This window comes from Frigoribacterium sp. UYMn621 (genome assembly GCF_040549525.1).
Lineage (GTDB): Bacteria > Actinomycetota > Actinomycetes > Actinomycetales > Microbacteriaceae > Lacisediminihabitans.
This window is the reverse complement of the sequence record NZ_JBEPTM010000002.1, coordinates 394,057-450,203: the sequence shown is the minus strand read 5'-3', so window position 1 is coordinate 450,203 and position 56,147 is coordinate 394,057. Positions and strand designations below refer to the sequence as shown.

Below are 56,147 nucleotides of genomic sequence, written 5' to 3'. Positions count from 1 at the left end.
CGACCTCACCGAGGGGCCGATGGTGGTGATCGTGGCCAAGTTGCGCGCGAGCCTCGAGAAGTTCGGGCTCACCGTTGTCGGAGAGAAGGGCGACGTGTTCGATCCTCACCAGCACGAGGCGCTCGTGCAGTTGCCGACGCCGGGGGTGACGGTCAACACCGTCGCCGACGTGATCGCACCGGGCTACAAGCTCGGCGAACGACTGCTGCGCCCCGCAAAGGTGGCAGTCGCGGTTCCCGCAGAATAGAAGCACTACCCCTGCTGATCGAGTGGGGAGCGCCAGCGACCGTGTCGAGATCCGCCGGGTCTCGACACGGCCGCTGGCGGCCCGCTCGACCACCAAAATCGCATGAAAGGAGGCGCCTGTGGCCAGCCAGGATTGGTTCGACAAGGACTTCTACGCCGTTCTCGGCGTCTCCAAAGATGTCACCGCGGCAGACCTCAAGAAGGCCTACCGCAAGCTCGCGCGCAAGTACCACCCGGACTCCAACCCGGGAAACGCCGCGGCGGAGTCCAAGTTCAAGGAGATCAGCGAGGCCAACTCGGTGCTCTCCGATGCCGAACAGCGCAAGGAATACGACCAGATGCGGGCCATGGGCCCCGGCCGTGCGCGCTTCACCTCCGGAGCACCCGGCCAGAGCGCGGGCTTCGAGGATGTCTTCGGCGGCATGTTCGGCCAGGGCGGCGGCCAGCGCTCCGGCGGCTCCGGCGGGTTCGACGACATCTTCAGCGGCATGTTCGGCCAGGGCGGCTTCGGCCAGTCCTCGGGCGGTTTCCGCGGTGCCGGCGGTCCGACGAAGGGCCGCGACCAGACGGCGGGCACCACTCTCGACTTCCTCACCGCCATCAATGGCGACACGGTGAAGCTGCAGCCCGCAGAGGGCAAGCCGATCAGCGTGAAGATCCCGGCCGGCGTGAGCGACGGGCAGAAGATCCGCCTCAAGGGCAAGGGTGAGCCGAGCTATGACGGCGGGCCCGCCGGTGACCTGACCCTGACGGTGACCGTGCGGCGTCATCCGGTCTTCGAACGCGACGGACTCAACCTGCGGGTCGATGTGCCCGTCACCTTCACCGAGGCGACCCTCGGAGCGACCATCGAGGTGCCGACTCTCGGCGGCGACCCGGTGAAACTGCGGGTGGCCGCGGGAACACCATCCGGGCGCGTGCTTCGCGTCAAGGGGCGCGGTGTCACCACTGACAAGGGCGTCGGCGATCTGCTGGCGACCGTGCAGGTGGCCGTGCCATCTCACCTGACCACGGATGCCCGCGAGGCTCTCGAGAAATTCGCCTCCCTGCAGCCCGACGAGAATCCTCGCGCCGACCTGATCGCCAAGTCGCGGATCTGAGCGGAGAGGCACAGCAATGGAAGCGACCGATCCCGTCTTCGCGATCGCGATCGCGGCCGAGCTCGCGGGGATGCACCCGCAGACGCTGCGCCAGTACGACCGTCTGGAGCTCGTGATCCCCCAGCGCACCTCCGGGCAGTCGCGCCGCTATTCGATGCGGGACGTCATGCAGCTGCGCGAGATCGCGCGCCTCGGAACCGAGGGAGTGAGTCTCGAGGGCATCAAGCGGATTCTGCAGCTCGAGAACCAGGTCGCGGCCCTCGCTGATCGCGTTCGCGAACTCGAGCATGCGCTCGCCGACGAACTCCTCTCGCGCCCGGGCAGCCGGGTCTTCGCGGGCGGGGGAACCGGTGAAGTCGTCTCGCTGCGGGCGGGAACCCGCGCGCAGCGCAACACCCAACTCGTGGTCTGGCGACCACTCGACCACGATTGAGAATCCGACGATGACCGTCTCGCCGCCGCCCGCCTACCCCGCTCAGCCCGTGCCCCGCGCGGTGCGACCGCCCCTGACTCCCCGCGCGAAACGCGGCGCCGCCATCGCGGGAGCCGTGGGCTTCGTCGTGCTCAGCATCGGCTACGCGCTGGTCGCGCTCTGCCTCGGGATCGCCCTGTTGGCGGTCTTCATCGGGCTGATCGTGCGCGCGGCACGCTCGTCGACGGCCGAGTGGTACTCCGGCATCGTCCGAGTGCTCGACGGGCTGGATCTCCGCCCGTTCATCGTGCCGCTCGTTCTCGTCGGCATCCTCGGCCTCGTGGTGATGGCTGTCGCGATCGTGCTGAGCGGTCGCGTGCTCGCGGCGCACCAGGTGCGGCGCCCCTGGGCGGTCACCTGGGCCGGAGTCGGCGTCGGGATCGTGGCATCCTGGGTCGTCTCGGGGATCGGCGGGATCGTCACGAGGGTCGGTCTCGGCGGAGTCGACTGGAACTCGTCGGCGGCCGGACCCTCGCTGGTGACCGTACTGGTGGTCTCGGGCATACTCTCCGTTGCGCTCAACGCCGTGGTCGGCTGGTTGAGCTGGTGGTGGATGGCGTACGCGATGCGTCCCGCCGCCGCCATCCCCGGTGCCGTTGGGACGGGTTCTCATGCCTGATGTCGACCTGGACAGCCTGCGCCGCTGGCCCGACGTCGAGGCCCCCAATCTGTTCGCGGTGGATGCGAGTGACCGGCTGATTCTCGACGAGGCGTCCGACGCCATCTCCGCGGCACCCGCCGGCACCGTCGTGGTGATCAACGACCACTACGGGGCGCTGGCGATCGGCGCCGCCGCGAACCGGGGAGCCACCGCGGTGCGGGTGTTCCAGGATGCCCTCGTGGGAGAGGCGGCACTGGCGGCCAATGCGCGGGGGATCACCGAGGAGCTGAGGAGCCTGCCGCTCGGGCAGGAGTTGCTCTCGGGCGCGACGGTCGTGCTGCTGCAGGTGCCGCGCTCGCTCGCCGAACTCGATGAGATCGCCGGAGAGATCGCGCGCTGGGCGGATCCCTCCGTCGTCGTCTTCGCCGGCGGTCGCATCAAACACCTCTCGCTGACGATGAACTCGGTGCTCACGAAGCACTTCGGCAGGCTGGATGTCTCCCTTGCGCGCCAGAAGTCACGGGTGCTCATCGCCAGGGAGCCCCTCGCCGCGTCGAGCGAATTCCCGGTGCGGGAGTACAACGACGAGCTCGGCCTCTGGGTGTGCGCTCACGGCGCTGTCTTCGCCGGCGCCAAACTCGACCTCGGCACGCGGTTGCTCCTCTCCGTGCTCGACGGCGCACTGGCGGATGCGACCACCGCCATCGATCTCGGCAGCGGCACCGGAATCCTCGCGGCGATGCTCGCGAGATCGCGACCCTCCCTCTCCGTGATCGCCACCGACCAGTCAACCGCGGCGGTGGCATCCTCCCTCGCCACCATGCAGGCGAACGGGCTGGCCGACCGCGTCACCGTGGTGCGCGATGACGGCCTGAAATCGCAGCCCGACGCGAGCGCCGACCTCATCGTGCTCAACCCGCCGTTCCATGTGGGCGCGACCGTGCACACCGGTCTTGCCGACCGCCTGTTCCGCGACGCCGCGCGCGTGCTCCGCCCCGGCGGAGAGCTCTGGACGGTCTACAACTCGCACCTCGCCTACCGGCCGACCCTCGAGTCGGTGATCGGCTCCACGCGCGAAGTGGTGCGCAACAACAAGTTCACGGTCACCTCGTCTCGCCGACGAGTGACCGCGATCCCCGCAGAAGACAGCGCGAGCACCGGCTCGGGCATGGAAAGGCAACGCTAATGGCAAACCTCCAGGGTGCTCCCGCCACCGACGAAGACCAGCAGACCGCACTCGAGAAGTACGGCGTCGACCTCACGGCGATCGCGCGCACCGGAAAACTCGACCCGGTGATCGGGCGGGACGCCGAGATCCGCCGCGTGAGCCAGGTGCTCACCCGGCGCACCAAGAACAACCCGGTGCTCATCGGTGAGCCCGGCGTCGGAAAGACGGCAGTGGTCGAGGGGCTCGCCCAGCGCATCATCGCCGGCGACGTCGCCGACTCCCTCAAGGGCAAGCGGCTCGTCTCCCTCGACCTGGCCGCACTCGTGGCCGGAGCCAAATACCGCGGCGAGTTCGAGGAGCGGCTCAAGGCCGTGCTCAAGGAGATCAACGACGCCGACGGCGAGATCATCACCTTCGTCGACGAACTGCACACGCTTATGGGGGCGGGAGGCGGAGAGGGATCCGTCGCGGCCTCCAACATGCTGAAGCCGATGCTCGCGCGCGGTGAACTGCGCCTCATCGGTGCCACCACTCTCGACGAATACCGCGAGTACATCGAGAAGGATGCCGCCCTCGAGCGCCGTTTCCAGCAGGTGTTCGTGGGCGAGCCCTCGGTCGAAGACACCATCGCCATCCTGCGCGGGCTGAAGGAACGCTATGAGGCGCACCACAAGGTGGCCATCGCCGACACCGCTCTCGTGGCCGCGGCATCCCTCAGCAATCGATACATCAGCGGACGTCAGCTTCCTGACAAGGCGATTGACCTCGTGGATGAGGCGGCCAGCCGGCTCAAGATGGAGATCGACTCCTCCCCGGTGGAGATCGATCAGCTCAAGCGCGCCATCGACCGCATGAAGCTCGAAGAACTCGCTCTCAAGAAGGAGAAGGATGCCGCCTCGAAGGCGCGCCTGCAGAAACTCCGCGACGAGATGGCCGAGATGCAGAAGAAGCTCGACGGCCTCAATGCGCGCTGGACCGCGGAGAAGGCGTCGCTCCAGGGCGTCGGTGACCTGAGAATGCGCCTCAACGATGCGCGTATAGAACTCGACCGCGCCATGCGCGAGGGGCGCTACGAGGATGCCTCGCGCCTCGACTACGAAGTGATCAAGAAGATCGAGCGTGACATCGCCGCGGCCGAATCCATGGAGACCACCGGTCCGCGCATGGTGAACGAGCAGGTGACCGAGGAAGACATCGCCGCCGTCGTCGCAGCCTGGACGGGCATCCCGGTCGGTCGCCTCATGCAGGGTGAGACGGACAAACTGCTCAATCTCGAGAATGAACTGGGCAAGCGGCTTGTCGGCCAGAAGCCCGCGGTGCGGGCGGTGTCGGATGCGGTGCGACGATCACGCGCGGGGATCGCCGACACGGATCGGCCCACCGGCTCGTTCCTGTTCCTCGGTCCCACCGGCGTCGGCAAGACCGAGCTCGCCAAGGCCCTCGCCGAGTTCCTCTTCGATGACGAGAAGGCGATGGTGCGCATCGACATGAGCGAGTACAGCGAGCGGCATTCCGTCGCGCGTCTCCTCGGTGCCCCTCCCGGCTACATCGGCTACGAACAGGGCGGCCAGCTCACCGAGGCCGTGCGTCGGCGCCCCTACTCGGTGGTGCTGCTCGACGAGGTAGAGAAGGCGCACAGCGGAGTCTTCGACGTGCTGCTCCAGGTGCTCGACGACGGCCGGCTCACCGACGGCCAGGGTCGCACCGTGGATTTCCGCAACGTGATCCTCATCCTCACCTCCAACCTGGGGAGCCAGTATCTGGTCGACCCGACCCTCAGCGCTGACGCGAAGGAGGACGCCGTCAACGCGATGGTGCGCCAGGCCTTCAAGCCCGAGTTCCTCAACCGTCTCGACGACATCGTGATCTTCAGCGCGCTCTCGAAGGACGAACTCGCCCAGATCGTGGAGCTGTACATCGACAGGCTGACCCGGCGCCTGCAGGATCGCCGACTCGATCTCGCGGTGACTCCGGATGCGCGCAGCTGGCTCGCCGAGCGCGGGTACGACCCGATCTACGGTGCACGACCGCTTCGCCGGTTGATGCAGCACGAGATCGACGACAAGCTCGCAACGGCTCTGCTCAGTGGGGAGATCAGCGATGGCGACTTCGTGATCGTGGACCTCGACTCCGACAACGACACCCTCAGCATCCGCAAGGGGGAGGCGCCGGCCGAAGACTAGGTGTCGCTGCCTGCGCTGCTCACCGCACGGCGCGGCACCTTCGTTCGCGCCATTGACGGATGCACAGGGACGCAGGTGTGCCCTGTTAGCCTGTTCAGCGATGTCCCCTTCATCGACGCACGAGCGTACTCAACAGTCGAAATCCACGCCGAAGCACTTCCTTCCGCACGTGCAGGGCCTTCGAGCGGTCGCCGTGATCCTCGTCGTGCTCTACCACTTCTGGCCCGGACGCCTCTCGGGCGGCTATATCGGCGTGGACATCTTCTTCGTGATCTCAGGCTTCCTGATCACCGGGCAACTCGCACGGGAGCTCGAACGTACCGGCCGCATCGCGCTGCCGGCCTTCTGGGCCAAGCGCGTGCGTCGCCTGTTGCCTGCATCCATCACGGTGCTGATCTTCGCGACGCTCGCGACCCTGTTCATCCTGCCGCTCTCGAGCCTTGTCGACTCGCTCAGAGAGATCATTGCGAGCACCTTCTACGTTGAGAACTGGTCACTCGCCATCGGTTCGGTGAACTACCTCTCCTCCCACGACGCGACGGCTGCGCAGCACTACTGGTCCCTGTCTCTCGAAGAGCAGTTCTACGTGTTCTGGCCGCTGCTCCTGTTGCTTGCGACCTGGCTCGGCGCCAAGTTCTTCGCGAGCCGACGCTGGTTGCCGATGATCGGCCTCGTAGCCGCGGTGAGTGTCATCTCGCTCGTGGTCTCACTCGCCTATACGGCGACGAATCCGGCCGAAGCATTCTTTGTGACATTCACCCGCGTGTGGGAGTTCGGCGCGGGAGCCATCCTCGCGCTACTTCCGAAGTGGCGCCCGCGCGGTTCGATCTGGCCCAACGTGCTCGGCTACGTCGGGTTGATCGTGATCCTCGTCGCAAGCTACCGATACGGACCGACCACGCCGTTCCCGGGAACGGCGGCCCTCATACCGGTGCTCGGAGCCGGCGCGGTGATCGTCTCCGCGCGAGCCGAACGCTGGTGGGACATCGGATCCGTGCTCGGCGGGCGGGTGCCGCGCTTCATCGGAGACATCTCCTACTCGGTGTACCTGTGGCACTGGCCGCTCATCGTCATCGCCCCTTTCATCCCGGGCTGGGGACTCGACGGAATCAACCGCATTGCGCTTCTGCTCGCCTCGTTCGTGCTCGGCTGGCTGACGAAGCGGTACATCGAGGATCCGGCGCGCACCTGGAGCGCGCTCGTGCGGCGACCTCCGAGAGCGACCTACGCGTTCATGGCTGTGCTGATGCTCGTGTCGACCCTGTTTGTCGCGGGCACCTTTGCCGTGCAGAATCCGAAGTACCAGGCCGCCGCGGCCCAGCTCAGCGCGATCAGCGCGGATCCGCCGGCATGCTTCGGGGCCGAAGCATCCGCCGACTGCACGAACCCCAAGCTCTCGGCGGCCGTCATCCCGAGTGCCGGTTTCGGAAATGCCGACAAGCCGGGGCACGACGACTGCTTCGTTCAGCTCAACGAGTCTGCGGTCAAGGAGTGCACGTTCGGTTCGAAGGCGCCTGGCGCTCCCCGGGTCGCCCTCATCGGTGACAGTCACGCGTACCAGTACATCGAAGTGATGATCTCGCTCGCCACCAAGAACGGCTGGGCCCTCACGACGTACCTGAAGGGGGCCTGCCCGTGGAACACCGTCCCGATCGGGGGGCCGAGCCAGTCCTTCATCGATTCCTGCAGCGAGTGGCTCGGCAACCTGAAGACCACGCTCGCACAGCAGCCCCCGTATGACGCGATCTTCGTGACCGCGCTTCACGCTACCCCGTACGTGACGAGCGGGGGAAAATCCGCGATCGCCGCCGGCTTCTCCGACGCCTGGAAGCAGGCAAAGGGTGCTCCGATTGTCGCCCTCGTCGATAACCCCGACTTTCTCAGCGACCCCAATAAGTGCCTGCGCCTGAACTCGCCGAAAGACTGTACTGAACCTCGAAAGGATGTGCTCGGTGCGACGGATCCGATCGCTATCGCTGCCGCAGCGAGCGGGGCGACGCTTCTCGACTTCACCGACAAGTATTGCGACGCGAAGACCTGCTTCAGCGTGGTGGGAGGCGCCAACATCTATCGGGACAAGGATCACCTCACTGTGACCTGGACCCGTACGCTCTCGTCGGCGATCGGCACAGCGATCGCCGCCACCCTCGCCCGCTGACCTCGGTCAGGAGCATCCCCGCACGCGAATAAACTGGGGGGATGCGTGCAACACTGATCCACGGCGAGCGGGACATCCGACTCGAAGACGTGGCCGAACCCCAGCTCATCACCGGCACCGACGCGATCGTCAAGGTCGTCGCGGCCTGCGTCTGCGGCTCCGACCTCTGGCCCTACCGGGGGGTCACCCCCACGAAGCATCCTCACCGCATCGGACACGAGTTCGTCGGAATCGTCACGGAGATCGGGGATGACGTGTCTCGGATCCGCATCGGCGACTTCGTGATCGCCCCCTTTTACCACTGCGACATGACCTGCGTGAACTGCCTCAACGGGGTGAGCACCTCCTGCCTCGCCGGTGGCTGGTGGGGAGCGGATGACCGCAACGGAGACTTCGTCGATGGAGCCCAGGGCGAGTTCGTGCGGGTGCCGAACGCGGACGGCACGCTCGTCGCGACGCCAGAGCAGCCCAGCCCCGAGCAGATCCCCGGACTCCTCACCCTCGCCGACGTCATGGGCACGGGACATCACGCGGCCTTCTCCGCCGGTGTGTCGGCCGGCGACTCCGTCGTGGTGGTCGGAGACGGCGCGGTCGGGCTGTGCGCGATCATCGCGGCCAAGCGACTCGGGGCAACCCGCATCATCGCCATGTCGCGCCATGCCGACCGGCAGGCGCTCGCGACCGAGTTCGGCGCCACCGACATCGTCGAGGAACGCGGCGACGAGGGAGTCGCTCGCATCAAGGAACTGCTCGGCGGCATCGGAGCTGACCGGGTTCTCGAATGCGTCGGCACCAAGGAATCGATGGACCAGGCGATCCGCTCTGCGCGCCCCGGAGGCAGGGTCGGCTACGTCGGCGTGCCGAACGGCGGATCCGAGCTGCCGATCCGCTCCCTCTTCGGCGCGAACATCGGCGTCGCCGGCGGAGTCGCTCCGGTGCGCAACTACATTGAGGAACTCCTGCCGGAGGTGCTCTCCGGAGCGATCGCCCCCGGACGTGTCTTCGACCTCGAACTTCCGCTCGCCGAGGTCGCCGAGGCCTACGACGCCATGGATGACCGTCGTGCAGTGAAGGTCCTGCTGCGCCCGTAGACCGCCAGCGGTGGTCTCGATGCGCTCTCGTGAGGGCGCTACTCGACCGACGGGCTAGGCGCCGAGCTCCTCCACGATCGCGGCGACGAAGGCGTCGACATCCGCTTCCGTCGTGTCGAATGCGGTCATCCAACGCACCTCGTTCGCGGCCCGGTCCCAGTCGTAGAAGCGGAACTTCTGCTTCAGCCGGTCGGATGACTCGTTCGGCAGCACTGCGAACACCGCGTTGGCGGTCGTCTCCTGGCTGAACGAGAGGTTGCTCACGCGGCCGTCGGCGATCGCGTCCTCGAGAGAGTGACGGAGGTGGGCTGCCATCACATTGGCGTGGCTCGCCGAGCGGCGATAGAGGTCGTCGCTCAGCAGGGCGATCAGCTGCGCGGAGACGAAGCGCATCTTGGACGCGAGCTGCATGTTGAGCTTCCGGAGGAAGATGAGCCCGTCCGAGACATCCGGGTTCAGCAGCACGATCGCCTCGCCGTAGAGCAGCCCGTTCTTGGTGCCGCCGAAGCTCAGGATGTCGACGCCCGCATCCGTCGTGAAGTCCCGCAGCGGCACGTCAAGGGCCGCCGCGGCATTCGAGATGCGCGCACCGTCCATGTGCAACACCATCCCCTTGGAGTGGACGTGGTCGGCGATGGCCCGCAGCTCAGCCACGGAGTAGAGCGTGCCGAGTTCGGTGGTCTGCGTGATGCTCACCGCGAGCGGCTGCGCGCGGTGCTCGTCGCCCCAGCCCCAGGCCTCGCGATCGATGAGCTCCGGGGTGAGCTTGCCGTCGGGAGTCGCAACTGTGAGCAGCTTGAGCCCGCTGATGCGTTCGGGAGCGCCGTTCTCATCCGTGTGGATGTGCGCGGTCGAGGTGGCGATCACGGCACCCCACCGGGGAAGAACGGATGTCAGGGCCGTGACATTCGCCCCGGTGCCGTTGAAGACCGGGAAGGCTTCGGCCTGGTCACCGAAGTGTTCCTTGATGACCTCCTGGAGGCGGGCCGTGTAGACGTCTTCGCCGTACGCGATCTGGTGGCCGCCATTGGCGTCGGCGATAGCGGCGAGCACTTCGGGGTGGGCTCCCGCGTAGTTGTCAGAGGCGAATCCGCGGTAGTTCGTGTCGTGAAGCGTGGTCATGGGTCCAGTCTGCCATTGCGAGTTGTGCGTGCGGGCCGGGGCGGCGCTCCGGCCCGAAGGCGGGCGTCGGCGGACTCTCCGGGCCGGCGTGCCAGCCCGGAGAGTCCGCATACGCCCGGATTCACGAACCCGCCCGGCCGCGGTCAGCGCGCGAGCGCATCGCGCAGCTTCACCCGGCCACCCATGCGCAGTAGCGAGTTCTCGTAGATGCGCGAGCCGATCGCGATGACGAAGGCGGTCGAGACCAGGAGGATCGCCAGGGAGAGCAGCGGTTCCCACCACTCGGCGGTACCAAGGAAGATGCGCATGGGCATGCCGACCGGCGCGGAGAATGGCACGTACGACATGATGCCGAGCACGAGGGGATTGTCGTTGAAGACGATCACGAGCACGTAGGGCACCGTCACGAGCATCGTGACCGGGGTGGTGACCGATGCCATGTCCTCCTGGCGGGAGACGAGGGATGCTGCTGCGGCAAAGAGCGCCGCGAGCAACACGAACCCGAAGGCGAAGAACACCACGAACCAGATGATCGACGGGCCGAGTGTTCCGAGCAGGGTGGACTGCCCGGTGACGAGCAACCCCACCCCGGCGAGGATCGCGATGAGCGCGATCTGGCCGAAGGCGAGGATGCTGTTGCCGAGCACCTTGCCGGCGAGCAGCGTGCGCACCGGGATCGTCGACATGAGGATCTCGACCACTCGCGTCGCCTTCTCTTCCACGACACTCTGCGCGATGGTGGATCCGAACGTCACAGCCGACATGAAGAACACCAACCCGAAGCCGAGGGCGACGAGGTAGATGAGCAGGGGATTCTTCTTCGAGGTATCGAGGATCTTCACGTCCGGAGACACGCTGACGGCCGCGATCACCGCGGTCGGCGGCGAATCGAGCCCGATCACCGTGATGCCGAGCTTCGAGACCGTGGAGTTGGACACGATCGCCGCCTCCACGGCCCCCGAGCGCACCAGTTTCTGCGCCTGGGCACGAGTGTCGACATCCGTCACCGCGAACTGGGGGAGGTCGGGCAGCGCGTTGACCACCGAACGCTGAACGGCGATCTTGGTCGGCTCGGCGTTCGCGCTGACGATGCTGCCGATCACGATCGAGGCGAGTACCGCGAGCAGCAGTACGCCGGTCGAGATGAGGAAGGCCTTGCTGCGCAGTCGCATGGTGATCTCGCGGTTCGACACGAGAAGAGTGCTCTGCAGGAATGAGGGGGCGATGGTGCTCACTGGATGACCTCCCGGAAGATCTGGGCGAGGGATGGATGTTGCGGGGCGAATCGCTGCACGGAGCCATCCGCGACCGCGCGCTTCAGCACGGACTGGGCGGCTGCGGCATCCGCTGCCTCGAAGAGGGCGTGACCGCCGTCGAAGTCGACGACGGTGATTCCGGGCACCTCGCGCAGCCAGCCGAGATCCCCGTCGACATCGAGCTGGTAGCGGTCGTGACCGTGCTCGCGTTGCAGCTGCTCCCGCGAACCGCTCGCCCGGATCTCGCCGTTGGCGATGATCACCAGATCGTCGCACAGGCGTTCGACGAGGTCGAGCTGGTGGCTGGAGAACAGCACGGGGGCACCGTCGGAGGCGGCATCTCGCAGCACCCCGAGCACGGAGTCGACGCCCATGGGATCGAGGCCGGAGAACGGCTCGTCGAGAATGAGCACTTCGGGCTGGTGGACGAGAGCGGCGGCGATCTGTGCGCGCTGCTGGTTGCCGAGGGACAGGGCATCGACGGTGTCGTTCGCCCTCGCGCCGAGTTCGAGCCGGTCGAGCAGACGGGTCGTGCTTGCCGCTGCATCACGAGCGGTCATGCCGTGCAGCCGACCGAAGTAGGCGATCTGCTCGGCCACCTTCATCTTCGGGTAGAGCCCACGTTCTTCCGGCATGTACCCGAAGATTCGCCGGTCATCGCCGCTGAGCGTCGACCCGCCTAGGCTCACCGAGCCGGAATCGGCGGACAGCACGCCGAGGATGATCCGCATCGTCGTCGTCTTGCCGGCACCGTTTCCCCCGACGAATCCGGTGATGCGGCCGTCACCGACGGTGAAACTCACCTCGTTGAGCGCGGCTCGATCGCCGTATGTCTTGGTCACCCTGTCTACCTGTAGCATCGTGCTCCCTCGTGTCTGGTCTCAACCGTAGGAGGTGGCGCGGCACGGGGCATCCGCCTCGCGGGGGGATTCCCGCTCCACCCCACGGGGGAGGCTCAGCTGCGCGCCACGATGCCGTTCTCGTAGGCGAATACCACGGCGTGCACCCGATCCCGCAGGCCGAGCTTCTGCAGCACCTTCGAGACATGGGACTTGACCGTCGCCTCCCCGACGTAGAGGGTGCGCGCGATCTCGGAGTTGCTCATACCCCGCGCGAGCAGGCCGAGGACTTCGCGCTCCCGCCCGCTCAGCTCGTCGAGCGCTGGGCTCGCCGTCGGCGCGATCGGGGACCGCCCGGCGCAACGCTCGATCACCCGCCGCGTGACATCCGGCGCCAGCAGAGCATCGCCGCGGCCGATGGTCTGCACCGCTTCGATGAGCTTCTCCGGCGTCGAATTCTTCAGCAGGAAGCCGCTCGCTCCGGCGGTGAGCGCATCGAAGAGGTAGTCGTCCCGATCGAAGGTGGTGAGGATGAGCACGCCGGTTTCCGGGGCCTGGACGGCGATCCGGCGAGTGGCTTCGAGACCGTCCATGACGGGCATCTGCACGTCCATGCAGACCACGTCGGGGCGCAGTTCGAGAATCCGCGCCAGCGCTTCTTGCCCGTTCCTGGCCTCGCCGACGACCGTGATGCCGGGCTCGCTCTGCAGGATCACCGAGAACCCCGCCCGCACCAGGTCCTGGTCGTCGACGATGAGCACGCGAAGGTCGGCCATCAGCCCGCCTCCCCGGTGGGGATGTGCGCGCGCACGAGGTAGCCGCCCCGGGCGCGCGGGCCGATCTGGATGGTGCCGCCGACGGCATCCACCCGCTCTCGCATCCCGAGGTGGCCGTGGCCCGAGCCAGAGGCGGCGACGGTAGAGCCGGTGCCGGTATCCCCCAATTCGAGCTCGACGGCGTCGTCGAGATACCGCAATCGGAGGTCGATCTCGGCCCCCGGACCGGCGTGCTTGATGGTGTTCGTGATGGCTTCCTGCGCGATCCGGTAGAGGGTCGCTCCCACGGTGGGCGGCACCGGACGCTCGGTGCCGATCGTGCGCGAGAGGATCGTGACGCCCGCTCCGCGGGCATCGCCGACGAGGGTGGAGAGCTGATCGAGACCGCGGGTGCTCGGGGCATCCCCGGCCGGGTGCTCATCGTCCCGCAGCGTCGTGAGCATCCGGTGGAGCTCTGCGACGGCGGTGCGAGCGCTCGATTCGATTGAACGGAGGGATGCCGCGGCTCCCGCCGGATCGGAATCGACGACCCGTCGGGCCGCCCCCGCCTGCACGCCCATCACGGACACGTGGTGGGCGACGATGTCGTGCAGGTCCCTGGCGATCCGCACGCGTTCGAGCGACACCGCCCGCTGCGCATTGATCTCGCGTTCGGCGGCGAGCTCCGCCGTGCGGGCAACGAGTGCCGACCGCTCGCGCGCCGCGGCCCAGGCTCGATCGCCGAAGTAGAAGGCGCCGCCGAAGTAGAGCAGGTTGGTCACTATCTGCAGCAGGCCGATGGCGACGATCGGGGAGATCGCGCTGCTGCGGGCGATGTTCGAGAAGGAGCCGGGGGCGGAGGCATGCGCGACGAGCGCGATGAAAAGCCAGACGAACATCCCGATGACGATCAGCACGCGCACGATCGTCGCGCGCGCCCGATGACGACCCCAGGCCCCCACCGAGTACAGGGCGATGAACAGGGAGATGTTGGCGAAGAGCGTCTCCGGAACGGAAAGGATCTGCGCGACCACGAAGACGGCACCCACCACGACGGCGACCGCCTCCGGCCAGCGACGCCGCAACGCCAACGGAGCCGTGCACACGACGACGTAGAGCGCGCTGATCCAGATCGCGGACGGATGCTCGTAGAAGCCCGAGCTCTGGGAGAGCAGCACGCTCAGCGCGGTGGCCCCGAGCATCACCGCGGCCAGCACGGCATCCCGCACGTACTCCCGGCGTCCGGGCTCCGGGCGAACCCAGTCCCGGTCGACGTCGCCAGGGCTGTCGCGCCAGCGGCGGGCGCTCGACGATTCGGTCACTCCGACAACGCTAGTCCGCGCTGCGCGGAGCGGAATCCCCCGCGAGGGGGAGGATTCGCGGTGGTCACGCGCTAGCGCCGGCGAGCCTTGGGACGCGCGGGTGAGTGGTGAGCACGGACATGGCGGATCCGTGGGCCACCCGATCTGCACAAAAGGGGTTGCTTTCTCCGGTGATCGGGCTTAGGTTGACTAAACCGGTTCAGAAGGCAGCCGGGCGATGCGATTCGACCCGCACCGCGCACGAAGTAGCACGACGCGCACGACCCAGATCCAGGCGCCACCGGTTCAGACGACTGCCGGTGGCCGAAGCGCGGCCAGCATCTACTGGCGCGAAACGACACCGGTTCAGAACACTGCCGGCTACACGAACACTCAGGGTGGAGTACTCATGGCGAAACAGCGCGCAACGATCACGGATGTCGCCCGTGCCGCCGGGGTGAGCAAGGGCCTGGTTTCCTTCGCGCTCAACGATCGTCCGGGGGTTTCGCCGGAGACCCGTGATCGCATCCTCCTTGTCGCCGACGAGCTCGGATGGCGCCCCAGCGTGCGGGCACGCTCGCTCAGCACGGATCGATCGTTCGCGCTCGGCCTGGTGATCGCCCGCGATCCCGAGGTGATGTCGGGCGATCCGTTCTTCCCTGCCTTCATCTCGGGAATCGAATCCGCCCTGGCGCCAGCGGGACAGGCACTCGTGCTGAGCGTCGTCGGCAGCGAAGCCGACGAGGAAGCCAGCTATCGCCAACTCGCCGATCACGACCGTGTCGACGGCGTGATCCTCACCGACCTCCGTCGCGACGACTCCCGCATCGCGCTCGTCGCACGTCTCGGGCTCACGGCGATCACCATCGGTCATCCGGATGTCCCGTCCGATCTCCCCTCGGTGAACGTCGAAGACACACCGGGCATCGTCGCCGCGGTGGAGCACCTCATCGCTCTCGGACACCGTCGGATCGCACACGTCGCCGGACCCTCACGCATGCTGCACGGCGTGCGCCGGAGCCTGTCGTTCACGGAGACCATGCATTCGCACGGCCTTGACGGCGGGCTCATCATCGAGACGGACTTCACTGCCGCCGGCGGGGCCCGCGCAACCCAGCTGCTCTTCGCGCTCGCCGACCGGCCGACGGCGATCGTCTATTCGAACGATGTGATGGCGATCGCCGGGCTTGGCGTTGCCGCGCGGGCGGGCCTCTCCGTTCCCCGCGATCTCTCCATTACCGGATTCGACGGAAGCGATATCGGCGCCCACCTCTTCCCTTCACTCACCACGGTTACCACCACGGTGCAGGAATGGGGTCGCCAAGCCGCCGGACTGCTGCTGCGAGTGATCGCCGGCGAGACGGTCGACGACATAGAACTTCCGCCGGCACGACTCGTCATTCGCGAATCCAGCGCTGTCGCTCCGACCACGCCACCCCCCACCGCGGCTCCCTAGCCGCACGAAGAAAAGGAAAGACTGTGCAAAGAAGAACAGTTATCGCCGCCACCGTGCTCGCCGGCGCGCTCGCCCTCACTGCCTGCAGCAGCGGCGCCGGAACCACCTCGACCACTGGCAAGGGCCCGATCACGATCTGGTACTCGAACAACGAGCAGGAGGTGGCCTGGGGCAAGCAGATGGTTGCCGCCTGGAACGCTGACCACCCGAAGGAACAGGTCAAGGGCCAGGAGATCCCGGCCGGAAAGAGCAGCGAAGAGGTGATCGGAGCCGCCATTGCGGCCGGAAACGCTCCCTGCCTGATCTACAACACGGCTCCCTCCGCCGTCGGCCAATTCGAGAAGCAGGGCGGCCTCGTCGACATCTCCAAGATCTCGGATGGCGCGTCGTACATCGAGGCTCGCAGTGGCAAAGTCGCCGACCAGTACAAGAACACCTCCGGTGACTACTTCCAGATGCCGTGGAAGTCGAACCCCGTCGTGATCTTCTACAACAAGGACATGTTCGCCAAGGCGGGGCTGGACCCCGAGAACCCGAAGCTCTCGACCTACGCCGACTTCATCGATACCTCGAAGAAGCTCGTCGCGGCGGGTGTCGCCAAGGTCGCGATCCAGCCGGCACCCACGAGCGAGTTCTTTCAGAGCCAGTTCGACTTCTATCCGCTCTACGCCGCGGCCACGGGCGGGAAGCAGATCGTGGCGGACAACAAGGCGACCTTCGCCACCCAGGACGGCTTCGACGTCGCCGACTTCTGGCAGACGATGTACAAAGACAAGCTGTCGAGCCCGGAGCAGTACACGGGAGACTCGTTCGCCTCTGGCAACTCGGCCATGGCCATCGTCGGCCCATGGGCCGTCTCGGTCTATAAGGACGTGAACTGGGGCTCCGTTCCGGTTCCGACCAAGGAGGGGATCGCGGCTGACAAGACGTGGACCTTCAGCGACGCAAAGAACATCGGCCTCTACTCCGCCTGTAAGAACCAGGGCACGGCGTGGGATGTTCTCAAGTTCTCGACCAGCAAGGCGCAAGACCAGAAGCTGCTCGAAATCACGGGACAGATGCCGCTCCGCAGCGACCTGCAGGCCACCTACGCCGACTACTTCGCCAAGAACCCGGCCTACAAGGCCTTCGGTGATCAGGCCTCCCGCACCGTCGAGGTTCCCCCGGGACCGAACACCGTCGAGATGCTTCAGACCTTCCGTGACGCCTGGACCAAAACGGTGGTCACCGGCAACGGAGATGTGAAGAGCGCCCTCACGGATGCTGCGTCGAAGATCGACACGATCGCGAAGCAGAAGTAGTCATGACCACAACCCTGACGTCTCCGGTGGCCTCGCGGCCACCGGAGCCGGGTGCCTCACCGTCACGGAAACGCCGGCGGGGCGGCCTCCTCGGCAAGCATCCGCTCGGGCTGCTGTTCAGTGCGCCCTACCTGGCGTTCGTAGTCCTGGTGTTCGCCTATCCGCTGATCTATTCGGTCTGGATCTCGTTCCACGACTTCTTCTTCGCGGCCCCGGGCGCGCAGGTCGATCGTCCCTTCGTCGGGCTGCAGAACTACATCACGGCGTTCTCCGACCCTGCGGTCATCCGTTCCTTCGGAAATGTTGGCATCTTCCTGTTGATCAACGTGCCGCTGACCGTCGTGCTGTCGCTGCTCCTGGCGAGCGCGCTCAACAAGGTGACCCGGTTCAAGGCCTTCCTGCGGGTGAGCTTCTACGTTCCCTACCTCGCAGCGAGCGTGGCGGTCGTGGCGGTGTGGCTGTTTCTCTTCAACGGGAACGGAATCGTCAACCAGGTGCTCGGCCCGCTCGCGCCGAGCCCGTCCTGGCTCGTCAACCCGCACTGGGCGATGCCGACCATCGCCCTGTTCGTCACGTGGAAGCAACTCGGCTTCTACATCCTGCTCTACCTCGCAGCCCTCCAGGCCGTGCCGAAGGAGCTCTACGAGTCGGCCTCCACCGATGGCGCCGGTACCGTGCGCAGCTTCTTCTCGGTGACTGTGCCGGGCGTGCGACCAGCCACCGTGCTCGTGCTGCTGGTCTCGACGGTCACCGGAGCGAACCTGTTCACCGAGCCCTACCTGCTCACGGGTGGCGGTGGCCCAAACGGGGCATCCGCTTCGCCGGTTCTGATCATGTACCAGGACGGGCTGCAGCAGGGGCATCCGGATACCGCTGCGGCCATCGGGGTCGTGCTGGTTCTCGTGGTGCTCGTCATCGCCTGGTTGCAGAACCGATTCGCGGGAGGGAACGACTGATGGCCCCCAAACAGCGCACGGACCACTTCGCGCACACCCGGATGTCGCGCCCCCAGCGCATTCTGCGGGGAGTGGTGCTCGGCATCGGTGCCCTCGTCTTCCTGTTCCCGTTCTATTACATGGTGATCGGATCGCTGCAGGCCAAGCCCGATCCCTCGGTCGCCGGAGCCTTCCCCAACGTCGCCAACATCACGGGGGAGAACTATGTGCAGATCAACGATCGAATCAACCTCTTCCAGGGGCTGCTCAATTCGGGAATCTTCACCGGCGGCGTGCTCCTCGGCACGATGGTATTCGGACTCTTGGCCGGCTACGCGCTCGCCGTGCTGCAGTGGCGCGGCCGGGGAGTCACGTTCGCTCTGGCTCTGCTGGTGCAGGTGATCCCGTTCCAGTTGCTGATGATCCCGTTGTACGTGCTCATCGCGCGCGACTACGGGCTGGCCGACAACTACCTCGGCATGATCCTGCCGTTCTTCATCAATTCGACGGCGGTGGTGATCTTCCGGCAGTACTTCCTGCAGCTGCCCAAAGAGCTGTTCGAGGCGGCGAGGATCGACGGGGCGAGCGAGCTCGTACTGCTCTGGCGCATCGCGATCCCGCTCGTGCGGCCCGCGATCATCACGGTGGTGCTGCTCACGTTCATCGGCCCGTGGAACGAATTCCTCTGGCCGTTCCTCGTCACGAAGGAGGCGAGCCTGCAACCGCTGGCCGTCTCCCTCGCCAACTACATCTCCAATGTCGCGGCATCCGCGTCCAATCCGTTCGGCGCGACCCTCGCGGGCGCTGTCGTGCTCGCGGCGCCGGTCGTCGTGCTGTTCATCGTGTTCCAGAGGTACTTCGTCTCGACCAACATCGGTTCGGGCGTGAAAGGTTGACCATGTTCCCCTTCCCTTATTCCCTCACCCGCGCCGGCGTAATCATGGCGCCGCTCCCCGGGGACGAACTCGAGGCAGAGGGGGTGCTGAATCCGGCCACCGGACACTCGGATGATGGCACGCTCTACCTCCTCCCCCGCATGGTGGCCACCGGAAACGTGAGCCGGGTCGGGCTCGCCCGAGTGGTGATCGAGGACGGTGTGCCGGTCGGGGTCGAACGCGAGGGCGTCGTTTTGCAGCCGGAGCGGTCATGGGAGCGCGGGGCGAAGAACTCCGGCACCGAGGATCCGCGGGTCACGTTCATCCCGTGGCTCGGCCTCCATGTGATGACCTACGTGGCATTCGGGCCGCTGGGGCCGCGCACCGCGGTCGCGACATCCACCGACCTCCGCGAATGGACGAGACTCGGCCCGGCGCTCTTCGAGTTCGATGACGCCCTCGATATCGACCTCAACCTCTTCCACAACAAAGACACGGTGTTCTTCCCCGAGCCCGTGACCGCCCCGGACGGGGTGGAGAGTTTCGCGGTGCTCCACCGCCCGATGTGGGATCTCGGCGACATCAAGCCGGGGGAACTGCGCACCATCCCGGCCGGCATCACCGACGAGCGGCAGAGCATCTGGATCAGCTACGTGCCCGTGACCGAGGTGATGGAAGACATCCGCTCGATCGTGCTGTGGCACGGGCATCGGATGCTCGCCGCCCCCGAATCCCCGTTCGAGCAGCTGAAGATCGGGGGCGGCCCGCCACCGGTGCTCGTCGACGAAGGCTGGCTGGTGCTGTATCACGGGGTCACCGGGGAGATCGACAACGCGTTCACGCAGCAGCAGAAGGTGAACTACTCCGCGGGCGGGATGATCCTGGATGCCGCGGATCCGACGAAGATCCTCGCCCGCACCACCGAGCCGCTGTTGGCGGCCGAGACCGAGGATGAGCGCAGCGGAATCGTGCCCAACGTGGTCTTCCCCACCGCGATCGAGCGCATCGACGGCCAGCTCTTCGTCTTCTACGGCATGGCCGACTCCAAGATCGGGGTCGCGCGCATCGACCACCTGTGACGCTGCACGTACTGCCCCCGTGCCGCTCTCATCATTCAGGAACGCGCGGCACGGATGGGGCCGCCGGGCCCTCCTGAGGTCGACACCTGCACCATCCACCACATCAGCACCACATTCTCCTGAATTCTGAAAGCACATAACCCACAGAAACGGACACGTTCGATGACGAACTCCCTCTCCCGGCGCTGGCTTGCCGCACTGGCAGCCACTGCGTTGGTCGGTGCGGCGGCGGTCGCGAGCCCGGTCGGCGCGAGCCCGGCGGCCGCGAGCCCGGCCGTTATGAGCCCCACGGTCGCGGGCCCCACGAGTGTGGGCGCGGCACCCCGCCTCACCAACCTCGCGCACCTCGACTTCCTGCTCGATACCGCGTCGCCCGGCGCCGCCGACGGCCACAGCACCTATCGCCTCGCGGAGGAGCCGACCATCACCATGCCGTGGACGTACGCGGACTCCCGACCGGGCGGCACCTTCGCGCGCGTCGGCGGCGGGCCGCTCGACCCCGCGACCGGACACTACGGCCAGGGTGCCTACAACGCCGACGACATCACCCGGGCGGCCGTCGTATACCTGCGGGACTGGAAGCAGAGCGGTTCCGCCGCGAGCCGCACTACGGCCTACGAGCTGCTGAGATCCGTCGCCTACTTCCAGACCTCGACCGGACCGAACGCGGGAAACGTCGTGCTCTGGATGCAGTCCGACGGCACCTTCAACACGTCACCGGTGCCAGTAGAGCTCCCCGATCCCTCCGACAGCGGTCCGAGCTATTGGCTCGCCCGCAGCCTCTGGGCCTTCGGTGAGGGGTACGCCGACTTCAAAGACAGCGATCCTGCCTTCGCGAGCTTCCTCCAGCAGCGTCTACAGCTCGGCGTCGCCGCGCTCGACCGGGAGGTGCTCAACAAGTACGGCACCTACGCCATCGCGGACGGTGCCAGAGTTCCGGCCTGGCTGATCATCAACGGAGCGGATGCCTCTGCCGAGGCCGTCCTCGGCCTCAGCGAGTATTCGGCAGCCGCCCCCGGTGATACTGCATCTCGCATCGCGCTCGCGCAGCTCGCGGACGGCATCTCGAAGATGGGTGCCGGATCATCCACCCAGTGGCCCTATGGCGCGATTCTCCCGTGGGCGGAGTCCCGATCGATGTGGCATGCCTACGCGTCGCAGATGCCCGCGGCGCTCGCCGCGGCATCCACCGTGCTGAAGAAGCCGGAGCTGCTCGAGCCCGCGGTGGCCGATTCGGTCGGGTTCACCACCGAATTGCTCGCGGCCGGAGGTCCCGACAACGGCTGGTACCCGACACCGGTGGACACCACCCAGATCGCCTACGGGGCCGATTCGAGGTTGCAGTCTCTGCTCGCCGTTTCCGCCGCGGGCAATCGGCCGGGCATCCGGCAGCTGGCGGCTATCGCCGGGTCGTGGTTCTTCGGTGCGAATCCCTCGGGGAAGCCGACCTACGATCGCGCCACGGGAGTCACTTTCGACGGTGTGCAACCGGACGGCACTGTGAACCCCAATTCCGGGGCGGAGAGCACGATTCATGGACTGCTCTCCATGCTCGCGCTCGATGCGAATCCGGATGTCGCGGCACGTGCTCTCGCGACACCGGTCACCGTCTCTCACGACGGCCTCACCGTCGTGCAGGCTGAGTCGACGGCCGAGACGACAGGCACCGTCGTGACTCCTGACTCGGCCTGGACCGGCGAGTCGCAGTTCGGGGGAGGTGCCTACCTTTCTTTGTTGTCGAAGTCGACCGCGACCCTGGCGATACCGGCGGGATCGGGTGCCCGCCACCTCGAGCCGGTGACCTTCGAGCCCAACCCGGGTTCGGCGTCTTCGTTGTGGACGGTGGGCCGGGTGCCGCTTGGGATCGTCCGTGACGGCGTCGGCGCACAGGGAATCACCGCGGTGGCCGGGGCGCTGCTGCCGCACACTCTCACGCTGCCGATCGGTGCCGGGGCGACGACCGTCACGGTTCGTGCCACCTCTGGAGCGGTGAAGCTGGATGCCGTGATCGTGCGCCCGCTAGTGTCGCGGCTCCTACTGCGGGGCACCTCGGCCTCGACCGAACTCGTGCACTCGACATCCATTCTGCCGCTGCCCGCGCGGGTGGGCGCGGCGGGGGAGCGTGCGATGGTATGTACCTACGACTCCGGTGGGCGACTTCTGCAGACTCGGGTGATCTCGGGTTCGTCGACGATCCTGCTGCGGCCCGGAGGATTCGCGGTGGTCACGCGCTAGCGCCGGCGGCAGTTTCACTATTCAGGAAGGTGCGGGACTGATGGGACGGGTGAGACGGCTGTGCACCTCAGGGGTGCTCAGCCGCATCATCCGCCCCACACGTTCCTGAATGATGAAACGCGCACGCGCACGGGAACGCATGCGCACGCGCACGGGCACGGAAACGCACACGGACGGGGGCAGCGCGGCGAAACGCTAGCTGCGGCCGGTCAGGCCTGCGGTCGACTCGATCACGTCGGCCATCTTCTTGGAGAGGGCCTCGTAGAACATCGACAGGGGGAACTCGTCGGGAAGCACGGCATCCGTGAAACCCTTGGGCGGTCCGTCCAGCGGCAGGTCCCGCTTCGCCCAGTTCGATGCCGGATGCGGCGTGAGCGTGCCAGAGACCAGTTCGTAGGCCGCCAGCCAGTGCGCGGTCTTCGGCCGGTCGATCGAGCGCCAGTACAGCTCCTCGATCTCTCGCCCGAGTGCGATGACGACCTCCGGCACGTCCGCCCAGTCGATGGTGAGGCGCGTGTCGGTCCAGTGCAGCACGTGGTGCTGGTGGAGCCAGGCGAACAGCAGCTGTCCGCCGACCCCGTCGTAGTTGCGCACTCGGGTGCCGGTGATCGCGAATCTGAAGATCCGGTCGAAGAGCACGGCGTACTGCACGAGTTTCGCGTGGTCGCGGGTCACGTCATCAGTGTCCTCGGCACGCTCGAGGCGCACCGCCTCGCGGTAGGCGGTGAGGTCGCAGCGCAGTTCCTCGAGCGAATAGAGGAAGTACGGCATGCGCTGCTTGATCATGAACGGATCGAAGGGCAGGTCTCCGCGCATGTGGGTGCGGTCGTGGATGAGGTCCCACATGACGAAAGTCTCTTCGGCCAGGTGCTGGTCGTCGAGCAGCCGCAGCGCATCCGCCGGGAGGTCGAGCTTCGTGATGGCGGATGCCTCACGCACGACCCTGCGGAAGCGCGCGGCCTCCCGGTCGGCGAAGATCGCTCCCCAGGTGAAGGTGGGCACCGCGCGCATCGCGATCGTCTCGGGGAACAGCACCGCGGAGTTCGTGTCGTAGCCCTCGGTGAAGTCGACGAAACGAATGGGAACGAACAGCGCGTTCGAGTACTCCCCGGCCTCGAGGGCTGCCACGAATTCCGGCCAGATCACCTCGACGATCACGGCCTCGACCAGGCGGTCGGTGCTGCCGTTCTGGGTGTACATGGGGAAGACGACGAGGTGACGCAGCCCATCAATCCGGTGGAGCTGCGGCTGGAATGCTGCGAGGGAGTCGAAGAAGTCGGGCACGCCGAATCCGCGCGCCTCCCACCGCTCGAAGTCCGCCGCGGCGGCCCGCAGGTACTCCTCGTCGTGCGGGAATACCGGCACGAAGGCGCGAAGCGTGCCGGCGATGGTGGCGACCAGGGCGCGGGCATCCGCGTGATGTGCGGTGTTCGGGATGCTGCCGTCCTGCACCTGCAGCGGTCGGAGCGCCGAGACCGCGACCTTGAGTTTGAGCCAAGCCGTGCTCGTTTCGACGGAGCCGTCTTCGAGGACCTCGGGCTCCCCGACGATTGCGCTCTGTGCTGCTGAAGCGGTGTGTGACATGGTTCGACCTCCGATCCTGGAAAAAAACGACACGATGACGCACATGCGTCTCCCTCGAGGGTATCTGCGCAATCGCGCCGTTTGGTTGTCATCGGCGCAGAATAGTTGCACAGGATGGGCGGGGCGACGCACGAGGCGTGCGTGGCATCGGCGGCCCCCGGATGCACGTCAGCGGACTGGCCATTCGGGCGACCAGTCCGCTGGATCGCCTGGGTAAGGGGCGACGTGACTAGAATTCCGGCGTCATCACTCGATTCGGGTAACACATCGAGTGGAAATTCCAGACGCAGAAATCGTTTCCGCACTTTCATGCGTAGGAATAGGTTAGCAGTATATTGGTCCTCCGAAAGGAGGACAGAACCCCCCGTTCGGGGACCGCGTCAGAGTTCGGTTTCCGCCTCGGCCTCGAGCGCCGCTGTCGGAACGCTGATCAGTCCGAGCATCCGCAGAGCGCCCTGGGCCGCTGCGCGGTCGTGGTCGCGGGCGGCCGCGATGAGCAGCTGCTGGGACTCGCTCAGCGCTCGGAAGTCGAGATAGTCGGGCAGGTAGAGGCTGCCGAGCTGGATGAGGTGCACCACGGAGTTGATGCCGCGCACGAGCGAGGGATTCTGGGAGAGTCCGACCAGGTGATCGAAGAACTTGGCGTTCGCCATAGCGATCTTCTGCGGCACGAGCTCGGCGAAGTGCTCGCGCACGAGTTGCGGATTCGCCCGCAGTTCGGCCAGCCGCTTCGGGTCGAGCGCCCAGCTCACGTGCTCGAGGAAGAGCTCGTGGTCGGCGCGCATGGCGGCCACCACCTCCGGCGTCACGAGAGGGATGACCTCGTTGACGAGGGCGCTGTAGAGCGCGACCCAGACGACCATGGCATCCGCGGTCTGCTTCGGGGTCACGAGCGCGACACGCGTGAACCGGCTGGCGGAAGCCTCGATGATCCCGATATCGCGAAGGCGCTGAAGTGCCTCGCGCACGGGGGTTCGCGAAACCCCGAGCTGCTCGGCGAGCTCCGAATCGCTGATGCGCTGCCCCGGCAACAGGCGGCCCTCGTGCACCGACGTCAGCACCCGGTCGAACACGAGGTTGACCACCGGGCTTGTCGCGAAGGACGACTTGTCTGCGCCGTCGGCGGACCTGGAGGTTCGGATGTCACTCACTCTCCGACCCTACCGGGCCTGTCGTTCCGCATCGGGTAGCAACCCCGGACTCAGAAGATCATCGGCCGATCCTCGTCTTCCTCGACGGCGATGTCGAGGTCAACGACCACCGGCACATGGTCGCTGGGACCGTCGCCCTTGCGCTCGTCGCGATGAATGCTCGCCGCCGTCACCAGCTGGGCGAAGGGGGCGGAACCCATGATGAAGTCGATGCGCATTCCCTCGTTGCGGGGGAAGCGCAGCTGCTGGTAGTCCCAGTAGGTGAAGCCCTCCGGCACCCGAGGGCGCACGACATCCGAGAGTCCGATCGTCTCGAATTCGGCGAAGGCGGCACGCTCGGGGGTCGAGGTGTGGGTGCTGGTGGCGAAGTCCCAGGTCGGCCAGACATCGGAATCGAGAGGGGCGATGTTCCAATCACCCATGAGCGCGAGCGGAGTGTCCGGATGCCCGGCGAGCCAGGCGGTCGTGTCGGAGGCGAGTTTCGCCAGCCAGTCCAGCTTGTAGGCGAGGTGCGGGTCGTCGAGGCTTCGTCCGTTGGGCACGTAGAGACTCCAGAGGCGCACCCCCTCAACGGTCACGGCCATGGCTCTGGCTTCCAGCGGCGGCGCCCCCTCGACCTCGGTCTTGCTGAAGCCGGGGGCGGAGGGGAACCCGATCTGCACATCGTCCATGGGCAGCCGGCTGGCGAAGGCGACACCATTCCACTGGTTGAGCCCGTGCAACTGCACCTCGTAGCCCGCCTCCTCGAAGAGCTCGAAGGGAAACTGGCTCTCCTTGCATTTAATTTCCTGCATACCGAGCACGTCGATGTCTTCACGCCCCAGCCAGTCGACCACTCGGGCGGCTCGCGTACGGATGGAGTTAACGTTCCAGGTGGCAACACGCATGGGCCCACTTTAATCGTTGGGGCGCGTGCCGCTCGGACCAGGAGAGGGGCCCCGCCGGAAACTGCCCAGTAGAATCGGGGCCGTGACCGACGCCAGACAGCAGCTCATCGACTACATCTCCGAGGGAGCCGTGTTCCACGGCGATTTCACGCTCACGAGCGGCAAGAAAGCCACCTACTACGTGGATCTGCGCAAGGTGAGCCTCGACCACCGCGTCGCGCCCCTGATCGGCCAGGTCATGCTCGACCTGATCGCGGATATCGCGGAGGTCTCCGCCGTCGGCGGCATGACGATGGGGGCCGACCCGATCGCCGCCGCGGTGTTGCATCAGGGGGCCGCCCGCGGGCTCTCGTACGACGCCTTCGTCGTGCGCAAAGAGCCCAAGGATCATGGGCGCGGCCGCCAGGTGGAGGGACCGGACCTCGCGGGCAAGCGCGTGATCGTGCTCGAGGACACCTCGACGACCGGCGGATCCCCCCTCGCCGCCATCGAGGCGCTGAAGAAGGTGGGGGCGGAGATCGCCGGCGTAGCCGTCGTCGTCGACCGCGACACGGGTGCCCGTGAGGTCATCGAGGCCGCCGGGTATCCCTATTTCGCTGCGATCGGTCTCGCCGACCTCGGACTCTCGAAGTAGCGAATCGCACGATGGCCGCTGGCGACGACACCGGAGAGGGCACCGGGAAGAACACCGGACCGCACCCGATCACCTCTCCCTTCGACTGGGGTCTCGGCAGCGCGAGTGTGCCGGATGCCACGACCGGCAGGCCGACGCCGGTGCCTGACTCGCCCGCGCCCGCCGCACCAACCCCGGCGGTGCCTGACTCGCCCGCGCCCGCCGCACCAACCCCGGCGGTGCCTGACTCGCCCGCGCCCGCCGCACCAACCCCGGCGGTGCCGCCCGTGCTCTCGCCCGCCGAGCCCGTCACCGAAGTGATTCCGGCGGAACCGGTGTCGGCGGCATCCGCGTGGTCCCGTCCCCCGGAACCGTACTTCAGCTCTGACTCAGACGACGACGTCGACCCGACGACGCCGATCGACTCCCTGTTCGGCGAGACGAAGTTCAAGGACTACGAGGGGGAGCCTCTCGTCGGTGCGATACCGGGGAGGCTCAATCCCTTCGCCGCATCGCCCGCCGCCGCCGGCCCGTTTGCCGGCTTCGGGTCCTCGGCATCCGCCGAAGGCCCATCCGCCGAGGGTCCTCTCGCCGAAGGTGGGGGCCCGCCGAGCCGATCCGCTGTGCGCGAGTCGCGCGCACCTTTCTCCCGCAACCAGAAGCTGCTGTTCTGGGTCGCGGGGGGAGTGATCGCCCTTCTCGTGCTCGCACTCCTCTTCGTGATCGGCACGAAGATCGCGCCGGCTCCAGCGCCGGTCGCGGCCGCGAAGAGCGCGGCGCCGGTGGTCTCGCCATCGGCATCCCCCAGCGCGACAGCGGCGACGGGCGGTCCGGCGGCCGTCGGGGTGCACCTGTGGAGCGACCTGCGCGGAGGCGAGTGTGTCGACCCCTACTCCACCCCCTTCGAACTGCGCTTCACCGTGGTGGACTGCGCGGCTCCGCATGCGGCACAGATGGTGTTCCGCGGTACCTTCCCGGGGGATGCGACAGTGGCCTACCCCGGGCTCGATTCCCTGCAGTCGCAGATCAACCTGCTCTGCACCGCTGCGGGAGTGATCGACCTCGCGACAGCGGGGGCATACAACGACATCCAGTTCCAGGCCTCGTATGCGGCGACCGCGGCGGAGTGGACGAAGGGGCAGCACGACTACTTCTGCTTCGTCAACCGTTCCGGCGGGGAGCCCATCGCCGGCAGCGTCGCTGGCACCCCCGCGAAGTAGCAGCCACCCGGCCACTCCGCCACGGAGCAGCCACCCGGCCCCGGAACAGTCCCAGCGGCGAGTCAGATCTCGTCGGACTCGATCGGGCCCGGCTCGAGCAGGTCCGCAACGCTGTTGAGGATCTCGTCGGGCCGGAACGGGTACTTGTCGATCTCGTTCTGATCGCTGATGCCGGTGAGCACGAGGATGGTGTGCAGCCCGGCCTCGATGCCGGCGACGATGTCGGTATCCATGCGGTCGCCGATCATGCCCGTGTTCTCGGAATGCGCGCCGATCTTGTTCATCGCCGAGCGGAACATCATCGGGTTCGGCTTGCCGACCACGTACGGCTCCTTGCCGGTGGCCTTGGTGATGAGCGCGGCGACCGCCCCGGTGGCAGGCAGGGGTCCGTCGGCGCTCGGGCCGGTGGCATCCGGATTCGTCACGATGAAGCGGGACCCGGCCACGATGAGACGGATGGCCTTGGTGATCGCCTCGAAGGAGTAGTTGCGGGTCTCGCCGATCACGACGTAGTCGGGTGAGGTCTCGGTCATGATGAAGCCGGCCTCGTGCAGCGCCGTGGTGATTCCCGCCTCACCGATGACGAAGGCCGAACCGCCGGGCGCCTGCGACGCGAGAAAATCGGCGGTGGCGAGGGCGGAGGTCCAGATGCGGTCCTCGGGAACGTCGAGGCCGGATGCCTTCAGCCGCGCACTCAGGTCCCGCGGGGTGAAGATGGAGTTGTTCGTGAGCACGAGATAGGGCTTGCCCTGGTCGCGCCACTGCTCGAGCAGAGCGGATGCTCCGGGTACGGGATGATTCTCATGGACGAGCACACCATCCATGTCAGTGAGCCAGCACTCGATGTCGCCTCGGTCTGTCATGCGCCCATAGTACCCAGCACGGATAACCTTCACGTGGCGCGGCTGTGTGCCGTGCGGGCGGCCGACAGGAGTGGATGATGACCGGAGTACTCGTCGGTTTCGCCATCATCGGGTTCATCATCGCGGTCGGCTACCTGGTCGGCCGACTGGGGATCCTCGGCCCGAATGCCGGTTATGTGCTCAACCGGATCGTGTTCTTCGTGCTCTCGCCCTGCCTGCTCTTCACCGTGCTCGAGTCGGCGAAGGTCTCGGTCTTGTTCTCCTCCCTTCTGGTGGTGTCGCTCGTCGCGGCACTGGTTGCTTTTGCCGCGTACACGGCGATCGCGCGCTTCGTCTGGCGCCGCGACGTACCGGAGATGGTCGTCGGGGCCCTGGGTGCCGGTTACGTGAACGCCAACAACATCGGCATCCCGGTGGCCGTGTACGTGCTGGGCAGCGCCGCCTATTCCGTCCCGGTCGTGCTGCTGCAACTGCTCATCTTCGCGCCGGTCGCGCTGACGATCCTCGATGTGACCACCACCGGGCGGGTGTCGGTCTGGCGGGTGCTGCTGAAGCCGATCAGCAATCCGCTCATCATCGGATCCGTGCTCGGGGTGGTGCTGGCGGTCACGGGATGGCATCCGCCGGACGCGGTGCTGGGGCCCTTCGAGTTGCTGGGCGGCGCTGCGGTGCCGGTCGTGCTTCTCGCATTCGGGATGTCTCTGCACGGGCAGAAGTTGCTCCGGCCGGGCAGCGGGCGGCGGGACGTGCTCGTGGCATCCGCGATCAAGCTGGTCGGGATGCCCGTTGCGGCCTGGATATTCGGCCGTTTCGTGTTCGGCGTGCACGGGCATCCGCTGTTCGTGGTGGTGGCGCTCGCCGCGCTTCCCGCCGCCCAGAACGTGTTCAACTACGCCTCGCGCTACAGCCGGGGGGAGATCATCGCCCGCGATACGGTGCTCATCACGACGATCGGATCGATCCCGGTGCTCGTGGTGGTTGCGGCCCTGCTGGGGTGACGGGGACCGATCTCCCGGTCGGGCCCGCAATCCGCAGCCGCGGGTTTACAGACCCTGCTGTCGCAGCAGCCCGGGAATCTGCTCGCGAAAGGGGAAGAAGCCCCGCGCCGCCTGCGGCCAGGCGAGGGTATCCCAGCGTCGCCGGACCGACGTGAGTGCTACGCCCTCTGACGCCAGCGCAGCCCGGAGCGCCGGCATCCGATCCTGCACCGGGCCCACCGGAGCATACGGCACGACCACGGCATCGAGGCCTTCGGATGCCGCCCACTCGAGCACCGTCGACGAGAAGGCGTCCTGCAGCACCCGACCGGGTCGTTCGAAGAGACTCGACGCCCGCGTGACCCCGTCCTCGAGCGCGGACGCCGTGAATCGACGAAGGGCGTGCGATGCGCCCAGCGGCGATCGGGCATCCGGATCTGCGTATCCGGCGACCGCTACGAGCCGTTGGGGGGCGAGTCCCGGATGCTCGTCGAGCAGGCTCACCGCGTCAAGATCCTCCTCGTGCAGCAGCAGCCCGACGCGCCCGTCGAAGCCGGCGGACTCCACCGGCGGGATGCCCTCGGGGGACGGAAGCGGATCCTCCACGAGCGCCCGGGCAGATGTCGCAAGCCCCTGGGGCGAGAACTGCCCGTCGGTGTAGCGAGCGATGTTCGACGCCGTCGCGAGATAGGTCTTGCCCGCGGTCTGGAGCCCCGCGACCCAGCGCCAGGAGAGCGTGTTCGACGCGGCATCCCCGTCGAGAAGGTGCCGATAGAAGAAGTCCGCGCCGAGCTGCCAGGGCAGGCCAAGGGTGAAGATCCAGATGCTCGCGAACCACATGCGGGTGTGGTTGTGCAGGTACCCGGTGTCGAGGAGTTCGTGCACCCAGGCATCCATCGCATCGATGCCGGTGCGCCCGGCGATGGCTGCTTCGTAGTCGGCGGACGGGTAGTCGCCGGAGAGCTCGAGTTCTGCCAGGTCACGGCGATACCGCCGCCACACCTCGGGACGCTGTTCGAGCCATCCCTTCCAGTAGGTGCGCCAGAAGACCTCCTGCACGAATTTCTCGCACGAGCCGAGCGGATGCCGCTGCAGCACGGCCGCGACCACCTCGCGCTCGGTCACGAGCCTGTGGCGGAGGTAGGGGGAGAGGCCTGAGACGTTGGTGCGGGAGGGCCCACTGTCGTGGTTACGGTCGCGCGCATAATCGCGTCCGGCACGAGGGACGAAATTGGCTAGGACCTCGAGTCCCGCGGCTCGGGTGGGCGTGAACATCGCTCCCATCATCCATCGTCTGTCAGGAGAGTTGCTGTGGACTGCTGCGCGAGAAGGGACCCCGGCCGTTGTCTCGGTCGGAACGGTGACGGCTGCGAACACTCGCGCTCGAGACCGGCCGCGCAGAGGCGGTTTCGCGCGGCCCTGCCCGTCGCGTCGCGCCCTGCGCGTCGCGCCCTGCGCGTCTCTCTCTGCGCGGATCGAGTCGGGGGTAAGTGTGGGTCAGCCACGCGTGAAGCCGCAATTTCCCCCGACTCGACATTCGGCGAACGGGGAACCGGGCGCGAACGAGCCGGGTGCGCACCATCAACCGCGCCCACACCGGCGAGTGGTATGCCGAGTCGCATTGCCCCCCACCGACATCTCCCCAACGACAATCGCGGTGCAGGATCCCGGCTACCCTGACGGAGTGACATCCCCAGAGCCGAACCCGAGCGTCGAGCTCACCACTAACGGTGTCGGACCGTGGCAGGGTGCGCTGCCCACCGAGCCGTTCTACGATCCGGAGCTGCTCGAGAAGGGCGACTCACGCAACGTCGTCGACCGCTACCGCTACTGGACGATGGAGGCGATCGTCGCGGATCTCGACGAGTCGCGGCATCCGTTCCATGTGGCGATCGAGAATTGGCAGCACGACATGAACATCGGCTCGATCGTGCGCAGCGCGAACGCGTTCGGGGCCGACACCGTGCACATCATCGGCCGCAAGCGGTGGAACAAGCGCGGCGCCATGGTGACCGACCGCTACCAGCACGTGATCTACCACCCGGATGTCGCGGACTTCGCCGGCTGGGCCGCGGATGCCGCACTCCCGATCATCGCCATCGACAACGTGCCCGGCTCGGTGATCATCGAGACGTTCTCGTTCGCTCCTGCCTGCATCCTGCTGTTCGGGCAGGAGGGGCCGGGGCTCAGCGCGGAAGCGATCGCCGCCGCGTCGCACATCGTGGAGATCAGCCAGTTCGGATCCACCCGCAGCCTCAACGCCTCCGCTGCGGCCGCGGTGGCCATGCACGCGTGGGTCACGCAGCACGCCACCTTCTGAGGCTGTCCGGCCCGAGGCTGCTCGGCCCGGGGCACGCCTCCGTCTCCGGGTCGGCTCACGCCCCGATCGGTGACTGGCGCAGCTCCCGCAGGATGCGGAACCGCCCCTGGCGCATCGCGCCGAGCACCGAGACCACGAGCGAGCCGACCAGCCAGAGCACGAGGGGCAGGATGGATGACCAGACGCTCGAGCTCAGCCCGCCGTACATGAGTTGGCGGATGCCATCCACCGCATGACTCATCGGCAGTGCCTGGTGCAGCGCGGCGAGCGGACCGGGAAGGGTCTGCCACGGGAAGGTTCCGCCGGCGGTCACCAGTTGCACCACCATGAAGACCAGCGCGAGGAACTGCCCGACGCTGCCGAGCAACACATTGAGGGCGAGCACGATCGCGGCGAAGGTCATCGCCACGAAGGCCATGAAGGCGACGAGGCCCGCCGGATTCGCCACGGGCAGGTGAAGGGCGAGGGTCACCAGCGCGAAGAGCGCGACCATCTGCACGACCCCGAGCATTGCGGGTGTGAGCCACCCGGCAAGAGTGGTGCGGATCGGGCGGCGCACCGCCGTCAGGGCCCGGCGTGAGAGCGGTCGCACCAGCAGGAAGAGCGCGTAGATGCCGATCCACGAGGCCAGGGCGAGGAAGAAGGGTGCGAGCCCGGCTCCGTAGTTGGCCGCCTGCGTGATCGCACTCTGTTTTACCGCGAGCGGGTTGGCGATGAGATCCGCTGTCGCCTGGCGACCGGCGGCGGTGGTGACGGGAACCTTGGTAACGGCGTCGGAGAGCGAGCTCTCGAGCGTCGCCGATCCGGTCGCCAGTTCGGCCGTGCCACTGCCGAGAGCGGATGCCCCGCTCGCCAGCTCCGCCGCTCCGCTCGAGAGACTCGCGGCTCCGGTCGCGGCCGAATGAACCGCGGAGGAGAGGGCCGGGGCGGAGGCCTTCAAGGCGGCGGCACCCGCCGAGACCTGCGCCGCCCCGGCGGCGAGTGTGCCGAGACTCGTCGAGAGCGACGAGGTTCCCGCGCCGATCTGCGCGGTCGCGCCGGAGACCCCGGCAAGCTGGGCGTCGATTGTCGCGGCGACGGCCGGATCGACTCCGGCCGTCGTGAGCTCGGCGGCCACCTGGGATCGAGTGCCCGCGGCGAGGGTCGCCACCTGGGTCGCCTTGCCAGCGAGCGTCGCGCTGCCGGAGGAGGCTGCCGCGGCCCCTGACGACACGCTCGACGCGCCGCTGCTGAGTCGAGTGGTCGAGGACGGCAGGCTGGAGGACTTCGCGTCAAGCCGGGAGATCCCGCTCGAGAGCGACGCCGCTCCGCTGGCGAGGGTGGAGCTGCCGGAGCCGAGAGACGCCGCCCCGGTCGCGGCCGAGGTCGCGCCATCCGCCAGCGTTTTCGCCCCGTCGTCGGCTTTCACCAGGCCGTCACGGAGGTCGCCCACCGCGGCGAGCAGGGTGAGGGATGCCTCCGCGCCGACCTCTTTGGCGATCTCCACCCGCACGGCCTCGGCGGCCTGCTTGGCGATGGTCGTGGAGAGGTAGCTGTTCGTGTCATCGGTGGTGACCGTCAGCTCCGCGGACCGCGGGCTGTCACCGGATGCGGAGGAGAGCCGGGAGGAGAAGTCGGACGGGAAGGTGACGCCGAAGTCGTAGCTGCCGTCCTTCACGCCCCCGGCCGCCTGCGCTGCGGTCACCTCGACCCAGCCGAACTTCTCGTCTGTCAGCAAGGATTTCGCGGCCTTCTCGCCGTAGTTGGTCGCCGTGCCGTCGACGGTGGTTCCGGTGTCCTGCACGACGAGCGCGGCGGGCACCTTGTCGAGGCTCGAATACGGGTCCTGGTTGCCCCAGAGGTAGAGGCCACCGTAGACCAGCGGCACCGTCATCAGGGCGATGAGGGATGCGATGCCGATGCGGCTGGAGGTGAGACGCGCGAATTCGGCGCGGATGAGAGGGGAGATCTTCACGACAGGTCGCTTTCCGGGGAATCCGTGGGGGAGGGCAGGAAGGGCTCTGCTTCCGCTTCTTCTGTTACTGGTTGGGGCGGGGCTTCCGGCGCTGCGCCGTCTCGCGCCCCGAGGTCGATGAGGATCTGCGAGGTGGCGTAGTCGGTGACGATGGCCACGGTCACGCCGCGCTCGGCAAGGGCCACCAGGTGCGCGAACCACTCGGCGGGTGCGCCGCCGTGACGCTCCGGCGAAGTGACGATGATGCCGTCGACTCCCGCACGCAGCACGGCCAGCTCGCTGAAGAGGCGGATGCGGTCGGCCGGGGGCAGCGCCCGCACCGGGAGGGAGGCGAAGTCGGCCAGCCCGTGGTCGGTGAGAAAGCCGCGCACCGCCCGCCCGGAGGTGCGCAGACCGGCGAAGGAGAACTCCTCGGCGACGATGGTCGCGAGGGCGATGCCGGCGCTCGGCTCGGCGACGATCGGGGTGTCGACGAGGGCCGTCCGGCGACGAAGCTGGTCGGCATCCTCCTTTCCGTCGACGAGCACTCGCCCGGAGTCGCAGCGCACCCGACCGGCAAGGAGCATCGACACCAGCATCGGGCGTTCATCAGTCTGCACGGCAATGACGACGGGCACCGGTCCGTCGACGATCAGGTCGAGAGCGGGCAGCGAAGCACCGAGTCCGCGCCCGATGGCGGCCTGTCGCAGTTCTACGCGCATCACTCTGGCACCGTCTCTGTTTCTCGATCGGATTCGATGTCTGGCTCGGTGGCTGCGGGCCAGGCGAGCTCCGGCCGCCCGTCGATGAAGGTACCGGCTTCGCGCCAGCCGAGGCCGACCACGGCGAGGGTCATGAGCATGGCGAGGCGGTCGCCCTCCTGCGCGCCGAGGGGATGCTCCGTCGAGTCTTCGAGCACGACGAGTGCGGTGTCTTCCACCAGCCGGGCGAGGCGCCCGACCGCGAGGTCTGTGCGCATCGAGCCATCCGCCTGTCCCTCGGCGATCGCGGCGCGCACGTTCGCCCGGATCGCACCGAGCGTCGCGGCGGTGTGGGCCGCGAGCGGGCCACGAACGGCGACCAGCGCCATCACGCGAACGCTCTCCACCTCGCGCCAGAGGTTCGAGGCGATCAGGGCGAGGCGCACGAGGGGATCGGGATGGGTCACCGACTCCAGCGCGGTCGCCACCCGGCGCGCGCCGGTGGTCACTATCTCCAGCAGCAGCTCCTCACGATTGGCGAAATGCCCGTAGACCGATCGTCGGCTGAGGCCGGCTTGCGCGGCCACTGCCTCGAGCGAGGCGGAGGGATCGTGGTTGAAGACGAGGCGTGCCGCGGCGAGAAGGGACTCGCGATTCTCGGCGGCATCACGGCGCGGTGCGCGCGACGGAGAGGGGGTGGACATGGCTCCAGTGTAATAACTTGCACAACACTGTGCAAGTTATTGGACGACACCCGCATTGTCCACTTCCCCGCCCGGGGAGGTTGATTCTGCTCGACGCCTCACCCGGGTCGGGGAATACCCGGCAGGCAAGGCCGTGAGCTTCGCGCTGCTCGGCAACGACGTGGGAACCGGCCTCACGGTCACAGCCTTCGCGAAGCCCCCGCACGGCACGATGGCGATCACCGCCGACGGCACCGCCACCTTCACACCCGACGTCGGCTGGTGGGGCCTCGAAACGCTGAGCTACACGACGACGGATGCCGCGGGAAGCACCGCGACCGCCGCGATCACGATCACGGTGACGCCGACCATCGGGCTCGCCTTCACCGGCTCGACCAAGACCCATGCCGCGAAGATCGGTCTCGCCTACACGGGCCTCGCGTTCACCGGGGCCGACCCCTGGTCGATGGTGGCCATCGGCGTGCTGCTGCTCATGCTCGGTGTCATGATCGCGATCGTCGGGCGACGCAACCGCACGAACCCCTGAAATCGCATGGATTGGTAGACTTGGGGCTCATCCCCGTTTGACGTAAGGATCCGCCATGCCCGCGATTGTCTTGATCGGCGCCCAGTGGGGCGATGAGGGCAAGGGTAAGGCCACCGACCTCCTCGGCCCCCGTGTCGACTATGTCGTCAAATTCAACGGCGGCAACAACGCCGGCCACACCGTGGTCGTCGGTGACGAGAAGTACGCGTTGCACCTGCTGCCCTCCGGAATCCTGAGCCCCGGGGTCGTCCCGGTGATCGCCAACGGTGTCGTCGTCGACATCGAGGTTCTCTTCCACGAGCTCGAAGCGCTCACCGCGCGAGGGGTGGATGTCTCGCGCCTCCTCGTCTCGGCGAACGCTCACGTCATCACGCAGTACCACCGCACGCTCGACAAGGTGACCGAGCGCTTCCTCGGCAAGCGGATGATCGGAACAACAGGGCGCGGCATCGGACCGGCCTACGCCGACAAGATCAACCGGGTGGGCATCCGCATCCAGGACCTGTTCGACGAGAACATCCTGCGCCAGAAGGTGGAGGGTGCACTCGATCAGAAGAACCACCTGCTCGTGAAGATCTACAACCGTCGCGCGATCGGCGCAGAGGAGGTCGTGGCCGACCTGCTCTCCTATGTCGACAGGCTGCGCCCGATGGTCTCCGACACGAGCCTCGTGCTCAACCAGGCCCTCGACGACGGGAAGACCGTCTTGTTCGAGGGAGGCCAGGCCACCATGCTCGACGTCGATCACGGCACCTATCCCTTCGTCACCTCCTCCAACGCGACCAGCGGCGGCGCTGCTACCGGATCCGGCGTCGCACCGAACCGCTTGGAGCGGGTCATCGCTGTCGTGAAGGCGTACACGACCCGGGTGGGCTCCGGGCCGTTCCCCACCGAACTGCACGACGAATCCGGCGAGTTCCTCCGCTCGAAGGGCTTCGAATGGGGAACGACCACGGGTCGCCCACGGCGCTGTGGATGGTACGACGCCCCCGTCGCCCGCTATGCGGCACGCATCAACGGGGTGACCGACTTCGTGCTCACCAAACTCGACGTGCTGACCGGGCTCGAGAGCATCCCGGTGTGCGTCGCCTACGACATCGACGGAGTGCGCGTCGACGAGGTGCCGGTGTCCCAGTCGGACTTCCACCACGCGGTGCCGATCTACGAGGAACTGCCCGGCTGGACCGAGGACATCACGGGCGCCCGCACATTCGACGACCTGCCGAAGAATGCGCGCGACTATGTGCTCGCAGTCGAGAAGATGAGTGGTGCACGCATTTCCGCCATCGGAGTCGGCCCCGACCGTGAGGCCATCGTGGTTCGGCACGACCTCCTGGGCTGACCGGTGACCGAGGCGGCGACGATCCAACGGCCACCGCTGGGCCGGAGTGTGATCCGTGCGTGCCTCCGTGTGGTCCGCCCGCTCATCGCCTTCAACTACGTGGCCGGCGCGCCGACCCAGATGGCCGCTGGCGTGCCGGACGACGCCCCGCACGGGCTCATCGAAGGTCCGCGCCCGCTCCACATTCTCGTCGTCGGAGGGCTAAGTGGCTCTTCCGTCGGCGTGCGCAGCTACGAACTCGGCGTTGCGCACCAGTTCGCCAAAAACCTCGCGAAGGCGACCGGTCGCGGGGTCGAATGGGAGAGCATCGCCACCGCTCGGCCGCGCCTCGCTTCGACCTCGGCCACGATCCACGCACTCGACGGGCTGGGGAGTTTCGATTTCGTTGTGCTCTCGCCGGGCACGATGGACGTGCTCTCCTTCTCCTCTGTGCGACTGTGGCGTCTCGAGCTCGAGCGCCTGATCGCCTTCCTGGCCGAAAAGACTTCGCCGCGTGCCCTGGTGCTGGTGACCGAAATCCCTCGCGTTTCGGGCTACGTGCAGGTCGGGCGCCTGGCGAGCCGCATCCTCGACGACGACGCCGTGCGGTTCACCGCCATCGCGGAAGCCGCGTGTGCCCGCTCGTCGAAGACCCACCTGGTGGCCATGCCCGCGATCGAGAAATCGGACTTCGTCGACGGTGCCTTCAGCTACCCGGGGCTCTATCGCCGCTGGGGCGCATTTCTGGCGTCCGTTGCCTCGCAGCACCTGCGCTGACGACCCGACCCGTAGGTTCCTCGCTCAGACGACGCTGAAGTACTCCGGCAGAGCACTGCGACCGGTGAGCGCGAGGAGCACGTCCTCACCCGATCCGCGCCGGGTGGCCACCGCAGCCGCGAGCTTCACGGCATCCTCCACCGCGGCCTCGGGCAGGCCATGGGGGATACCGGATGCCCGGGAGAGGTCGATCGTGTGGACCACGAGCTCGAACACGCGCGTTCGCAGGTACTCGGGCAGGCGGATTCCCATCCCCCCGATCGACACGATGCGATTCGACGGCTGGGATTCGATCGCCGCACCGACCCGCGCCAATGCCGCGGAGACCTGCGCAACCGGATTCTCACCCAGCCACTCGCCGGCCTCGACTCCCCGGGCGGCGACGGCCGCGTCATCCGTGAAGGTGAGGTAGGCGGAGGTGTAATACGCCTCGGCCGTGGCAATGGTCACGTCGCCCGGCTCGTCCTGGAGCAGGTAGTTCTCCACGGTGAGGATGGCGCGGGCGGTATGTCCGGCGAGGCTGCGCACCGTCCATGCTCCGAGTCCTGGCGCGGACCACTGGTCGTCCCGCACCTCACCGAGCAGACGCACGAACGCATCGGCGGAACCGAGAAAGAGTGCGGTGTTGATCACGCCTGCAATTATTCACCTACGCGGAGCCGTCACGGCCGCGCCGGGCGGGCACCTCCTGCCAGACTGTGTGGTGTGACTGCGACCCGTCCTGTGCCCAGCGTGATCGGCGGACGATTCGTTCGTCTCGAACCTCTGCGCCGGGAGCATCTGCCCGCACTGTTCCTGGCGATTGGGCATCCGGTTGTCTTCGCCGGGGGATACGGCGGCGGTCTGGCCGGATACCGCGACACCGAGGCGGGTTTCACCGAGTGGGCGGAGAGCTACTTCCGCTGGGACGACTGCAATCCCTACGCCGTGTTCCTCGTCGGCGGACCTCACGACGGTGAGCTCGTCGGCACCACGACCCTCGCCGATTTCGAGCCCCTGCGTGAAGCCACCCATATCGGCTGGACCGCGTACGACCCGCGCGTCTGGGGCACCGCCGTGAACGCGGAAGCGAAGCTGCTGCTGCTCGGACTGGCCTTCGATCACGGCTTCGGTCGCGTCAAGATCCAGGCGGATGCTCTCAACGAACGGTCCCGCGCCGCGATCGCTGGCATCGGCGCCACCTTCGAAGGCATCGTGCGCCGGGACCTTCCGCGGGCGGACGGAAGCTGGCGCGACAGCGCGGTCTTCTCGATCATCCTGGATGACTGGCCCCGCGTGCGCTCCGGGCTCGAGCAGCGCCTGGAGGGCCACGGCGACCGCCCAGTGCTCTTCCGCACTCGCTCCACCACGTAGGGGCCGCACTCGGCCAACGCCCAGACGGGGATGGTCGGCTTGCCCCATGGAAATCTCTTACACCGCCATCGCCCATGCCACCGGAGGCGGCCGCGACGGCCACGTCCGCTCGGAGGACGACCGTCTCGACTTCGACACGCGTCCGCCGAAGGAACTCGGCGGCAGCGGTGAGGGCACCAACCCGGAGCAACTCTTCGCGGCGGGATTCTCCGCCTGCTTCCTCAGCGCCCTCCACGTCGTGGGGCGTTCGCTGGAGCTCGACACCTCCGACTCCTCGGTCTCGGCGAGCGTCGGCATCGGCAGCAACGGGGAAGGCGGATTCGGCCTCGCCGTGGAGCTCGACATCTACACCCCGCACGTGCCTGCGGACCGCCAGCAGGAACTCGCGGATGCCGCCCACCGCGTCTGCCCGTACTCCAACGCCACCCGAGGCAACATCGAGGTGACTCTGACGTTGGTCGCGTAGCGCCTGCGAGCGCGCACATCGCGACTCACGCCCGGTAGCCTCGAAACATGCCCGACTCTCTCGATTCCGCCGCCCAACTCCTGAGCCTCCGTCAGAGCATCGACAATGTCGATGCCGCCCTCGTGCACCTCCTCGCCGAGCGTTTCAAGTTCACCCAGCAGGTGGGGCGCCTCAAGGCGTCCAGCGGTCTGCCGGCGGCCGACCCGAGCCGGGAACTGGAGCAGATCACCAAGCTGAAGGCGCTGGCATCCGAGTCGCACCTCGACCCCGCGTTCGGCGAGAAGTTCCTCAACTTCATCATCGCGGAGGTCATCCACCAGCACGAGCAGATCGCCAGCACCGGCACGATCGCCACGCACTCCGAATGAGCTGGGATCCGCGGTCCATCCCCTCACAGGCCGGCAAGACCTTCGTCGTGACCGGGGGCAACGCCGGAATCGGCTACTTCATCAGTGAACAGCTCGCGGCAGCCGGCGGGCACGTCATCATCGCGTGCCGCAGCGCTGCCAAGGCGGATGCCGCCATCGCCGCAATCCACGCGCGCACCCCCGAGGCGCAGCTCGAGCACGTGGCGCTCGACCTCTCCTCCTACGCCTCGGTGCGTTCCGCCGCGGCAGCACTGACGGGACGCCGCATCGACGCGATCATCGAGAACGCCGGCTCGATCATGCCAAGCAAGAAGCGAGAGACCACCGTGGACGGCAACGAGGTGATGTTCGGCACCAACCACCTCGGGCATTTCCTGCTCACCGCACTGCTCTACCCCACCCTCGCGGCGACCCCCGGCGCACGCGTGGTGACCATGGGGAGCGGTGCGACCCGCCTGACCACAGCGCACCTCACCGACCTCCAGAGCTCTTCCTCCTTTGCGCCGTTCGCGGCCTACGGCCAGTCCAAGCACGCGACCCAGTCCTTCGGGTTCGAGCTCGACCGCCGGCTGCGCGCCGCCCGCGGATCCGTCACCTCGCTCGTGGCGCATCCGGGCAGCGGCATCGACGGCCTCAGCCCGCTCCGTGCCGGCGTGACGAATCCCTCGGCGGGCGGCCGCCTGTTCGCCCGGGTCTTCCCCTTCATCGGCGGCGGAAAGGACCGGGCGGCCTGGTCCGCTGTTCGTGCGGCGACCGATCCGGATGCCGTCGGCGGCCAGTACTGGGGCCCGCGTGGCGGGTTCAGCGGCCCTCCCGTGCTGCAGAAGCCCGTCGCATCCAGCAGCAACGCGGCCTTCGGGGCAGCCCTCTGGACCGCGTCGGAGAAGCTCGTCGGGCAGACGTTCGGGGTCTAGGAGCTCGGCGGGGCTGGCCCTGATCCCCGGGGGTGATCCGTCGCAAACTGTCGTCTGGGCGGGGGTTGCCAGCGGTGTGTGACGGTTCGCCTGTGGCGCCCTTCTGTGCCGTCGGCCTGGCTTCCCGCCCCCGGCGGTGATCCGTCACGAACTGTCGTCTGGGCGGGGGTTGCGAGCGGTTAGTGGCGGTTCGCCTGTGGTGCCGTGGTGCTGCGGAGGCCGCCGGGCTGGCCCTGATCCCCGGCGGTGATCCGTCGCAAACTGTCGTCTGGGCGGAGGTTGCCAGCGGTTGGTGACGGTTCGCCCGCACCACCCTGCTGTGCCGTCGACCTAGCTCTCCGCCCCCGGCGGTGATCCGTCAAGAACGGTCGCTTGACCCGGCGCTGCCGACGATGTGTGACGGTTCGGCTGCCGTCCCACTCACCCCGCCCACCCGGCCGCCTCCAGCGCCGTGCGTACCTTGTCGAGCAGGGTTGCGCGCTGCCGCATCAGGCTCTTGTTGACGCGGATCACCCGCCACTTTTCCTCCATGAAGGCGTCGAGGCGGGCGATGTCGATGTGGAATTGGCGCTCGTCCGCGCGATGCTGCCCGCCGTCGTACTCGAGCAGCACCCGATACTTCTGGTACCCCAGGTCGCCGAGCCCGATCACCACGCCGAAACTGTTGCAGATCACGAGATTCACCTCCGGCTCCGGCAGCCCTGCCCGCACGATCAGGAGACGCAGGATGGTCTCGCGCGCCGAGTCGGTTCGGCACCGAATCTCGGGCAACGCTCGACGAAGCAGGTGAGCTCCGCGCCTGGCGCCCCATCCGGCAACCGCGGCGGTGAGCTCCGAAAGGCTCGCCAGCGGGGCCTGCCGGCTCACTAGTCCGTCGCCCATGATGATCAGCTCATCGAGGGAGAGCTCGGCAGCAAGGTGGCACCAGGTCTCGACCGGATCGCTCACCCGAAGACCGCTCGGAAGGGTGCGGGTGCGCGCGCTCGGCAACTGTTCATGGCCGCGCACGCCGCGAAGCCGCGGCGCTCGGCGTGGCGACGGAACCGAGACATCGAGCGATGTCGGCACCCGGCCCTCGGGCAGCCGCAAGCCGAGCAGCACCGCGGCAGTCCAGTGACTGAAGTACTGGTCGGGCGGCATCCGGGTGGCGTACGCGGCGGCGAGATCGGCGACGTCCGCGGCGAGGCTTCGAGACATCCGGATGCCATGGAATGGCCGCCGGAGGTCGCCGCCTCGAAGCCGTCCAGCTCCGACACCGAGTTCTGCGGCCTCCCCGACGGTGAACGGTCGAGAGGCGAGGGCCGGAGGGAGCGGATGATTGCGGCGCATCCGACCACGGTGCGCCATGCCGCTCCACTCTAGGCTCGGGTCACGGAGATCGGGGGATAGTCGCCCCAGTGGCTACCGGTGGAGGAGGAGCCTCGCCGCCGGCCAGTCGTCGCAAATGGTCCCGAAGTCATAGGCTCCCGACGATTTGTGCCGGGTCGACCACGCTTCGGGGAGAGGCGAAGTCCTCCGGAGGGACCGATCCGTCGCAAACGGTCCCGAGGGCATCGGCTGCCGACGATTTGTGCCGGGTCGGCGGAGCTCCGGGTCTGGGGAGCTCCCCACGAGGGACCGATCCTTCGCAAACGGTCCCGAGGGCATCGGCTGCCGACGATATGTGCCGGGTCGGCGGAGCTCCGGGTCTGGGGAACTCCGGGTCTGGGGAGCTCCGCACGAGGTGGCCCTCCGTCAGGAACTGTCGCATAGCCAGGGGCAGCCAGCCGTTACCGACGGGTCGGCGCAGTACCCGCCGACCGGTAAGACCCCCGGGAGGAAACCCGCGCCCGTCAGTACCCGACGACCGGCCCGAAGTGCTCCGGGAGGGTGCCGCGGTGCGTGGCGCGCAACTCGTCGAGGGTGAGAGCGAACTGGTCCTGCACCTCGAGGCCCGTGCCATCCGTCACTCCGACGCGCAGTGCGGGCACGCCGCGGCCCTCACAGAGACCGATGAAGCGCACGTCGTCTTCGCGCGGAACCGAGACGATCGCCCGGGCGCCCGACTCGCTGAAGAATGCGGCGGTCGCGTCGACGCCGTCGCGCTCCATGAGTTCGGTGATCCACAGCCGGGCGCCGACACCGAAGCGCAGCACGGACTCCGAGACGGCCTGGATGAGGCCCCCGTCGGAGAGGTCGTGCGCGGACGCGATGATGTTCTGCTCCGAACCCGACTTGATGAGCCCGGCCAGCGCCTGCTCCGCGGCGAAATCGACGATCGGGGGGTGGCCGCCGAGGTGGGAATGGATGACTCCCGCCCACGCCGACCCGTCGAGCTCGTCACGCGTGGTGCCGAGCAGGTAGATGTTGTTGCCCTCGTCCTGCCAGCCGCTCGGGATGCGGTCGGCGACGTCGTCGATAACGCCGAGCACCGCCACGACCGGAGTCGGGTGGATCGGCACGTCCCCGGTCTGGTTGTAGAACGAGACGTTGCCGCCCGTGACGGGGATCTCGAGCTCGAGGCATCCGTCGGCCAGTCCCTCGACGGCCTTGGAGAACTGCCACATCACCTCGGGGTTCTCCGGGGAACCGAAGTTGAGGCAGTCGGAGACGGCCACCGGGGTCGCACCGGTGACGGCCACGTTGCGGAAGGCCTCCGCCAGGGCGAGCTGCGCACCCTGGTAGGGGTCGAGGTAGGCATAGCGACCGTTGGCATCGGTTGCGACGGCGAATCCGAGGCCGGTCTCCTCGTCGACGCGCACCATGCCGCCGTCGTCCGGGAACGACAGTGCCGTGTTGCCCATCACGTAGCGGTCGTACTGGTTGGTGATCCAGTCCTTCGAGGCGAGGTTGCCGCTGCCGAGCAGGGCGATCGCCTGTTCGCGAAGCTCGGTGGGGGATGCGGCGCGCCGCAGCGAGGATGCGGAATCGGCCTGAAGCGCATCGATCCAGGTCGGGTAGGCGACCGGGCGTTCGTACACCGGACCGTCGACGGCGACCGTGCGTGGCAGCACATTGACAATCTCTTCGCCGTGCCAGTTGATGATGAGGCGCCCGGTATCGGTGACCTCACCGAGCACGGAGGTCTCCACATCCCACTTCGCGGTGACCGCGAGTAATCCCTCCAGTTTCTCGGGCGTCACGATCGCCATCATGCGTTCCTGCGACTCCGACATGAGGATCTCCTCGGCGGTCAGCGTCGGATCCCGAAGCAGCACCTTCTCGAGCTCGATGAACATTCCGCCGTCGCCGTTGGAGGCGAGCTCCGAGGTCGCGCAGCTGATGCCGGCGGCACCGAGGTCCTGGATGCCCTCGACGAGTTCCTGCTGGAACAGTTCGAGGCAGCACTCGATGAGCACCTTCTCGGCGAAGGGGTCGCCCACCTGCACGGCGGGACGCTTGGTCGGACCGCCCGCGGAAAATGAATCGGAGGCCAGGATGGATGCCCCGCCGATGCCGTCCCCGCCGGTGCGGGCTCCGAACAGCACGACCTTGTTGCCGACGCCCCGCGCATTCGCGAGGTGCAGGTCTTCATGGCGCAGTACGCCGACGGCAAGAGCGTTCACGAGCGGATTGGCCTGGTAGACGGAGTCGAACCAGGTCTCGCCACCGATGTTGGGGAGTCCGAGGCAGTTGCCGTAGAACGAGATGCCCGCGACGACACCGTGCACGACGCGGGCGGTGTCGGGGTCGTCGATCGCACCGAAGCGCAGGGCATCCATCACCGCGACCGGTCGGGCGCCCATCGAGATGATGTCGCGCACGATTCCGCCGACGCCGGTGGCCGCGCCCTGGAACGGCTCGATGTACGACGGATGGTTGTGGCTCTCGATCTTGAAGGTCACGGCCCAGCCCTGGCCGACATCCACGACGCCCGCGTTCTCGCCCATGCCCACCATGAGGTTCTCGCGCATCTTCGGTGTCGTCTTGTCACCGAACTGACGCAGGTACATCTTCGAGGACTTGTAGGAACAGTGCTCGCTCCACATGACCGAGTACATGGCGAGTTCACCGCTCGTGGGCCGGCGGCCGAGGATCTCACGGATGCTCGCGTACTCGTCGGGCTTGAGGCCGAGGGCCGCGTAGGGCTGCTCCCTGTCGGGGGTGGCTGCGGCGTTCGACACAGTGTCGGGGAGGGAAACTGGTGGGGTGCTCACGGGCGCTAAGACTCCTGGATCGAGGGCGTGCCGGAAGCCCCAATTCTACCGGCGCCGAGCCTCGTGATTCAGCGCGGGAGCAGCCGGCTGAGGAATGCCTTCTTTCGGGAGTAGCCGTTGCCCTCGAGGAAGGTGAAGAGCGGGTCCGTGAGGCGGCTGGTGGGGTACGGGTGGCTGAGCACCGGCGCGGCCGCGGCCCCTGTCGCGGAGACCCCGCCAGCGGTGCTGTGCTCGGTGAACGTGTAGGTGCTCTTCTTCTCATCGAGCTGGACTCTGACGCGATAGTCCAGGTCCACAGCGCCCGCGTCGCCGAAATCCTCGAACACGGCACGCCTGACATCCCAGGTTCCGATGATCGTCTCGCCCTGCACGTCGAAGCGGTAGGGCTCCTCCGGGTCGTTGAGAGCGGTGACGAGGCGCAGGAGGATGGTGAGGCTGGTTGCCATCCGCTCACCATAAAGGCACGCGCTCATCGGTGGCAGCCCCCACTCGCGGGTGATTCCCGCCGCAGCCGTGCAGCAAAAACCGCCTACTCTTGGCGTCATGTCGGACTGGAAATCGTGGATCGGACTCGGCATCGCCGTGGTCATCGCCCTCGTCGCCGTGCTCGTGGTGGTGGTGGTCACTTCGATAGCCGCGCGGCTCACCGCTCGCCGCGAGAGCTGGGCGCGAGCGCTCATCCTGCGGGCCCGGATGCCGTATCGGGTATTCCTGCTCGTGGTCGCGCTCTGGATCGCCGTCCACTTCACCCTGCCGGTGGCGGTGCCGCTCAGCACCGTCGACCACGGATTCCTCATGGGCACGATCGCCGCGGGCACCTGGCTCACGGCGGCCCTGGTCAGCTTCGGACTCGGCCTCGCAACCGGCAGGTATCGCACGGATGTCGCGGACAACAAGCGCGCCCGTCGCGCCCAGACCCAGATCGCCATCGTGCGCCGACTGGCAAGCGTGATCATCGTGATCATCGGAATCGCGTCGATCCTGCTCACTTTCCCCGGGGTGCAGGCGGTCGGGGCGAGCGTCCTCGCCTCCGCCGGTGTCGTGTCGATCGTCGCCGGCCTCGCTGCGCAATCGACTCTCGCCAACGTGTTCGCCGGAATCCAGCTCGCATTCAGCGATGCCATCAGGGTGGACGACGTGGTGATCGCCGAAGCCGAATGGGGGCGGATCGAGGAGATCACGCTCACCTATGTCGTCGTCCACATCTGGGACGATCGGCGCCTCGTGCTCCCTTCCACCTACTTCACCAACGCCCCGTTCGAGAACTGGACGAGACACTCCAGCGAGCTCCTCGGCTCGATCGAGTTCGACGTCGACTGGCAGGCGAGCCCGTCAGAGATGCGCGAACGGCTCGATGCCATCCTGGCCGAGTCGCCACTCTGGGACGGTCGCACCGGGGTGCTGCAGGTGACCGATGCCGTCGGTGGCTGTGTGCGCTTCCGCGTCCTGGTGTCGGCGGTCGACGCCCCCACCCTTTTCGATCTCCGCTGCCATGTGCGCGAACAGCTGGTGCAGTGGCTGCACGAGACGGATGTCGCGGCACTGCCCCGCACTCGGATCCAGTCCGTCGACCCGGCGTCCCGTTCGACGGAGAAGTCCCCGTCGACCGAGCCGATCGGACTCTTCACCGGAACCCGGGAGGCCGAGGAGCGGGCGAGCCAGTTCACCGGAACGATGCCGGTCATTGATCCGGAGCGCACCTGACGGGCCGCCTCGCCGGCAACGACTCAGGCCGAGATGAGTGCCGCGATCGCGCTCGTGAACACGGTGAGCCCGTCGGTTCCGTTGCGCATCGCGAGAGCGGTATCGGGGCCGAATCCCTCTTCGGTCGCATGCTCCGGATGCGGCATGAGGCCAACGACGTTGCCGCGGGCGTTCGTGATGCCGGCGATGTCGTCGAGTGAGCCGTTGGGGTTGACGTCGAGGTAGCGGAAGACCACCCGTCCCTCACCTTCCAGCCGCGCGATGGTCTCGGCGTCGGCGATGAAGCCGCCTTCCCCGTTCTTCAAGGGGATGGTGATCTCGGCGCCGGATTCGAATTCATTGGTCCAGGCTGTGGAGGTGTTCTCGACCCGCAGCTTCTGGTCGCGGCAGATGAAGCTGCCGTGGTCGTTGCGGATCAGCCCACCCTCGAGCAGGTGCGCCTCGGCGAGCATCTGGAACCCGTTGCAGATGCCGAGCACCGGCATCCCCTTGCCCGCCGCATCGATGACCTCCGCCATGATCGGCGAGAGGGAGGCGATGGCACCGCAGCGCAGGTAGTCGCCATAGCTGAAGCCACCCGGCAAGACGATCGCGTCGACGCCCTCGAGCGAGTGGGAGCCGTGCCAGAGGGCGACAGGGGTGGCCCCGGCCAGTCGCACGGCGCGCTGGGCATCCCGGTCGTCGAGGGAACCGGGGAAGGTGATGACGCCGATGCTGGTCATGACGCGGCGGACGTGGAATCGACGGTGATCGAGACGACGTCTTCGATGACGGAGTTGGAGAACATGTCGTTCGCCAGTTGAGTGACCTCGGCGAGCACCTCATCCGTGACCTCGTCAACAGTCACTTCGAAACGCTTGCCGATGCGCACGCCCGCGATGCCGGACGTGCCGAGGCGATGAAGAGCACCGGCGACGGCCTTGCCCTGAGGGTCGAGAAGCTCGGGCTTCGGCATGACCTCGACGACGATTACGGGCACAAGTCACTCCAGGAGTTCGCCTATGGGTGGATGCTCCGAGTCTACCGGAGTGCATGCCGGGACCTTCCGCGCAAGCCCCACGCCGGATCGGCGGGCCATCGGTACGCTCGAAGCATGTTCACCAAGAAGCCCCTCACCGTGCCCGTGCCCAATCTGCGCACCTCGTCAGCGGTCTGGAGTGACACCTTCGGTCGCCTCGCCCAGCGTTGCGGCCAGGCGCTGCTCGTGCTGTCGATCGTGGTGATCATCGTCTATGCGGCAACCCGGCTGCAGCTCGTGGTGGTGCCGGTGCTTCTCGCCCTGATCGTGGCATCCGCGTTCCGACCGGTGGTGCGACTGCTCGAGAAGCACATGCCTCGGGTGCTCGCCGCGATCATCTCGCTGCTTGCCGGCGTGATCGTGTTCGGCGGGGTGATCACGATCGCGGTCTTCCAGGTGCAGTCGCAGTTCTCCACGCTGCAGAAGTCGGTGAGCTCCGGCATCAACACCGTCGCCGATTTCGTGCAGAACGGTCCCCTCAATATCGGCGCGAAACAGATCAGCGATGTGCAGAAGACCCTGGTCGATTTCGTCACGAGTGCGCAGTTCGGGTCCGGAGCGCTCGCCGGGGTGTCGACCGCCGCCGAGCTTCTTACCGGCGCAGTGCTCACGGTGATCGTGCTCTTCTATTTCATGAAGGACGGGCCGATGATCTGGGCCTTCCTCATCACGCCGTTCCAGCCCGTGATGCATGCCAAGCTGCGCCGGGCCGGGAACAGCGCGGTGGAGACCCTCGGGGGCTATGTGCGGGGGACCGCGATCATCGCGCTCGTCGACTCCGTGTTCATCGGGGTCGCCATGCTGATCCTGCAGGTGCCGTTGGCGATCCCGCTGGCGATCCTCGTGTTCATCGGTGCGTTCATCCCGCTCGTCGGTGCGACGGCAACGGGCATCATCGCCGCCCTCGTCACCCTCGTGACGAACGGGCTCACTGCCGCGATCGTGGTCGCGATCGTCGTTATCGCCGTGCAGCAGGTCGAAGGCAACTTCCTCTCCCCGTTCGTGATGGGAAAATCGCTCAAGTTGCATGGCCTTGTCGTGCTGCTGGCACTCACCGCAGGAACGATCCTCGGCGGAATCTTCGGCACCCTGATCGCGGTACCCGCGGCCGCGGTAGCGTGGGCGGTCATCAAGCGCTGGAACGATCCCATCACTCCGGTGCCCGGTGTCGACACGTCCAAGCGGGCCTCAGCCGCGGCGTGAGTGGTCGCGCCGCAGCGGCGCGAGCAGGCTGAGCGGCACGGAGTCGAGCACGAACTCCGCCCACTCCCGGTACCCGGAGGGGCCGGGGTGAAAGAGGTCCGATGCCCAGAACGTCGGGGTGTACGGCGGCGGTTTCGGCAGGGCGAATACCCGGTCGAGGCCGCGCACGGCCGCGCGCGCCGCGTCGTCGAGGCTCGCCGCGTGCAGGGCGAGGTTCCAGCGCAGGGGGCTCTGGAGGCTGCGGAAGCGGTCGAACCGAGGCATCAGCGAGACCAGGAGCAGGGCATCCGGATTCGCGGCGCGGAGCCGGCGCACGATCTCGCGCACATCCCGGCCGAAGGCGCGGCGGGAGCGCAGGCCGAGCGCGTCATTGGCTCCGATGGTGAGAAAGACCACGTCGAAGGTCGCCGCAGTGGCGTCGTCGATGAAGCGCTCGAGGATGTCGCGGGAGGTCGCTCCGTTCTCGCCGATGGCCGTCCAACTGGTTCCGCGGTCGAAGCGGTCACCGAATTCGTGGGCGAGAGTACCCGGCAGTGCCTCGCTCTGGCTGTCGGCGCCGACCCCGGCCGCCGTCGAGTCGCCGAGCACGAGAAGACGGATCAGGTCGGCACCCGGCAGCGATCCGCTCCAGGGGAGCGCCGCGTCCGGCAGGCGGGGGATGCTCGCACGCGCCCGTCGCGCCTGTACGAGCAGCACCGGCGCGAGCGGTATGGCGGCGGCCCGGCTCAGGAGGTTCGGGCGGAGATTCATCACTCCAGCGATTTTAGGCTGCGCTCGCCGGGCGAATTGCCAGCTTTCTTTTCGTCCCGGGTGCATCCGATCGGGTCATTGCGCCAGTAGTACCCGATAAGAGCATGACCAGCATGCTCACGAATTGGAGCAGACACGTGAAAACTCGAATCATGGCCGGCGGCGCTGCCGGTGCATTCCTTCTCGTCGCACTCGCGGCGCCGCTTCCGGCCTCGGCTGCCACGAACGCGCAGCTCTCTGTGCTGCACGGCGTGCCCGGTGTCACCGTCGACGTCTGGGTGAATGGAGCCCTCACCCTCGACAACTTCACCCCCGGCACCCTCGCCGGCCCGCTCAGCCTCGCCCCCGGTACCTATTCGGTCGCGATCACGTCATCGACGGCGACCTCCGCGACGGACGCCGTCGTCATCGGCCCGGTCGACCTCCCGCTCGCAGACGGCGGCAACTACACCGCCGTCGCGCACCTCTCGGCAACGGGCACCCCCACCGCCACGCTGTTCACGAATGACATCTCCAAGACAGCCGCCGGCCAGGGCCGACTCACCGTGCGCCACGTTGCCGCCGCCCCGGCCGTCGACGTGCTCGCGGGAGGATCACCCGTTGTCAGTGGATTGACAAACCCCAATGAGCAGATCCTCAACCTCGCTCCGGCCACGGTCTCGGCATCCGTCGTCGCGGCGGGCACGACGACTCCGGTGCTCATCGGACCGGCGGATGTCGCCATCCAGGAGGGCGTGAACACGATCGTCTACGCCTACGGCAGTGCCGCGGACAGCACACTCGCCCTCGCTGTGCAGACCATCACCGGACTGCACACCCCGCCGGCGGGCGTTCCCGCCGGTGAGACCGGCGCGGCAGCACGCGCCGAATCGGCACAGACCCTGTCGACGATCGGTCTCGGAGCATTCGGGTTGCTCCTCGCCGCCGCCGCTGTGCTGGTAGTCGCTCGCAGGAAGGTCGGGTCGCGCGCCTGACGGCGTAGCGCCTGAAGAGAAACCTGCAGTGAGAATGACGGGAAGGGCCGCAGTCGGCGCCCTACTGGCGCTCTGCCTGGCCCTTCCCGTGCTCGCCGGTTGCACGGCGGCACCCCCACCCGTGGCGAAACCCACCGCGTCGACGACGCCGAGCCCTCGACCGACGGCTCCCGACATCCCCAAGGCCGATGCCTCACTCGGCAGCCTCTCGGTCGCCTCGGTCGTCGCGCCGGTGCGCATCCGATTCGACCGGCTGGGCATCGACATGACGGTCACCGCGGAGGGGGTCGATGCCAAGGGGGCCATGGCCCTTCCGGCCAACGCCGCCGACGCGGGATGGTATCGCTACAGCCCAGGACTCGCCGCTACCCAGGGCGCGACCGTGATTGCGGCCCACATCGACTCCCGGCACGACGGAATCGGACCGTTCAGCAAGCTCAAGAACGCGGCAGCGGGAGACACCATCACCCTGCTGGGAGAGGATGGCTCGACCCTCGCCTACACGGTGACCGAGCTGCGACAGGTGGGAAAGATCGACGCCCCGATGGCAGAGGTCTTCGATACCACCGGCGCACCGCGCCTCACCCTGGTGACCTGCGGTGGCGTCTTCAACTCGAAGACGGGGCACTACCTCGACAACGTCATCGTCACGGCGACCCCGGTCGCTGCGGCGCCCACGGGCAAGTGACCATTCACCCGCCGAGATATTCACTCCGAGCGCGGATGGGACTAGGTTGAACGACAACAGAGTCCCTCTTCCCGGCGACCACCCCTCGTCGGCCAGCGTCAGGATCCCCGTGTCCGAGCTGCTCCAGAACCATGACGAGTCGTCTCTCGTCGCCAGCTTCCAGGCGGGTGATGAGCGGGCCCTCGCCACCGTCTACGAGAGATGGGCGCGGCTGGTCTACGGGATGTCGATGCGATCACTGGCCAATGTCGCCGACGCAGAGGACGTGACCCAGCGCGTCTTCGTCTCGGCCTGGCTGGGGCGGGCGAGTTTCGATCCCGAGCGTGCGCGCCTGTCGGCCTGGCTGGTCGGCATCACCAAGCACACGATCGCGGATGCACACGAACGGCGGGCGCGTGATCGCCGCGATCGCGAGGCCCTCATCCAGAGTCTCGACCGTGATGTCATGGACTGGCCCGACGATCTCGCCGAGCGACTCGTGGTGGCGGATGCCCTCGCCGACCTTCCGGAGACGCCGAGGCAGATCATGAGACTGGCGTTTTACGATCGTCTCACACACACGCAGATCGCCGAACGGCTCGGCCTGCCGCTCGGCACCGTGAAAAGTCATATCCGTCGAAGTCTCGACCGGCTACGAACCAGATTGGAGGTGAGCGACGATGAGTGACAGCACGGTTCCGGATGCCGGGCACAGAGATCCCGACATCCTGGCCATGATGGCCATGGGCGAGCCCGACATCCCGCTCGCCGACGAGCTCCACGTGCAGGAATGCCCCGAGTGCCTCGAGGAGCTGAACAGCCTGATGCGGGTGGCGACCCTCGCCCGGTCCGGCTCGCCGCTCGAGCGTCCGCTCGACGCGCCGGGACCGGCGGTCTGGGGATCGATCAGCCGAACGCTCGGCCTTGCCGCCGACGTGATGCCCGCTCCCTTCGCCACCACCGTGGCTTTCGAGACCGCTGCGAGCCCCGAGGCTGCGTCCACGGAGACTCCTGATTCTTTCGGGCCGGAACCCGTTCTCCCGATCGCCTCCCGCTCGTCCGGCCGCGCTCACCGCCGCCATCATCGCCGAAACCGGCTGCTCGTACCGGTGTTCGCAGGGGCGCTCGCGGTGGTCGTGTCGGTCGGGGCGATTCTCGTTGCGGCGACAGTGCTCGCCCCGAAGTGGGGCGCGCCGAAGCCGAGGGTGCTCGCCGAGGCCCGCCTGGATGCGCTTCCCGATTGGACCGGTGCCTCCGGCGAGGCTGTGGTCGAGCAGACGCGCTCCGGACGACAGGTCGTCGTCACCGTCTCGGAGCCGCGGAGCGCGCCGGGCTATCGCGAGGTCTGGCTCATCTCCAGCGACCTCAGCAAGCTGATCAGCGTTGGAGTTCTCGTGGGCACGGAAGGCACATTCACGATCCCCGCCGATGTGAAGCTGGCCGACTATCCGATCGTGGATGTCTCGAGCGAGCAGCCGGACGGCAACCCGGCACACTCGGGCGACTCGATCGTGCGCGGCACCCTCTAGGCGGTCACGCGGATCACATTCGCCCAGGGGTCGTCGAAGCTGAGGGTCTTCCCATCGTCGCGGGTCTCGATGCCGTAGTGCGACATCCGCTCTCCGAGGGATCCGAGATCGTCTGAGCCGGGCACGACGATATCGACCTGTCCGAGTCCGAGGGTGCGGCCGCGGCGCCCGGCGCCGGCACTGTTCCAGGTGTTCATGGCCATGTGGTGGTGGTAGCCGCCCGCGCTCACGAAGAGCGCGGAGTCGCCGTACATGATGGTCTGCTCGAAGCCGAGCCGGTTCACATAGAACTCGCGCGCGGAACCGATGTCCCCGACCGCGAGATGCACGTGCCCGACCACGGCCTCGCCGAAGTTCGGCGCCTCCACCGCCTCGGCGGTCAGGTGCTCCCCCAGGAACGTGTTCGGGTCGAGGAACAGCGTGGACATCTCGACCTGGCCGTGAACCCAGCTCCATTCTGCGCGGTCTCGATCCCAGTACAGCTCCACACCATTGCCCTCTGGGTCGGTGAAGTAGAAGGCCTTGCTCACCAGGTGGTCGGAGCTCCCGGTGAAGGTGCCCGGTGCCCTGGTGGCGACGGAGTAGACGGATGCCGCGAGCGCGGCTTCCGAGTCGAAGAGGATGGCCGTGTGGAACAGCCCAGCGTCACGGGGGCTCGCCTGCACCAGCTCGGGGGCGGCCCGCAGGATGATCAGCGGGGTCGTGCTGCGACCGAGGGTCACGGTGTCGGTGGTCGACGCGAGCACGCTGAGTGCCACGGCATCGCGGTAGTAGGCGGTCATCCCGTCGAGGTCGGCGACGAGAAGGGTCACCGTGCCCATCGAGGTGTCGGCGGAGAGAAGGTCTGTAACGCTCATGTCAGTACCAACTTAGTTGATGCGACAACTATTCCGCTCCGGCACCGCCGGTCGAGTGGCCTCACGATCCACTCGCCCTCTTCCCCACCACCTCCGTGTGGATCTCGCTGGTCAGCTGCTCGATCTTGGCGGTGAGATCCGCGATCTGGCGGGTGAGCGTGGTGTTGTCGCGCAGCTCCTGCTCTGTCGAGCTGAAGTCGTGGTCGGCCTTCGACTGCTGGAACGCGGCCTGGCGGTTCTGGCCGATCATCACGAAGGTCGACAGGAAGATCGCCTCGAGCGACACCACGAGCGTCAGCGTGGGCCAGGGGCTCTTCTCGAAGAACAGCATCCAGAGGGCGAACAGCGCCACGTGCACGTAGACAAAACGCATCGACCCGGCGAAGGCGGTGATCGCATCCGCCACCCGCAGCTGCACGCTGCCGGCCCGGCGCCTCGCCTCTGCGAGAACGGAGGGATGATGGTCCCGGCCATCCGCGAGGAGGCGGAGGGGAACGATGTGTGGGCGATCGGTCGCGTGAACAGTCATGACTGACTGTAAGCACTGCCGGCGCCACCAGCGATCGATTCGACGCTCGAGCCGCGAATCATTCCTCCGGATGCGGCTCCCGCAGCGTTCCGGTTACCGGTGGCTCGATCACGACCAGTGATCTCAGCTCCTCCGGGTAGGCCATCGCTGGCCGGATCGACACCCGGGTCGGACTCGATTCGACGATGACCACCCTCCGCCAGGTCCAGTCCGCGGCCGGCGTGCCGGCATCGACCCCTCCGAGGGGCACCGGATTCGGCAGTCGCGCGTAGTAGGGGCGGTCGAGCGCGGCGAGGCCGCTCCTGTCGAGGAGGTCGATCGCCGCCTCTCGCGACGCCGTGCCGGCGAGAGCCAGCCCGATCAGGCTGGTCGCGACGACGCCGTCACCAGCGGGAACGAGGTAGCCGACGAGCTCACCGTCGGCCCGGCGCCGAGGCTCCCAGGAGGCGGGAATCACTGGCAGCCCTCGCAGGAGATTTCGCTGGCCGGATCGACCGCGAACAGCGACTTCTCGTAACAGAGCGAATGCTCCGAGTCGGCGTAGTAGGCGAAGTTCGGGATGCGGGTGAATCCCTCGCGCTCATAGAACCGCACGGCGTCCGGTTGCCGGTCGCCCGTCTCGAGCAGGAGGCGCGACCATCCGCGTTCTCGTCCGAACAGCTCCAGTTCGAGGAGGATCGCCCGCGAGACTCCGGTGCCGCGATGCGCCGGCATCACGAACATCCGCTTCACTTCCGCTTCGTTTCCCGGCAGTTCGCGCAGTCCGCCGCACCCCAGGGGCACTCCGGAGTCGTCGTACGCCACGAAGAACGCGGTGATGTCGTCGGCGCTTGGAGCGGGTCCGGGTTCGGAATCGGGCGTGCCGTAGCGCGCCTCGACCTCCACCCGCTGGGCCTCGCGAAGCGTCGTCGCCTCCACGTCGGACCAGGGAACCTGTCGCACGATCATGAGCCGGTGAGCCTCTCGATCAACTCCCGGTAGCGCGCGGCGGTCTGCGTGACGATCTCGGGCGGTAATGCCGGCGGCTCGCCGGTCTGGTCCCAGTGCGCGCTCAGCCAGTTGCGCACTATCTGCTTGTCGAAGCTTGCGAGCCGACCCGGTCCGCCGGCAGCGTAGGCCTCGGCATCCCAGTACCGGGAGCTGTCGCTGGTGAGCACTTCGTCCGCCAGAGTGATCACGCCGGAGTCACGATTGGCCCCGAACTCGAACTTGGTATCGGCGAGGATCACCCCGCGCGACTCCGCGATGCCGGACGCCCGCGAGAAGACGTCGAGACTGAGATCACGGAGCGCCGCCGCGACCTCCGCTCCCACCAGCTCGACCGTGCGCTCGAACGGGATGTTTTCGTCGTGTTCGCCCATCGGAGCCTTCCACGCCGGAGTGTAGATCGGCTCGGGCAGGCGATCCCCGTTGGCGAGCCCGGCGGGCAGGGGGATGCCGCACACCGTCTGGGTCTGCTGGTATTCGAGCCAACCGGAGCCGACGAGGTATCCGCGCACCACGCATTCGATCGGGAACATGTCGAGGGTGCGGGCGAGCATCGCCCGGCCGGCGACGGCATCCGGAATCAGGTCCCGCACCGCATCACCGCGCAGTTCGTGGTCTGCGACGAGGTGATTCGGCACACCGACGAGGCGGTCGAACCACCAGAGGCTCAGGGTGGTGAGCAGTTCGCCCTTGCCGGGGATACCGGGGGAGAGCACGTGGTCGAACGCGCTCACCCTGTCGCTGGCGACCATCAGAACGCGCTGGGCGCTGGCGAGATCCGCCGTGCCCGTCTCGATGTAGAGGTCGCGCACCTTGCCCGAGTAGGCGTGCGTCCAGCCATCCGCGGTCAGGTCGATTGCGTTCACCCCCTCATTATTCAGGAAGGGGTGGGGCGGATGGTTCGGATGACGGCGTCTGGGACCTCATCCGTCTCTCCGTGCA

At 67.4% G+C, this 56,147-nt stretch carries 56 protein-coding genes (1 of these 56 running past the window's edge); 31 read left to right on the top strand and 25 right to left on the bottom strand.

Translation table 11 applies throughout. From position 1 onward, the window contains the following. The 8 genes from ABIB54_RS06235 to ABIB54_RS06200 form a co-directional block, all read left to right on the top strand. Nucleotides 1-247: the end of a nucleotide exchange factor GrpE gene (locus ABIB54_RS06235; RefSeq protein WP_354574638.1), read on the top strand. 356 nt of this gene lie to the left of the window's left edge; the window shows 247 of its 603 coding nt (coding positions 357-603); its start codon lies off the left edge, out of view; it ends in the stop codon at nt 245-247. Between the two features lie 118 nt (nt 248-365). Further along, complete coding sequence (locus ABIB54_RS06230) at nt 366-1,346, top strand: DnaJ C-terminal domain-containing protein (protein ID WP_354574637.1); 981 nt, start codon at nt 366-368, stop codon at nt 1,344-1,346. Between the two features lie 16 nt (nt 1,347-1,362). After that, on the top strand, nt 1,363-1,779 hold the full coding sequence (locus tag ABIB54_RS06225) for a heat shock protein transcriptional repressor HspR (RefSeq protein ID WP_354574636.1): 417 nt from the start codon (nt 1,363-1,365) through the stop codon (nt 1,777-1,779). A 10-nt stretch (nt 1,780-1,789) separates the two neighbouring features. Continuing rightward, nucleotides 1,790-2,437, top strand: coding sequence for a hypothetical protein (locus ABIB54_RS06220; protein WP_354574635.1), 648 nt, complete (start codon nt 1,790-1,792; stop codon nt 2,435-2,437). Then, the gene (locus tag ABIB54_RS06215) at nt 2,430-3,605 is read left to right on the top strand and encodes a class I SAM-dependent methyltransferase (protein ID WP_354574634.1); all 1,176 of its coding nucleotides are present in this window, start codon (nt 2,430-2,432) and stop codon (nt 3,603-3,605) included. Before ABIB54_RS06220 ends, ABIB54_RS06215 begins: the two co-directional genes overlap by 8 nt. Continuing rightward, entirely contained in the window at nt 3,605-5,770 is a 2,166-nt protein-coding gene (locus ABIB54_RS06210; protein ID WP_354574633.1) for an ATP-dependent Clp protease ATP-binding subunit, read from the top strand. Before ABIB54_RS06215 ends, ABIB54_RS06210 begins: the two co-directional genes overlap by 1 nt. 100 nt (nt 5,771-5,870) lie before the next feature. Then, the gene (locus ABIB54_RS06205) at nt 5,871-7,928 is read left to right on the top strand and encodes an acyltransferase family protein (protein ID WP_354574632.1); all 2,058 of its coding nucleotides are present in this window, start codon (nt 5,871-5,873) and stop codon (nt 7,926-7,928) included. Between the two features lie 41 nt (nt 7,929-7,969). Beyond that, a complete protein-coding gene (locus tag ABIB54_RS06200) occupies nt 7,970-9,019 on the top strand; it encodes a zinc-dependent alcohol dehydrogenase family protein (protein WP_354574631.1) in 1,050 nt (349 codons plus the stop codon). A gap of 54 nt (nt 9,020-9,073) precedes the next feature. Here ABIB54_RS06200 and ABIB54_RS06195 read toward each other — a convergent pair whose 3' ends face one another. The 5 genes from ABIB54_RS06195 to ABIB54_RS06175 form a co-directional block, all read right to left on the bottom strand. Continuing rightward, on the bottom strand, nt 9,074-10,141 hold the full coding sequence (locus tag ABIB54_RS06195; protein ID WP_354574630.1) for a threonine aldolase family protein: 1,068 nt from the start codon (nt 10,139-10,141) through the stop codon (nt 9,074-9,076). A gap of 143 nt (nt 10,142-10,284) precedes the next feature. Beyond that, nucleotides 10,285-11,376 (bottom strand): ABC transporter permease, encoded by a 1,092-nt coding sequence (locus ABIB54_RS06190; protein ID WP_354574629.1) that lies wholly within the window; start codon nt 11,374-11,376, stop codon nt 10,285-10,287. Beyond that, nucleotides 11,373-12,257, bottom strand: a complete 885-nt coding sequence (locus ABIB54_RS06185; protein ID WP_354574628.1) for an ABC transporter ATP-binding protein — start codon at nt 12,255-12,257, stop codon at nt 11,373-11,375. Before ABIB54_RS06185 ends, ABIB54_RS06190 begins: the two co-directional genes overlap by 4 nt. 95 nt (nt 12,258-12,352) lie before the next feature. Then, entirely contained in the window at nt 12,353-13,012 is a 660-nt protein-coding gene (locus ABIB54_RS06180; protein ID WP_354574627.1) for a response regulator, read from the bottom strand. Further along, nucleotides 13,012-14,313 carry a sensor histidine kinase gene (locus ABIB54_RS06175; RefSeq protein WP_354574626.1) on the bottom strand — a complete coding sequence of 434 codons (1,302 nt, stop codon included), beginning with the start codon at nt 14,311-14,313 and terminating at the stop codon, nt 13,012-13,014. Before ABIB54_RS06175 ends, ABIB54_RS06180 begins: the two co-directional genes overlap by 1 nt. A 217-nt stretch (nt 14,314-14,530) precedes the next feature. On the opposite strand from ABIB54_RS06175, the gene ABIB54_RS06170 reads away from it, so the two are divergent. The 6 genes from ABIB54_RS06170 (at nt 14,531) to ABIB54_RS06145 (ending at nt 22,173) form a co-directional block, all read left to right on the top strand. Further along, a complete protein-coding gene (locus tag ABIB54_RS06170) occupies nt 14,531-15,748 on the top strand; it encodes a LacI family DNA-binding transcriptional regulator (protein WP_354574625.1) in 1,218 nt (405 codons plus the stop codon). A 23-nt stretch (nt 15,749-15,771) separates the two neighbouring features. Next, a complete protein-coding gene (locus ABIB54_RS06165) occupies nt 15,772-17,049 on the top strand; it encodes an extracellular solute-binding protein (protein ID WP_354574624.1) in 1,278 nt (425 codons plus the stop codon). 2 nt (nt 17,050-17,051) lie between these two features. Further along, nucleotides 17,052-18,005: a carbohydrate ABC transporter permease gene (locus tag ABIB54_RS06160; protein WP_354574623.1), complete on the top strand. Its 954-nt coding sequence runs from the start codon at nt 17,052-17,054 to the stop codon at nt 18,003-18,005. A gap of 41 nt (nt 18,006-18,046) precedes the next feature. After that, nucleotides 18,047-18,880, top strand: coding sequence for a carbohydrate ABC transporter permease (locus ABIB54_RS06155; RefSeq protein WP_354574676.1), 834 nt, complete (start codon nt 18,047-18,049; stop codon nt 18,878-18,880). Between the two features lie 2 nt (nt 18,881-18,882). After that, entirely contained in the window at nt 18,883-19,938 is a 1,056-nt protein-coding gene (locus ABIB54_RS06150) for a glycoside hydrolase family 130 protein (RefSeq protein WP_354574622.1), read from the top strand. A gap of 162 nt (nt 19,939-20,100) precedes the next feature. Further along, nucleotides 20,101-22,173 (top strand): hypothetical protein, encoded by a 2,073-nt coding sequence (locus ABIB54_RS06145; protein WP_354574621.1) that lies wholly within the window; start codon nt 20,101-20,103, stop codon nt 22,171-22,173. Between the two features lie 195 nt (nt 22,174-22,368). On the opposite strand, the gene ABIB54_RS06140 is transcribed toward ABIB54_RS06145, so the two are convergent. From ABIB54_RS06140 to ABIB54_RS06130, 3 genes are all read right to left on the bottom strand, one after another. After that, nucleotides 22,369-23,757, bottom strand: a complete 1,389-nt coding sequence (locus ABIB54_RS06140) for a DUF6421 family protein (RefSeq protein WP_354574620.1) — start codon at nt 23,755-23,757, stop codon at nt 22,369-22,371. 380 nt (nt 23,758-24,137) lie between these two features. Continuing rightward, entirely contained in the window at nt 24,138-24,908 is a 771-nt protein-coding gene (locus ABIB54_RS06135; protein WP_354574619.1) for a GntR family transcriptional regulator, read from the bottom strand. Nucleotides 24,909-24,958: 50 nt separating this feature from the next. Beyond that, nucleotides 24,959-25,795: an exodeoxyribonuclease III gene (locus ABIB54_RS06130; RefSeq protein ID WP_354574618.1), complete on the bottom strand. Its 837-nt coding sequence runs from the start codon at nt 25,793-25,795 to the stop codon at nt 24,959-24,961. 82 nt (nt 25,796-25,877) lie between these two features. Between ABIB54_RS06130 and pyrE the strand changes: the two genes are divergently transcribed. Both pyrE and ABIB54_RS06120 read left to right on the top strand, forming a co-directional pair. Beyond that, nucleotides 25,878-26,429: an orotate phosphoribosyltransferase gene (gene pyrE / locus ABIB54_RS06125; RefSeq protein ID WP_354574617.1), complete on the top strand. Its 552-nt coding sequence runs from the start codon at nt 25,878-25,880 to the stop codon at nt 26,427-26,429. 11 nt (nt 26,430-26,440) lie between these two features. After that, nucleotides 26,441-27,628, top strand: a complete 1,188-nt coding sequence (locus tag ABIB54_RS06120; protein WP_354574616.1) for a hypothetical protein — start codon at nt 26,441-26,443, stop codon at nt 27,626-27,628. 62 nt (nt 27,629-27,690) lie between these two features. On the opposite strand, the gene ABIB54_RS06115 is transcribed toward ABIB54_RS06120, so the two are convergent. Beyond that, complete coding sequence (locus tag ABIB54_RS06115) at nt 27,691-28,491, bottom strand: HAD-IIA family hydrolase (protein WP_354574615.1); 801 nt, start codon at nt 28,489-28,491, stop codon at nt 27,691-27,693. Between the two features lie 77 nt (nt 28,492-28,568). Here ABIB54_RS06115 and ABIB54_RS06110 point away from each other — a divergent pair, with 77 nt between their 5' ends. Further along, nucleotides 28,569-29,489 (top strand): AEC family transporter, encoded by a 921-nt coding sequence (locus tag ABIB54_RS06110; RefSeq protein ID WP_354574614.1) that lies wholly within the window; start codon nt 28,569-28,571, stop codon nt 29,487-29,489. A gap of 45 nt (nt 29,490-29,534) precedes the next feature. Here ABIB54_RS06110 and ABIB54_RS06105 read toward each other — a convergent pair whose 3' ends face one another. Next, a complete protein-coding gene (locus ABIB54_RS06105; RefSeq protein ID WP_354574613.1) occupies nt 29,535-30,743 on the bottom strand; it encodes an FAD-binding domain-containing protein in 1,209 nt (402 codons plus the stop codon). 409 nt (nt 30,744-31,152) lie between these two features. Here ABIB54_RS06105 and ABIB54_RS06100 point away from each other — a divergent pair, with 409 nt between their 5' ends. Then, complete coding sequence (locus tag ABIB54_RS06100; protein ID WP_354574612.1) at nt 31,153-31,788, top strand: TrmH family RNA methyltransferase; 636 nt, start codon at nt 31,153-31,155, stop codon at nt 31,786-31,788. Between the two features lie 55 nt (nt 31,789-31,843). Here the strand turns inward: ABIB54_RS06100 and ABIB54_RS06095 are convergent, their stop codons facing one another. Genes ABIB54_RS06095 through ABIB54_RS06085 form a run of 3 tightly spaced genes read right to left on the bottom strand, consistent with a single transcriptional unit; the run spans nt 31,844 to nt 35,126 of the window. Then, nucleotides 31,844-33,742, bottom strand: a complete 1,899-nt coding sequence (locus ABIB54_RS06095) for a YhgE/Pip family protein (protein ID WP_354574611.1) — start codon at nt 33,740-33,742, stop codon at nt 31,844-31,846. Next, nucleotides 33,739-34,446 carry a hypothetical protein gene (locus ABIB54_RS06090; RefSeq protein WP_354574610.1) on the bottom strand — a complete coding sequence of 236 codons (708 nt, stop codon included), beginning with the start codon at nt 34,444-34,446 and terminating at the stop codon, nt 33,739-33,741. Before ABIB54_RS06090 ends, ABIB54_RS06095 begins: the two co-directional genes overlap by 4 nt. Beyond that, nucleotides 34,443-35,126: a TetR/AcrR family transcriptional regulator gene (locus tag ABIB54_RS06085; protein ID WP_354574609.1), complete on the bottom strand. Its 684-nt coding sequence runs from the start codon at nt 35,124-35,126 to the stop codon at nt 34,443-34,445. Before ABIB54_RS06085 ends, ABIB54_RS06090 begins: the two co-directional genes overlap by 4 nt. 55 nt (nt 35,127-35,181) lie before the next feature. On the opposite strand from ABIB54_RS06085, the gene ABIB54_RS06080 reads away from it, so the two are divergent. The 3 genes from ABIB54_RS06080 to ABIB54_RS06070 all read left to right on the top strand — a co-directional run bounded on the left by ABIB54_RS06080 (nt 35,182) and on the right by ABIB54_RS06070 (nt 37,750). Next, nucleotides 35,182-35,652 carry an Ig-like domain-containing protein gene (locus ABIB54_RS06080; RefSeq protein ID WP_354574608.1) on the top strand — a complete coding sequence of 157 codons (471 nt, stop codon included), beginning with the start codon at nt 35,182-35,184 and terminating at the stop codon, nt 35,650-35,652. Between the two features lie 55 nt (nt 35,653-35,707). After that, on the top strand, nt 35,708-36,994 hold the full coding sequence (locus tag ABIB54_RS06075) for an adenylosuccinate synthase (RefSeq protein ID WP_354574607.1): 1,287 nt from the start codon (nt 35,708-35,710) through the stop codon (nt 36,992-36,994). A gap of 69 nt (nt 36,995-37,063) precedes the next feature. Next, the gene (locus tag ABIB54_RS06070; RefSeq protein ID WP_354574606.1) at nt 37,064-37,750 is read left to right on the top strand and encodes an SGNH/GDSL hydrolase family protein; all 687 of its coding nucleotides are present in this window, start codon (nt 37,064-37,066) and stop codon (nt 37,748-37,750) included. Between the two features lie 24 nt (nt 37,751-37,774). On the opposite strand, the gene ABIB54_RS06065 is transcribed toward ABIB54_RS06070, so the two are convergent. Further along, nucleotides 37,775-38,383, bottom strand: a complete 609-nt coding sequence (locus ABIB54_RS06065; protein WP_354574605.1) for a maleylpyruvate isomerase family mycothiol-dependent enzyme — start codon at nt 38,381-38,383, stop codon at nt 37,775-37,777. A 72-nt stretch (nt 38,384-38,455) separates the two neighbouring features. Here ABIB54_RS06065 and ABIB54_RS06060 point away from each other — a divergent pair, with 72 nt between their 5' ends. The 4 genes from ABIB54_RS06060 to ABIB54_RS06045 are packed head-to-tail and all read left to right on the top strand — an operon-like array spanning nt 38,456 to nt 40,851. Then, the gene (locus ABIB54_RS06060) at nt 38,456-39,103 is read left to right on the top strand and encodes a GNAT family N-acetyltransferase (protein WP_354574604.1); all 648 of its coding nucleotides are present in this window, start codon (nt 38,456-38,458) and stop codon (nt 39,101-39,103) included. A gap of 46 nt (nt 39,104-39,149) precedes the next feature. Continuing rightward, the gene (locus ABIB54_RS06055) at nt 39,150-39,569 is read left to right on the top strand and encodes an organic hydroperoxide resistance protein (protein WP_354574603.1); all 420 of its coding nucleotides are present in this window, start codon (nt 39,150-39,152) and stop codon (nt 39,567-39,569) included. A gap of 47 nt (nt 39,570-39,616) precedes the next feature. Next, complete coding sequence (locus ABIB54_RS06050; protein ID WP_354574602.1) at nt 39,617-39,937, top strand: chorismate mutase; 321 nt, start codon at nt 39,617-39,619, stop codon at nt 39,935-39,937. Next, complete coding sequence (locus ABIB54_RS06045; protein ID WP_354574601.1) at nt 39,934-40,851, top strand: SDR family NAD(P)-dependent oxidoreductase; 918 nt, start codon at nt 39,934-39,936, stop codon at nt 40,849-40,851. The genes ABIB54_RS06050 and ABIB54_RS06045 overlap by 4 nt, the downstream gene beginning before the upstream one ends. A 420-nt stretch (nt 40,852-41,271) precedes the next feature. Here the strand turns inward: ABIB54_RS06045 and ABIB54_RS06040 are convergent, their stop codons facing one another. The 3 genes from ABIB54_RS06040 to ABIB54_RS06030 form a co-directional block, all read right to left on the bottom strand. Further along, nucleotides 41,272-42,198, bottom strand: a complete 927-nt coding sequence (locus ABIB54_RS06040) for a hypothetical protein (RefSeq protein WP_354574600.1) — start codon at nt 42,196-42,198, stop codon at nt 41,272-41,274. A 485-nt stretch (nt 42,199-42,683) separates the two neighbouring features. After that, nucleotides 42,684-44,987 (bottom strand): phosphoribosylformylglycinamidine synthase subunit PurL, encoded by a 2,304-nt coding sequence (gene purL, locus ABIB54_RS06035; RefSeq protein ID WP_354574599.1) that lies wholly within the window; start codon nt 44,985-44,987, stop codon nt 42,684-42,686. A 68-nt stretch (nt 44,988-45,055) separates the two neighbouring features. Then, the gene (locus tag ABIB54_RS06030; RefSeq protein ID WP_354574598.1) at nt 45,056-45,433 is read right to left on the bottom strand and encodes a hypothetical protein; all 378 of its coding nucleotides are present in this window, start codon (nt 45,431-45,433) and stop codon (nt 45,056-45,058) included. A gap of 97 nt (nt 45,434-45,530) precedes the next feature. On the opposite strand from ABIB54_RS06030, the gene ABIB54_RS06025 reads away from it, so the two are divergent. After that, complete coding sequence (locus ABIB54_RS06025) at nt 45,531-46,691, top strand: mechanosensitive ion channel family protein (RefSeq protein WP_354574597.1); 1,161 nt, start codon at nt 45,531-45,533, stop codon at nt 46,689-46,691. Nucleotides 46,692-46,714: 23 nt separating this feature from the next. Here the strand turns inward: ABIB54_RS06025 and purQ are convergent, their stop codons facing one another. Both purQ and purS read right to left on the bottom strand, forming a co-directional pair. Beyond that, nucleotides 46,715-47,413, bottom strand: a complete 699-nt coding sequence (gene purQ, locus ABIB54_RS06020) for a phosphoribosylformylglycinamidine synthase subunit PurQ (protein WP_354574596.1) — start codon at nt 47,411-47,413, stop codon at nt 46,715-46,717. Continuing rightward, nucleotides 47,410-47,670, bottom strand: a complete 261-nt coding sequence (gene purS, locus ABIB54_RS06015; RefSeq protein ID WP_354574595.1) for a phosphoribosylformylglycinamidine synthase subunit PurS — start codon at nt 47,668-47,670, stop codon at nt 47,410-47,412. The genes purQ and purS overlap by 4 nt, the downstream gene beginning before the upstream one ends. A gap of 114 nt (nt 47,671-47,784) precedes the next feature. On the opposite strand from purS, the gene ABIB54_RS06010 reads away from it, so the two are divergent. Beyond that, nucleotides 47,785-48,912, top strand: coding sequence for an AI-2E family transporter (locus ABIB54_RS06010; RefSeq protein ID WP_354574594.1), 1,128 nt, complete (start codon nt 47,785-47,787; stop codon nt 48,910-48,912). On the opposite strand, the gene ABIB54_RS06005 is transcribed toward ABIB54_RS06010, so the two are convergent. Then, the gene (locus ABIB54_RS06005; RefSeq protein ID WP_354574675.1) at nt 48,898-49,662 is read right to left on the bottom strand and encodes an SGNH/GDSL hydrolase family protein; all 765 of its coding nucleotides are present in this window, start codon (nt 49,660-49,662) and stop codon (nt 48,898-48,900) included. The genes ABIB54_RS06010 and ABIB54_RS06005 overlap by 15 nt on opposite strands. A gap of 137 nt (nt 49,663-49,799) precedes the next feature. Here ABIB54_RS06005 and ABIB54_RS06000 point away from each other — a divergent pair, with 137 nt between their 5' ends. From ABIB54_RS06000 to ABIB54_RS05985, 4 genes are all read left to right on the top strand, one after another. After that, nucleotides 49,800-50,636 carry a DUF4397 domain-containing protein gene (locus tag ABIB54_RS06000; RefSeq protein ID WP_502917078.1) on the top strand — a complete coding sequence of 279 codons (837 nt, stop codon included), beginning with the start codon at nt 49,800-49,802 and terminating at the stop codon, nt 50,634-50,636. 34 nt (nt 50,637-50,670) lie between these two features. Continuing rightward, complete coding sequence (locus ABIB54_RS05995; RefSeq protein ID WP_354574673.1) at nt 50,671-51,324, top strand: class F sortase; 654 nt, start codon at nt 50,671-50,673, stop codon at nt 51,322-51,324. A 109-nt stretch (nt 51,325-51,433) separates the two neighbouring features. Then, entirely contained in the window at nt 51,434-51,991 is a 558-nt protein-coding gene (locus tag ABIB54_RS05990) for a sigma-70 family RNA polymerase sigma factor (RefSeq protein WP_354574593.1), read from the top strand. Beyond that, the gene (locus ABIB54_RS05985) at nt 51,984-52,832 is read left to right on the top strand and encodes an anti-sigma factor domain-containing protein (protein WP_354574592.1); all 849 of its coding nucleotides are present in this window, start codon (nt 51,984-51,986) and stop codon (nt 52,830-52,832) included. Before ABIB54_RS05990 ends, ABIB54_RS05985 begins: the two co-directional genes overlap by 8 nt. On the opposite strand, the gene ABIB54_RS05980 is transcribed toward ABIB54_RS05985, so the two are convergent. The 5 genes from ABIB54_RS05980 to ABIB54_RS05960 form a co-directional block, all read right to left on the bottom strand. Then, nucleotides 52,829-53,689 carry a VOC family protein gene (locus tag ABIB54_RS05980; RefSeq protein ID WP_354574591.1) on the bottom strand — a complete coding sequence of 287 codons (861 nt, stop codon included), beginning with the start codon at nt 53,687-53,689 and terminating at the stop codon, nt 52,829-52,831. The two genes, ABIB54_RS05985 and ABIB54_RS05980, sit on opposite strands and share 4 nt — an antisense overlap. A 61-nt stretch (nt 53,690-53,750) precedes the next feature. Continuing rightward, nucleotides 53,751-54,218: a DUF1003 domain-containing protein gene (locus ABIB54_RS05975; RefSeq protein WP_354574590.1), complete on the bottom strand. Its 468-nt coding sequence runs from the start codon at nt 54,216-54,218 to the stop codon at nt 53,751-53,753. Between the two features lie 58 nt (nt 54,219-54,276). Further along, nucleotides 54,277-54,675, bottom strand: coding sequence for a hypothetical protein (locus ABIB54_RS05970; protein ID WP_354574589.1), 399 nt, complete (start codon nt 54,673-54,675; stop codon nt 54,277-54,279). Continuing rightward, nucleotides 54,672-55,166: a GNAT family N-acetyltransferase gene (locus ABIB54_RS05965; protein ID WP_354574588.1), complete on the bottom strand. Its 495-nt coding sequence runs from the start codon at nt 55,164-55,166 to the stop codon at nt 54,672-54,674. Before ABIB54_RS05965 ends, ABIB54_RS05970 begins: the two co-directional genes overlap by 4 nt. Then, nucleotides 55,163-56,071 (bottom strand): phosphoribosylaminoimidazolesuccinocarboxamide synthase, encoded by a 909-nt coding sequence (locus ABIB54_RS05960; protein WP_354574587.1) that lies wholly within the window; start codon nt 56,069-56,071, stop codon nt 55,163-55,165. Before ABIB54_RS05960 ends, ABIB54_RS05965 begins: the two co-directional genes overlap by 4 nt. Nucleotides 56,072-56,147: the final 76 nt, after the last annotated feature.

Excerpts from the sequence above, each read along its gene's own strand:
- ABIB54_RS06180 (WP_354574627.1), bottom strand. The coding sequence starts at position 13,012 with ATGGCCGACCTTCGCGTGCTCATCGTCGACGACCAGGACCTGGTGCGG.
- ABIB54_RS06075 (WP_354574607.1), top strand. The coding sequence starts at position 35,708 with ATGCCCGCGATTGTCTTGATCGGCGCCCAGTGGGGCGATGAGGGCAAG.
- ABIB54_RS06115 (WP_354574615.1), bottom strand. The coding sequence starts at position 28,491 with ATGACAGACCGAGGCGACATCGAGTGCTGGCTCACTGACATGGATGGT.
- ABIB54_RS06220 (WP_354574635.1), top strand. The coding sequence starts at position 1,790 with ATGACCGTCTCGCCGCCGCCCGCCTACCCCGCTCAGCCCGTGCCCCGC.
- ABIB54_RS05985 (WP_354574592.1), top strand. The coding sequence starts at position 51,984 with ATGAGTGACAGCACGGTTCCGGATGCCGGGCACAGAGATCCCGACATC.
- ABIB54_RS06120 (WP_354574616.1), top strand. The coding sequence starts at position 26,441 with ATGGCCGCTGGCGACGACACCGGAGAGGGCACCGGGAAGAACACCGGA.
- ABIB54_RS06110 (WP_354574614.1), top strand. The coding sequence starts at position 28,569 with ATGACCGGAGTACTCGTCGGTTTCGCCATCATCGGGTTCATCATCGCG.
- ABIB54_RS06200 (WP_354574631.1), top strand. The coding sequence starts at position 7,970 with ATGCGTGCAACACTGATCCACGGCGAGCGGGACATCCGACTCGAAGAC.
- purQ (WP_354574596.1), bottom strand. The coding sequence starts at position 47,413 with ATGACCAGCATCGGCGTCATCACCTTCCCCGGTTCCCTCGACGACCGG.
- ABIB54_RS05975 (WP_354574590.1), bottom strand. The coding sequence starts at position 54,218 with ATGACTGTTCACGCGACCGATCGCCCACACATCGTTCCCCTCCGCCTC.
- ABIB54_RS06155 (WP_354574676.1), top strand. The coding sequence starts at position 18,047 with ATGTCGCGCCCCCAGCGCATTCTGCGGGGAGTGGTGCTCGGCATCGGT.
- ABIB54_RS06050 (WP_354574602.1), top strand. The coding sequence starts at position 39,617 with ATGCCCGACTCTCTCGATTCCGCCGCCCAACTCCTGAGCCTCCGTCAG.
- ABIB54_RS05965 (WP_354574588.1), bottom strand. The coding sequence starts at position 55,166 with ATGATCGTGCGACAGGTTCCCTGGTCCGACGTGGAGGCGACGACGCTT.
- ABIB54_RS06025 (WP_354574597.1), top strand. The coding sequence starts at position 45,531 with ATGTCGGACTGGAAATCGTGGATCGGACTCGGCATCGCCGTGGTCATC.
- ABIB54_RS06105 (WP_354574613.1), bottom strand. The coding sequence starts at position 30,743 with ATGTTCACGCCCACCCGAGCCGCGGGACTCGAGGTCCTAGCCAATTTC.
- ABIB54_RS06005 (WP_354574675.1), bottom strand. The coding sequence starts at position 49,662 with ATGAATCTCCGCCCGAACCTCCTGAGCCGGGCCGCCGCCATACCGCTC.
- ABIB54_RS06150 (WP_354574622.1), top strand. The coding sequence starts at position 18,883 with ATGTTCCCCTTCCCTTATTCCCTCACCCGCGCCGGCGTAATCATGGCG.
- ABIB54_RS06045 (WP_354574601.1), top strand. The coding sequence starts at position 39,934 with ATGAGCTGGGATCCGCGGTCCATCCCCTCACAGGCCGGCAAGACCTTC.
- ABIB54_RS06030 (WP_354574598.1), bottom strand. The coding sequence starts at position 45,433 with ATGGCAACCAGCCTCACCATCCTCCTGCGCCTCGTCACCGCTCTCAAC.
- ABIB54_RS05980 (WP_354574591.1), bottom strand. The coding sequence starts at position 53,689 with ATGAGCGTTACAGACCTTCTCTCCGCCGACACCTCGATGGGCACGGTG.
- ABIB54_RS06130 (WP_354574618.1), bottom strand. The coding sequence starts at position 25,795 with ATGCGTGTTGCCACCTGGAACGTTAACTCCATCCGTACGCGAGCCGCC.
- ABIB54_RS06210 (WP_354574633.1), top strand. The coding sequence starts at position 3,605 with ATGGCAAACCTCCAGGGTGCTCCCGCCACCGACGAAGACCAGCAGACC.
- ABIB54_RS06205 (WP_354574632.1), top strand. The coding sequence starts at position 5,871 with ATGTCCCCTTCATCGACGCACGAGCGTACTCAACAGTCGAAATCCACG.
- ABIB54_RS06170 (WP_354574625.1), top strand. The coding sequence starts at position 14,531 with ATGCGATTCGACCCGCACCGCGCACGAAGTAGCACGACGCGCACGACC.
- ABIB54_RS06215 (WP_354574634.1), top strand. The coding sequence starts at position 2,430 with ATGCCTGATGTCGACCTGGACAGCCTGCGCCGCTGGCCCGACGTCGAG.
- ABIB54_RS06010 (WP_354574594.1), top strand. The coding sequence starts at position 47,785 with ATGTTCACCAAGAAGCCCCTCACCGTGCCCGTGCCCAATCTGCGCACC.
- ABIB54_RS06140 (WP_354574620.1), bottom strand. The coding sequence starts at position 23,757 with ATGTCACACACCGCTTCAGCAGCACAGAGCGCAATCGTCGGGGAGCCC.
- ABIB54_RS06085 (WP_354574609.1), bottom strand. The coding sequence starts at position 35,126 with ATGTCCACCCCCTCTCCGTCGCGCGCACCGCGCCGTGATGCCGCCGAG.
- ABIB54_RS06225 (WP_354574636.1), top strand. The coding sequence starts at position 1,363 with ATGGAAGCGACCGATCCCGTCTTCGCGATCGCGATCGCGGCCGAGCTC.
- ABIB54_RS06040 (WP_354574600.1), bottom strand. The coding sequence starts at position 42,198 with ATGGCGCACCGTGGTCGGATGCGCCGCAATCATCCGCTCCCTCCGGCC.
- ABIB54_RS05995 (WP_354574673.1), top strand. The coding sequence starts at position 50,671 with ATGACGGGAAGGGCCGCAGTCGGCGCCCTACTGGCGCTCTGCCTGGCC.
- ABIB54_RS06160 (WP_354574623.1), top strand. The coding sequence starts at position 17,052 with ATGACCACAACCCTGACGTCTCCGGTGGCCTCGCGGCCACCGGAGCCG.
- ABIB54_RS06145 (WP_354574621.1), top strand. The coding sequence starts at position 20,101 with ATGACGAACTCCCTCTCCCGGCGCTGGCTTGCCGCACTGGCAGCCACT.
- ABIB54_RS06195 (WP_354574630.1), bottom strand. The coding sequence starts at position 10,141 with ATGACCACGCTTCACGACACGAACTACCGCGGATTCGCCTCTGACAAC.
- ABIB54_RS06055 (WP_354574603.1), top strand. The coding sequence starts at position 39,150 with ATGGAAATCTCTTACACCGCCATCGCCCATGCCACCGGAGGCGGCCGC.
- ABIB54_RS06185 (WP_354574628.1), bottom strand. The coding sequence starts at position 12,257 with ATGCTACAGGTAGACAGGGTGACCAAGACATACGGCGATCGAGCCGCG.